The organism is Fusobacterium ulcerans ATCC 49185 (genome assembly GCF_900683735.1).
Lineage (GTDB): Bacteria > Fusobacteriota > Fusobacteriia > Fusobacteriales > Fusobacteriaceae > Fusobacterium_A > Fusobacterium_A ulcerans_A.
This window is the reverse complement of the sequence record NZ_LR215979.1, coordinates 3,575,634-3,633,304: the sequence shown is the minus strand read 5'-3', so window position 1 is coordinate 3,633,304 and position 57,671 is coordinate 3,575,634. Positions and strand designations below refer to the sequence as shown.

The 57,671-nt window shown below is 30.6% G+C and carries 64 protein-coding genes and 3 tRNA genes (2 of these 67 cut by a window edge); 16 read left to right on the top strand and 51 right to left on the bottom strand.

Annotation, left to right across the window (positions count from 1 at the left end):
- From E0E45_RS16525 to E0E45_RS16455, 15 genes are all read right to left on the bottom strand, one after another.
- Positions 1-69: the 5' portion of a glucosaminidase domain-containing protein gene (locus E0E45_RS16525; protein ID WP_232044139.1), read on the bottom strand. 642 nt of this gene lie to the left of the window's left edge; 69 of the gene's 711 nt are visible here — the first part of the coding sequence; the start codon lies at positions 67-69; its stop codon lies beyond the left edge, outside the window.
- Positions 70-370: 301 nt separating this feature from the next.
- Positions 371-730 (bottom strand): DUF6672 family protein, encoded by a 360-nt coding sequence (locus tag E0E45_RS16520; protein ID WP_130892142.1) that lies wholly within the window; start codon positions 728-730, stop codon positions 371-373.
- Positions 730-1,836, bottom strand: coding sequence for an ABC transporter permease (locus E0E45_RS16515; RefSeq protein ID WP_130892141.1), 1,107 nt, complete (start codon positions 1,834-1,836; stop codon positions 730-732). Before E0E45_RS16515 ends, E0E45_RS16520 begins: the two co-directional genes overlap by 1 nt.
- Positions 1,826-2,848, bottom strand: coding sequence for an ABC transporter permease subunit (locus E0E45_RS16510; RefSeq protein ID WP_172604238.1), 1,023 nt, complete (start codon positions 2,846-2,848; stop codon positions 1,826-1,828). Before E0E45_RS16510 ends, E0E45_RS16515 begins: the two co-directional genes overlap by 11 nt.
- A gap of 10 nt (positions 2,849-2,858) precedes the next feature.
- Positions 2,859-4,454 carry a sugar ABC transporter ATP-binding protein gene (locus E0E45_RS16505; protein WP_130892139.1) on the bottom strand — a complete coding sequence of 532 codons (1,596 nt, stop codon included), beginning with the start codon at positions 4,452-4,454 and terminating at the stop codon, positions 2,859-2,861.
- Between the two features lie 46 nt (positions 4,455-4,500).
- Positions 4,501-5,676, bottom strand: coding sequence for a DUF3798 domain-containing protein (locus E0E45_RS16500; RefSeq protein WP_130892138.1), 1,176 nt, complete (start codon positions 5,674-5,676; stop codon positions 4,501-4,503).
- Positions 5,677-6,060: 384 nt separating this feature from the next.
- On the bottom strand, positions 6,061-6,291 hold the full coding sequence (locus E0E45_RS16495) for a hypothetical protein (protein ID WP_130892137.1): 231 nt from the start codon (positions 6,289-6,291) through the stop codon (positions 6,061-6,063).
- 259 nt (positions 6,292-6,550) lie between these two features.
- Positions 6,551-7,585, bottom strand: a complete 1,035-nt coding sequence (locus E0E45_RS16490; RefSeq protein ID WP_147391528.1) for a ribonucleotide-diphosphate reductase subunit beta — start codon at positions 7,583-7,585, stop codon at positions 6,551-6,553.
- The gene (locus tag E0E45_RS16485; protein WP_130892135.1) at positions 7,578-9,824 is read right to left on the bottom strand and encodes a ribonucleoside-diphosphate reductase subunit alpha; all 2,247 of its coding nucleotides are present in this window, start codon (positions 9,822-9,824) and stop codon (positions 7,578-7,580) included. Before E0E45_RS16485 ends, E0E45_RS16490 begins: the two co-directional genes overlap by 8 nt.
- Positions 9,824-10,027, bottom strand: coding sequence for a glutaredoxin family protein (locus E0E45_RS16480; RefSeq protein WP_130892134.1), 204 nt, complete (start codon positions 10,025-10,027; stop codon positions 9,824-9,826). The genes E0E45_RS16485 and E0E45_RS16480 overlap by 1 nt, the downstream gene beginning before the upstream one ends.
- Positions 10,028-10,537: 510 nt before the next feature.
- On the bottom strand, positions 10,538-11,680 hold the full coding sequence (locus E0E45_RS16475; RefSeq protein WP_130892133.1) for an iron-containing alcohol dehydrogenase: 1,143 nt from the start codon (positions 11,678-11,680) through the stop codon (positions 10,538-10,540).
- A gap of 191 nt (positions 11,681-11,871) precedes the next feature.
- The gene (gene rplT, locus E0E45_RS16470; protein WP_130892132.1) at positions 11,872-12,222 is read right to left on the bottom strand and encodes a 50S ribosomal protein L20; all 351 of its coding nucleotides are present in this window, start codon (positions 12,220-12,222) and stop codon (positions 11,872-11,874) included.
- Positions 12,223-12,267: 45 nt separating this feature from the next.
- Positions 12,268-12,474: a 50S ribosomal protein L35 gene (gene rpmI, locus E0E45_RS16465; protein WP_005949770.1), complete on the bottom strand. Its 207-nt coding sequence runs from the start codon at positions 12,472-12,474 to the stop codon at positions 12,268-12,270.
- 42 nt (positions 12,475-12,516) lie between these two features.
- Positions 12,517-13,026 (bottom strand): translation initiation factor IF-3, encoded by a 510-nt coding sequence (gene infC / locus E0E45_RS16460; RefSeq protein WP_227371443.1) that lies wholly within the window; start codon positions 13,024-13,026, stop codon positions 12,517-12,519.
- Positions 13,027-13,265: 239 nt separating this feature from the next.
- Positions 13,266-13,961 carry a B3/4 domain-containing protein gene (locus E0E45_RS16455; RefSeq protein WP_130892131.1) on the bottom strand — a complete coding sequence of 232 codons (696 nt, stop codon included), beginning with the start codon at positions 13,959-13,961 and terminating at the stop codon, positions 13,266-13,268.
- Between the two features lie 130 nt (positions 13,962-14,091).
- Between E0E45_RS16455 and E0E45_RS16450 the strand changes: the two genes are divergently transcribed.
- Complete coding sequence (locus E0E45_RS16450) at positions 14,092-14,553, top strand: GNAT family N-acetyltransferase (RefSeq protein ID WP_130892130.1); 462 nt, start codon at positions 14,092-14,094, stop codon at positions 14,551-14,553.
- Positions 14,554-14,604: 51 nt separating this feature from the next.
- On the opposite strand, the gene E0E45_RS16445 is transcribed toward E0E45_RS16450, so the two are convergent.
- From E0E45_RS16445 to E0E45_RS16360, 18 genes are all read right to left on the bottom strand, one after another.
- Positions 14,605-15,255: a CDGSH iron-sulfur domain-containing protein gene (locus E0E45_RS16445; RefSeq protein ID WP_130892129.1), complete on the bottom strand. Its 651-nt coding sequence runs from the start codon at positions 15,253-15,255 to the stop codon at positions 14,605-14,607.
- A gap of 94 nt (positions 15,256-15,349) precedes the next feature.
- Positions 15,350-16,354, bottom strand: a complete 1,005-nt coding sequence (locus E0E45_RS16440; protein ID WP_130892128.1) for a hypothetical protein — start codon at positions 16,352-16,354, stop codon at positions 15,350-15,352.
- Positions 16,355-16,531: 177 nt separating this feature from the next.
- The gene (gene rd / locus E0E45_RS16435; protein ID WP_130892127.1) at positions 16,532-16,690 is read right to left on the bottom strand and encodes a rubredoxin; all 159 of its coding nucleotides are present in this window, start codon (positions 16,688-16,690) and stop codon (positions 16,532-16,534) included.
- A gap of 261 nt (positions 16,691-16,951) precedes the next feature.
- Positions 16,952-17,028 (bottom strand) — tRNA-Arg (locus E0E45_RS16430).
- Positions 17,029-17,074: 46 nt separating this feature from the next.
- Positions 17,075-17,165 (bottom strand) — tRNA-Ser (locus E0E45_RS16425).
- An 8-nt stretch (positions 17,166-17,173) separates the two neighbouring features.
- A tRNA-Ser gene (locus tag E0E45_RS16420) sits at positions 17,174-17,257 on the bottom strand.
- Positions 17,258-17,379: 122 nt separating this feature from the next.
- Positions 17,380-17,580 (bottom strand): DUF1858 domain-containing protein, encoded by a 201-nt coding sequence (locus E0E45_RS16415; RefSeq protein WP_096404252.1) that lies wholly within the window; start codon positions 17,578-17,580, stop codon positions 17,380-17,382.
- Positions 17,581-17,662: 82 nt separating this feature from the next.
- Complete coding sequence (locus tag E0E45_RS16410) at positions 17,663-18,625, bottom strand: KpsF/GutQ family sugar-phosphate isomerase (protein WP_130892126.1); 963 nt, start codon at positions 18,623-18,625, stop codon at positions 17,663-17,665.
- A 17-nt stretch (positions 18,626-18,642) separates the two neighbouring features.
- A complete protein-coding gene (kdsA, locus tag E0E45_RS16405; RefSeq protein WP_130892125.1) occupies positions 18,643-19,482 on the bottom strand; it encodes a 3-deoxy-8-phosphooctulonate synthase in 840 nt (279 codons plus the stop codon).
- 9 nt (positions 19,483-19,491) lie between these two features.
- Positions 19,492-20,943 carry a UDP-N-acetylmuramoyl-L-alanyl-D-glutamate--2,6-diaminopimelate ligase gene (locus E0E45_RS16400; RefSeq protein WP_130892124.1) on the bottom strand — a complete coding sequence of 484 codons (1,452 nt, stop codon included), beginning with the start codon at positions 20,941-20,943 and terminating at the stop codon, positions 19,492-19,494.
- Positions 20,944-21,019: 76 nt separating this feature from the next.
- The gene (locus E0E45_RS16395; RefSeq protein ID WP_130892123.1) at positions 21,020-21,397 is read right to left on the bottom strand and encodes a hypothetical protein; all 378 of its coding nucleotides are present in this window, start codon (positions 21,395-21,397) and stop codon (positions 21,020-21,022) included.
- A gap of 120 nt (positions 21,398-21,517) precedes the next feature.
- Positions 21,518-22,192: a uracil-DNA glycosylase gene (locus tag E0E45_RS16390; protein ID WP_130892122.1), complete on the bottom strand. Its 675-nt coding sequence runs from the start codon at positions 22,190-22,192 to the stop codon at positions 21,518-21,520.
- 28 nt (positions 22,193-22,220) lie between these two features.
- Positions 22,221-23,981, bottom strand: a complete 1,761-nt coding sequence (locus E0E45_RS16385) for a TIGR03960 family B12-binding radical SAM protein (protein WP_130892121.1) — start codon at positions 23,979-23,981, stop codon at positions 22,221-22,223.
- A gap of 65 nt (positions 23,982-24,046) precedes the next feature.
- The gene (locus E0E45_RS16380) at positions 24,047-24,466 is read right to left on the bottom strand and encodes an HD domain-containing protein (protein ID WP_130892120.1); all 420 of its coding nucleotides are present in this window, start codon (positions 24,464-24,466) and stop codon (positions 24,047-24,049) included.
- Positions 24,467-25,318 (bottom strand): pseudouridylate synthase, encoded by an 852-nt coding sequence (locus E0E45_RS16375; RefSeq protein ID WP_130892119.1) that lies wholly within the window; start codon positions 25,316-25,318, stop codon positions 24,467-24,469. It lies immediately after the preceding gene.
- 101 nt (positions 25,319-25,419) lie between these two features.
- The gene (locus E0E45_RS16370) at positions 25,420-26,229 is read right to left on the bottom strand and encodes a toxin-antitoxin system YwqK family antitoxin (protein ID WP_130892118.1); all 810 of its coding nucleotides are present in this window, start codon (positions 26,227-26,229) and stop codon (positions 25,420-25,422) included.
- Positions 26,230-26,284: 55 nt separating this feature from the next.
- Positions 26,285-27,739, bottom strand: coding sequence for an IMP dehydrogenase (gene guaB / locus E0E45_RS16365; RefSeq protein WP_096404260.1), 1,455 nt, complete (start codon positions 27,737-27,739; stop codon positions 26,285-26,287).
- A 145-nt stretch (positions 27,740-27,884) separates the two neighbouring features.
- Positions 27,885-28,709 carry a mechanosensitive ion channel family protein gene (locus tag E0E45_RS16360; protein ID WP_096404261.1) on the bottom strand — a complete coding sequence of 275 codons (825 nt, stop codon included), beginning with the start codon at positions 28,707-28,709 and terminating at the stop codon, positions 27,885-27,887.
- 215 nt (positions 28,710-28,924) lie between these two features.
- Between E0E45_RS16360 and E0E45_RS16355 the strand changes: the two genes are divergently transcribed.
- The 3 genes from E0E45_RS16355 to E0E45_RS16345 are packed head-to-tail and all read left to right on the top strand — an operon-like array spanning position 28,925 to position 30,634.
- Positions 28,925-29,779: an alpha/beta fold hydrolase gene (locus E0E45_RS16355; protein ID WP_130892117.1), complete on the top strand. Its 855-nt coding sequence runs from the start codon at positions 28,925-28,927 to the stop codon at positions 29,777-29,779.
- A 24-nt stretch (positions 29,780-29,803) separates the two neighbouring features.
- Complete coding sequence (locus tag E0E45_RS16350; RefSeq protein WP_130892116.1) at positions 29,804-30,427, top strand: DUF1847 domain-containing protein; 624 nt, start codon at positions 29,804-29,806, stop codon at positions 30,425-30,427.
- Between the two features lie 12 nt (positions 30,428-30,439).
- Positions 30,440-30,634: a hypothetical protein gene (locus tag E0E45_RS16345; RefSeq protein ID WP_130892115.1), complete on the top strand. Its 195-nt coding sequence runs from the start codon at positions 30,440-30,442 to the stop codon at positions 30,632-30,634.
- 41 nt (positions 30,635-30,675) lie between these two features.
- Here E0E45_RS16345 and E0E45_RS16340 read toward each other — a convergent pair whose 3' ends face one another.
- The 3 genes from E0E45_RS16340 to E0E45_RS16330 form a co-directional block, all read right to left on the bottom strand.
- Positions 30,676-31,383, bottom strand: a complete 708-nt coding sequence (locus tag E0E45_RS16340; protein ID WP_130892114.1) for an aspartate/glutamate racemase family protein — start codon at positions 31,381-31,383, stop codon at positions 30,676-30,678.
- A 2-nt stretch (positions 31,384-31,385) separates the two neighbouring features.
- A complete protein-coding gene (locus E0E45_RS16335) occupies positions 31,386-32,609 on the bottom strand; it encodes a dicarboxylate/amino acid:cation symporter (protein WP_130892113.1) in 1,224 nt (407 codons plus the stop codon).
- An 83-nt stretch (positions 32,610-32,692) separates the two neighbouring features.
- Positions 32,693-33,487 (bottom strand): GntR family transcriptional regulator, encoded by a 795-nt coding sequence (locus E0E45_RS16330; RefSeq protein ID WP_005978707.1) that lies wholly within the window; start codon positions 33,485-33,487, stop codon positions 32,693-32,695.
- A gap of 407 nt (positions 33,488-33,894) precedes the next feature.
- Here E0E45_RS16330 and E0E45_RS16325 point away from each other — a divergent pair, with 407 nt between their 5' ends.
- Positions 33,895-34,488 (top strand): dienelactone hydrolase family protein, encoded by a 594-nt coding sequence (locus E0E45_RS16325; RefSeq protein ID WP_130892112.1) that lies wholly within the window; start codon positions 33,895-33,897, stop codon positions 34,486-34,488.
- A 148-nt stretch (positions 34,489-34,636) separates the two neighbouring features.
- On the opposite strand, the gene E0E45_RS16320 is transcribed toward E0E45_RS16325, so the two are convergent.
- The 3 genes from E0E45_RS16320 to E0E45_RS16310 all read right to left on the bottom strand — a co-directional run bounded on the left by E0E45_RS16320 (position 34,637) and on the right by E0E45_RS16310 (position 36,231).
- Positions 34,637-35,005, bottom strand: coding sequence for a VOC family protein (locus E0E45_RS16320; protein ID WP_130892111.1), 369 nt, complete (start codon positions 35,003-35,005; stop codon positions 34,637-34,639).
- A gap of 39 nt (positions 35,006-35,044) precedes the next feature.
- The gene (locus E0E45_RS16315; RefSeq protein ID WP_118005117.1) at positions 35,045-35,383 is read right to left on the bottom strand and encodes a hypothetical protein; all 339 of its coding nucleotides are present in this window, start codon (positions 35,381-35,383) and stop codon (positions 35,045-35,047) included.
- 62 nt (positions 35,384-35,445) lie between these two features.
- The gene (locus E0E45_RS16310; protein WP_130892110.1) at positions 35,446-36,231 is read right to left on the bottom strand and encodes a sulfite exporter TauE/SafE family protein; all 786 of its coding nucleotides are present in this window, start codon (positions 36,229-36,231) and stop codon (positions 35,446-35,448) included.
- A gap of 199 nt (positions 36,232-36,430) precedes the next feature.
- Here E0E45_RS16310 and thyA point away from each other — a divergent pair, with 199 nt between their 5' ends.
- The 5 genes from thyA to hutG all read left to right on the top strand — a co-directional run bounded on the left by thyA (position 36,431) and on the right by hutG (position 40,556).
- Entirely contained in the window at positions 36,431-37,255 is an 825-nt protein-coding gene (gene thyA / locus E0E45_RS16305) for a thymidylate synthase (RefSeq protein WP_130892109.1), read from the top strand.
- Complete coding sequence (locus tag E0E45_RS16300) at positions 37,255-37,734, top strand: dihydrofolate reductase (RefSeq protein WP_130892108.1); 480 nt, start codon at positions 37,255-37,257, stop codon at positions 37,732-37,734. The genes thyA and E0E45_RS16300 overlap by 1 nt, the downstream gene beginning before the upstream one ends.
- Before the next feature lie 208 nt (positions 37,735-37,942).
- On the top strand, positions 37,943-38,929 hold the full coding sequence (locus E0E45_RS16295; RefSeq protein WP_130892107.1) for a YhdH/YhfP family quinone oxidoreductase: 987 nt from the start codon (positions 37,943-37,945) through the stop codon (positions 38,927-38,929).
- Positions 38,930-39,087: 158 nt separating this feature from the next.
- On the top strand, positions 39,088-39,633 hold the full coding sequence (locus E0E45_RS16290; RefSeq protein ID WP_130892106.1) for a HutD family protein: 546 nt from the start codon (positions 39,088-39,090) through the stop codon (positions 39,631-39,633).
- A 26-nt stretch (positions 39,634-39,659) separates the two neighbouring features.
- Positions 39,660-40,556, top strand: coding sequence for a formimidoylglutamase (gene hutG / locus E0E45_RS16285; protein WP_130892105.1), 897 nt, complete (start codon positions 39,660-39,662; stop codon positions 40,554-40,556).
- Between the two features lie 43 nt (positions 40,557-40,599).
- Here the strand turns inward: hutG and E0E45_RS16280 are convergent, their stop codons facing one another.
- Both E0E45_RS16280 and E0E45_RS16275 read right to left on the bottom strand, forming a co-directional pair.
- Entirely contained in the window at positions 40,600-40,983 is a 384-nt protein-coding gene (locus E0E45_RS16280; RefSeq protein ID WP_130892104.1) for a hypothetical protein, read from the bottom strand.
- Between the two features lie 174 nt (positions 40,984-41,157).
- Positions 41,158-41,589, bottom strand: a complete 432-nt coding sequence (locus tag E0E45_RS16275) for a MarR family winged helix-turn-helix transcriptional regulator (RefSeq protein WP_130892103.1) — start codon at positions 41,587-41,589, stop codon at positions 41,158-41,160.
- A gap of 335 nt (positions 41,590-41,924) precedes the next feature.
- Here E0E45_RS16275 and E0E45_RS16270 point away from each other — a divergent pair, with 335 nt between their 5' ends.
- Together E0E45_RS16270 and E0E45_RS16265 are read left to right on the top strand one after the other, a co-directional pair.
- Positions 41,925-42,578 (top strand): putative ABC transporter permease, encoded by a 654-nt coding sequence (locus E0E45_RS16270; protein WP_232044138.1) that lies wholly within the window; start codon positions 41,925-41,927, stop codon positions 42,576-42,578.
- Positions 42,579-42,645: 67 nt separating this feature from the next.
- Positions 42,646-45,438, top strand: coding sequence for an autotransporter domain-containing protein (locus tag E0E45_RS16265; protein WP_130892102.1), 2,793 nt, complete (start codon positions 42,646-42,648; stop codon positions 45,436-45,438).
- A gap of 177 nt (positions 45,439-45,615) precedes the next feature.
- On the opposite strand, the gene deoC is transcribed toward E0E45_RS16265, so the two are convergent.
- The 5 genes from deoC to udp are packed head-to-tail and all read right to left on the bottom strand — an operon-like array spanning position 45,616 to position 49,403.
- Positions 45,616-46,272: a deoxyribose-phosphate aldolase gene (deoC, locus tag E0E45_RS16260; protein ID WP_130892101.1), complete on the bottom strand. Its 657-nt coding sequence runs from the start codon at positions 46,270-46,272 to the stop codon at positions 45,616-45,618.
- A gap of 14 nt (positions 46,273-46,286) precedes the next feature.
- A complete protein-coding gene (locus tag E0E45_RS16255) occupies positions 46,287-47,477 on the bottom strand; it encodes a phosphopentomutase (RefSeq protein ID WP_130892100.1) in 1,191 nt (396 codons plus the stop codon).
- 19 nt (positions 47,478-47,496) lie between these two features.
- Complete coding sequence (deoD, locus tag E0E45_RS16250) at positions 47,497-48,207, bottom strand: purine-nucleoside phosphorylase (RefSeq protein WP_130892099.1); 711 nt, start codon at positions 48,205-48,207, stop codon at positions 47,497-47,499.
- An 11-nt stretch (positions 48,208-48,218) separates the two neighbouring features.
- Positions 48,219-48,617: a cytidine deaminase gene (gene cdd / locus E0E45_RS16245; RefSeq protein ID WP_130892098.1), complete on the bottom strand. Its 399-nt coding sequence runs from the start codon at positions 48,615-48,617 to the stop codon at positions 48,219-48,221.
- Positions 48,618-48,629: 12 nt separating this feature from the next.
- Positions 48,630-49,403, bottom strand: coding sequence for a uridine phosphorylase (gene udp / locus E0E45_RS16240; RefSeq protein WP_130892097.1), 774 nt, complete (start codon positions 49,401-49,403; stop codon positions 48,630-48,632).
- Positions 49,404-49,959: 556 nt separating this feature from the next.
- On the opposite strand from udp, the gene E0E45_RS16235 reads away from it, so the two are divergent.
- From E0E45_RS16235 to E0E45_RS16220, 4 genes are read left to right on the top strand one after another with little or no spacing between them, the layout of a single operon-like run.
- Entirely contained in the window at positions 49,960-50,847 is an 888-nt protein-coding gene (locus E0E45_RS16235; protein WP_130892096.1) for a hypothetical protein, read from the top strand.
- Positions 50,810-51,949, top strand: coding sequence for a phosphoadenosine phosphosulfate reductase family protein (locus E0E45_RS16230; protein ID WP_232044137.1), 1,140 nt, complete (start codon positions 50,810-50,812; stop codon positions 51,947-51,949). The genes E0E45_RS16235 and E0E45_RS16230 overlap by 38 nt, the downstream gene beginning before the upstream one ends.
- Positions 51,946-52,482, top strand: a complete 537-nt coding sequence (locus E0E45_RS16225; protein WP_130892095.1) for an IbrB-like domain-containing protein — start codon at positions 51,946-51,948, stop codon at positions 52,480-52,482. The genes E0E45_RS16230 and E0E45_RS16225 overlap by 4 nt, the downstream gene beginning before the upstream one ends.
- The gene (locus E0E45_RS16220; RefSeq protein WP_130892094.1) at positions 52,475-53,110 is read left to right on the top strand and encodes a hypothetical protein; all 636 of its coding nucleotides are present in this window, start codon (positions 52,475-52,477) and stop codon (positions 53,108-53,110) included. The genes E0E45_RS16225 and E0E45_RS16220 overlap by 8 nt, the downstream gene beginning before the upstream one ends.
- Positions 53,111-53,169: 59 nt before the next feature.
- Here E0E45_RS16220 and E0E45_RS16215 read toward each other — a convergent pair whose 3' ends face one another.
- The 5 genes from E0E45_RS16215 to E0E45_RS16195 all read right to left on the bottom strand — a co-directional run.
- The gene (locus E0E45_RS16215; RefSeq protein WP_130892093.1) at positions 53,170-53,352 is read right to left on the bottom strand and encodes a hypothetical protein; all 183 of its coding nucleotides are present in this window, start codon (positions 53,350-53,352) and stop codon (positions 53,170-53,172) included.
- Positions 53,353-53,364: 12 nt separating this feature from the next.
- The gene (locus tag E0E45_RS16210) at positions 53,365-53,727 is read right to left on the bottom strand and encodes an adhesion protein FadA (protein WP_130892092.1); all 363 of its coding nucleotides are present in this window, start codon (positions 53,725-53,727) and stop codon (positions 53,365-53,367) included.
- A complete protein-coding gene (locus E0E45_RS16205) occupies positions 53,724-54,149 on the bottom strand; it encodes a hypothetical protein (protein WP_172604209.1) in 426 nt (141 codons plus the stop codon). Before E0E45_RS16205 ends, E0E45_RS16210 begins: the two co-directional genes overlap by 4 nt.
- Positions 54,150-54,173: 24 nt before the next feature.
- Positions 54,174-54,386: a hypothetical protein gene (locus E0E45_RS16200; protein WP_130892090.1), complete on the bottom strand. Its 213-nt coding sequence runs from the start codon at positions 54,384-54,386 to the stop codon at positions 54,174-54,176.
- Between the two features lie 69 nt (positions 54,387-54,455).
- Positions 54,456-57,671 carry the 3' end of an autotransporter-associated N-terminal domain-containing protein gene (locus E0E45_RS16195; RefSeq protein WP_130892089.1) on the bottom strand. Its footprint extends 6,924 nt past the window's final position, so the window shows 3,216 of its 10,140 coding nt (coding positions 6,925-10,140); the start codon falls outside the window, past its right edge; the stop codon is at positions 54,456-54,458.

Sequence of the window (57,671 nt, the reverse complement as noted above, 5' to 3'; positions counted from 1 at the left end):
TATTGTAGTTCCTGAAAAAGCAGTAAAAGAAAAAAGAAAAATTAATAATACAAATATTTTTTTTCTCATTTTTTCCTCCGAGTTAATAAAGTCAGCAGAAAATCCCATTGATTTTCCTAATACATCTCTGTTATATTGACCCCTATTTCTGGCGATCAATTTTTCTGCCTATCCCCATATCAGCGTCAGAATACGTCTTTCAGAACATTATTATAAATATATAAAAAAGACATATTTTTTTTCAATTAAATAACAATATATTATACCATACTAATTGAAAAAAAGATAACTTTTTTTTGGCACTTTTTAGTCAAAAGAAACAAAAAGCTCTCCAAAAAAGAGAGCCTTTAATATTATATTTATACTTGAATTAATTGTCGCTTTTTATCCAGTCTGCTTCTCCATTTATTAACAGAGGAAGGTAGATAGTTGCATCTTCAGTTGGTGTAAGTTTAAATTCATTTTCCAATGTAACATTTTTACCAGTATTATCTTTGAATTCAATAATTAATTTATGCTTAGGTCCTTTTACATATACCATAGCCTTTTTATTTACTCTGATTTTTTTTGCCTTTTCTCCATTTATAGAATATGAAACTTCCACAGCTGCATATTCTCCAGCTTTTTTATTGTCTATAAATACTTTATGCTGTTTCCCACTGACAAAAAGAGCAGCAGCAATTCCTATAAGGACAATTATTAAAATTATCCAGTTTCTCACTATTTTCATTAATTACCACCTGCCTGACTAGAGTTCATCTCAAGCACTCTTTTCCTTTCTGCTTCTTTTTCTTTCTCTCTCCTCCATTGGTGAAGAATAAGAACCAATGCAATTATTCCATAAGATACAAATACTCTAAAATATTCTCCTATCTGTGCTGAACCTATGAGTTCTTTTCCTGCTCTTGGAGCAAGGACAAACATAGTATGAAAAAGGATAACTCCACTAAGAGCATTTGGAATACTAGCCTTAGATACAGTTGCTCCCCCTATTAAAAGAGCAGCAATAGCAAACATTCCTATCTGCTCATGACTGTTATATGTATTCATAGTTCCAATATTTTGGAGGAATATCAACTGCCCTATCCCTGCAAGAATAGTAGAAATAACAATAGCCAGTATTCTTGTTCTGTCAGCTGCTATACCAGAAGATTTCGATACTTCTATATCCTGTCCTATTGCTCTCATATCCTGACCAAGCTTAGTTTTTCTGAACCATACTATGAAGATACATAAAAGTACTATGGCAAGAATAGTTAATACAGGAATTGAGTACTGCCCTATATTAAATACGATTCCATCATCTAAAGCTCTTCTTATATTTTTCAAATCTATTGCATTCCTTATTCCATGTCCTCTTGAAAGAAGTATGGCTTCATTTTTTATAGGTATAACTTTTCCCATTCCATATAGAACTAAAAGTTGATATACACCATTTATAAAAAAACCAAGTATCATAGATGTAATCATTTCTCTTCCCTTTGCTCTGTTTAAAACAACTCCACCTATATATCCCATAAAAGCTGCTATTGGAAGAGTTATTATCACTGCAAGAAAAAAGCCCTGAAGTCCAACTACATTCCAGTCAGTTATGAATATAAGGGCTATCTGTCCAGCCATCGCTCCCAATACTATACCAAAGTTAAGTCCCATTCCTGCTATTATAGGTATCAAAAGAGATAGTACAAGGAAAAGATTACGAGATAATCTTAGAATTATTTCCTGAATAAGATACTCTATACTCAATCCAGATATTGGTATAGACAAAAGTATTATTATTACCATAAATATAGGAACTACATTATTTACTAAGAATTTTTTAATTTTATTTTCCACTTCCAGCACCTTCCTTTCTTGTCAAAGCATATAATATCATTCCATTAGATACTATAATTCTTATTGTTTCTGACATATCTGTCTGGATTATATTATTAACAACTGTAGGTGTCATTGTCAGTATCCCTTGAAATAGAAATGTTCCAACTATAACATTGACAATAGTAACTTTATTTACAGAGGCTCCCCCTATAAGAATTGCTGCTATAGCAGGGAATGCCATATAAAATGGTGCAAGATATAACTGTACAAATCCAAAACTTTGCTGATATACTACTATTCCAACTGCTGCTAGTACTGTAGACATAACAACAGATTTTATTCTTATCTTATCTATATTGATTCCAGTTGCCTTTGCAAATTTATCATTAGTTCCAACAGCCTTCATTGCATAACCTGTTCTTGATCTGAAAAATACCCACATTCCAAAAGCCAAAATAGCAAAAAATACTATTTCTCCCACTGGAAGCATATCACTAGGCATATGGAGCACCTTGTCAAGAATTCTATGCCAGTGGCTCTCAACGCTGATAGTTGTACGAAGTCCTTCCCCTCCATAAGCCCAGATCATATCCTGACTTTTAAATGGAAGAACAAGCCACATTATACACATGACAGCAACAGATGAGAATCCAATATATGTAGCAATCATCATCTCTCCACCTTTTACTTTATTAAGGATATGTCCATATAACCATCCAAATAAAACAGCAAAGGGTATTGATATTATTATTGCTCCTATAAAACCTGCAAATCCACTAAGTCCAATCTCTATACTTATTACAGCTCCCAAAAGTCCCGCTTCTACTCCTAGAGGCATTCCAAAATTTAGTCCTGTTCCAGACTGTATCATTGGTACAAGAGATAAAACTAATATTGCATTCATTCCAAATCTTACTAATGTATCTCCTAAAGCTGATTTTAAATTTATTCCTATAAAGGGAGAAACTACATACATAGATAAAAGAAACAGAGCTATTATTATTCTAGGCCACCCTGCATTCTTCAACATAGTTTTTATATTATTCATTGTTTCCCTCCTCTGATACTCCTACCATCATTTTTCCAAATTCTAATATATCTGCTGTAGGTGGTAGTATTCCAGCAACTCTTCCTTCATTTATTATTGCGATTCTGTCACATACACTTCTTAGCTCTTCTATTTCAGAAGATGTTATTATTATAGTTGTTCCCTTAGTTGAGTTATACTCTTTCAAAGTATCCAAAACTAATTTTTTAGCTCCTACATCTATTCCTCTTGTAGGTTCTGATACGAATAAAACTTCAGGGTCCATAGTGAAAGCTTTTGCCAGACATACTTTCTGTTGATTTCCTCCACTTAACTCCTGAACTTTCTGTTTTTCACTCATACATCTTATTTCCAGTTTCTTTATATAGTCCTGAGCATTTTCCTTCATTGCTTCTTCATCTGCAAGATTGAACAAGCCTCCAAATCTCTTCTTGAAGAATTTTTTTTGTATCTGCATAGCTGGATAGGCTATATTTTCTTCAATAGAACTTTCAAGAAGCAGCCCTACTCCTTTTCTGTCCTCTGAAACAAAAAATATTCCTTTTTCTAATGGATTATTAGGATTGTTTAATTTAATACCCTGTCCTTTAAACTCTACTTTTCCACTTGCATCATACAGTCCCATTATTCCATTAGCTATTCCTATTTTACCCTGACCAGCCATACCTCCCAGTCCTAATATCTCCCCTTTTTTAATATTAAGGTTCAGACCTTTGACCATTTCTCCTGGCATATCCACCCAGAAATTTTTTACAGAAAGAATAGTTTCTTTGTTTTCATCTAAAGTTTCAACTTTCTCTTCAGACTCTCCCATTTTTCTTCCTATCATCCATTCTGTTATCTGATTTACATTTGTTTCTTTTGTATTTACAGCATTGATTAAAAGCCCATCTCTCAAAACTACAACTGTATCACATACATCCATTATTTCATTCAGCCTATGTGTAATAAATATTATAGCAATTCCTTTTTCAGATAATCTTCTCATAGTTTCAAGCAATACTTTTGCCTCTTCCTCTGTTAAAACAGCAGTAGGCTCATCTAATACCAGAAGTTTTGTTTTCTCTCTTTCTATTTCACGAGCTATCTCTGTAAATTGTTTGTGTGCCACTGGCATTTCACTGATAACAGTATTAGGATCTATTTCTATACCCAGTTGAGAAATTGCATTATCTGCTCTTTCCTCTATATTCTTTGAATCTATACTTCTTATTCTTTCCCCAAAAAAACCTTCCAGAAAGCTGTTGGCAGTAGACTCTCTATTTAAAACTATATTTTCATTTGCTTTAAACCCAGGTATTAAAGAAAATTCCTGATGAACCATTCCTATTCCTACAGCAAGAGCATCAAATGGAGATTTAAAATGAGTTTCTTCTCCATTGAAGATTATTTTTCCTCCATACCCTCCTGTTTCTGAAATAACTGGCATACCAAAAATAGCCTTCATCAAAGTAGATTTTCCAGCTCCATTTTCTCCTACCAGTCCTACTATTTCACCAGGTTTAACCTCCAAATTTATATCTTTTAATACTACATTTTCTCCAAAAGACTTTGAAAGCCCCTCTATTTTCAATAATACTTTATCCACATTTTCACCCCTTGAAAATTAAAGGAGGGGGATTACCCCTCCCTTATTATTTTATTTTGAAATATTTTTCAGGAACAGTTTCATTAGTCATATTCATGTAACCTTTTCCTAAAACATAAGTGTCTTGATATAATAAGTAGAAGTTATCTTTCTCTACTCCATTAACATCTGTATAGTTGCTTCCGTTCCATCCAGCACCTGGAGTAAATTTTTTCAATGAATCCATGATAGAGTCGAAATCAGTAGCATCTACACCTTTTTCTACAACTGCTCTTGCATGTTCTCCTAAAGCAATTACAGAAATAAAGTTATATGAATAAGCCCATGTTCCCATTCTTCCAGCTCCACCTTTTGCTACTACTGTATCTTCAACTTTCTTTAATATTTTTGGCCAATTCCCTTTTTCATCTTCAGAGAATTTTATTCCTAAAGCTCCAGGGTACCCCATTGTAGGAGATGGTAAGTCAGCTTCTACAAAGTATCCTCCAACCTCAGCTACTCTTTTTAATAATGGCTCAGTATGAGCATCATTTGTTGCAAAGAATGCTGTATCTTTACCATATTTTTCTAACCAGTTAGGTACTTGCTCTAATATATATTGTTGAGCTCCTGCTACTCCAACATCACTTACTGGGTCTGGAGCTGACATATCTATAAACTCCATTCCAAGATCCTTAGCAGTTTCTGCCATTATATTTCTTCTTCTTGATAATAATTCATAGCTTAAATGTCTTGGGAAAGATATATGCATAAATTTAGTAGCTCCCATCTCTTTAGCAGCTTTTACAATTAAATATCCTCTTGCTACGTTATCTGGGTTAGTTACTAAATCAGCTGCGTCACTTATAATTTCAGGATCTTCATGAGGTGCATTGGCTATTAATAGTATATCAGGTCTTTTTTCTCTTATTCTTCTGAAAGCTTCAACAGTTCCAGGAATAGCTTCTGCTACCAGTATAACTTTCATTTGAGGATCATCTGCCAATCCTACCATTTGAGAAATAGTAGTTTCCATTTCCTGCATAAAGTTATCTGGATAAGTAACATGAGTTACCATTCCACCTTTATCGCTTGAACCATACATTTTTATTAGTTCTTCAGCTCCACGAAGGCTGTCTTCTGATTGAGATACAGTTCCGCTTACCACTCCAATGTGGTAATCAGCTGCAAAGCTTAATACTGAAAATAAAAACACAAAAAATACAACAAAATATTTTTTCATAAGTTCCCCCTTAAATTTAATTATCTTCTTAGTAATCTCTATTCTTATTGATACACGCAATAAAAAAGTACCATTATTTAAGTACATGAGTTACAAAACTTTTTGATATTGTTAGGATTATACTCCTTTACACAACGTATGTCAACCATTATTTTAGTTGAATAGAATTTAAATTTCATTTATTTATTTTTTGAAAAAATATACATCAAGAATTTAAGATATTTATTTATAAAAAATCTAACTAATTTGGTTTTTATCATTTTCTATTTATATAATTTATGCAATTTTATTTTTATATTTTTTTTGTTAATTTTATATCTAATTCGTTTTACAAAAAATAAAAAAGACCTGATATTTTGTAAATATCAGATCTGATTTATAAAATTATCTACTTGTTCCCAATCTTCCATTGAAAAAAGAACCTTTCATTTCATCAGATTTATTCTTTTCTATTTTCTTTCTCATTTCAGTTCTTTCTTCAATTTTTTTAGATGCATAAAGTATGATATCAAAATTGGTTATTTCATAATAACTGCTTTTTTTCTCTTCCTCTTTTTTTATATATGGTTTTTCATACATTTCAAATATAATATCTAAATTAGTCATTTCTTTCATTTTCATCCCTCCAAGTCCAACCCCAAATTAAAAATACCCTTAGAACCATACCACTAATTAAAACTATAGTTTCAAATCTCAATCTATCTTCCTTATAGCTATATAGTATTAAAAATTCATAAAAATGTAAAATCGCATTTTATACACCTTTCAACAAGTATAAACTTGTATCTTTCTCAATTCTCTATAATTTTCTACAAAATAAAAAAGGCTTCAATTTTATCTTGAAACCTTTTCCATAAAAAAATTTTTTACTCTATTATATTTCATCCCACCCATCTATAGATGAGCTCATATTGTAGCTTGTCACTGTACCTTCAAAGAAGTTTGCTTTAACATTTCCTTCTCCTTCTGTATCTGCAAACTTTGTCAAATGTTTATATGGATTTTTATTGAATTCTTCATATATTGGCTTCAGCCCAATGCTTCTCAATCTTTCATTAGCCAGCCATTTCGTGTATTGCTCTGTTGTTTCCTCTGTTATTCCCAAAATCTGATTTCCTATTATGTGATTAGTCCAGTTTATTTCCTGTTCCACTGCTTTTCTAAACATATCATAGATTTCTTCATCATTAAAAAAATCTGGATTTTCATTTCTTATTTCTTTTAATAAATGCTGAAAAATAACTACATGAGATAATTCATCTCTATTTATAAGCCTTATTATATCTGATGTTCCCATCATTCTGTTTCTGCTTGCCAAAAGATAAAAGAAATTAAATCCATTATAGAAGTATATTGCTTCTAAAAGATAATCTGCTATTATAACCTTTGAGAAATTTTCATCATTAGAATTTTCCAAAAACTTCTGATACATTTCAGCAATATATTTATTTCTTTCAAATAAAATTTTATCTTCTCTCCATTTATCATATATGGAATTTCTTACTTCTTTGGGAAGAATAGATTCTATTATATATTGATAAGATTGAGAATGTATCGCTTCCTGAAATGTCTGTATAGAAAGTATTAGATTTATTTCGGGAGCTGTTATATAGTCACATACATTTGGAATATTATTAGTCTGAATACTGTCAAGAAATATTAAAAATGATAAAATCCCATCATAAGCTTCCTTTTCCTGATCTGTCAGATTTTTATAGTCATTTTTATCTTGTGTTAAGTCTATTTTTTCTGGTATCCAGAAATTTCCCATCATTGTTCTATAAAGCTGGTTTGCCCATTGATATTTAACATTGTTAAGATTAAATATATTTGTACTGTCACCTTTTATTACTCTTCTTTTAGACAGAGAATCATCTCCTAGAGGATTAAAAAGTTTTTTTCTATCCACTGCAGCTTTCACACTCCTCTTTTTCATTCATTATATTAGTATTTTTCTGAATTGTTCTTATATAGTAAACTGATTTGCAGCCATTTTTCCATGCTGTCATAAGAGTATCATAGATATCCTTTGCTCTTATATCCTTATTCAAATCAAAAATCAATTCCATTGAAACTCCCTGAGTAGTCCACTTTCCTATTCTGCTCATTATCTTTACATATGTCTGAGGATTTACATTTTTAAATTCTGGATAGAACCATGCTCTGTCCTTCAAATATTTTACTACTCTTGGCACAGCTCCCTTTTGATTTTTTTCTATATAGAATCTTGAGAATGTAGGATTAACTGAAGCTGTTGCCCCCATAAGAAGTGATGTTGATGTATTAGGTGCAATTGCAGTAAGTTCCCCATTACGCATTCCATATTTTTTCACCAGTTCAAATACTTCACTCCATTTATCTGCATATTTTGAATTTTTTATATACCATTCTTTATCTTGCTGGAAAAATAATCCTCTATCCCACATTGACCCTTTAAACATTGGATATTCTCCTCTGTCTTTAGCCAGCAGTGCTGATGATTTTATACTGTATAGAGCAATTTCTTCAAAAAGCTCATCTATATCATTCATTGACTCATCATAAATCATAAATTCTCTTGCTAAATAATCTGCCAATCCCATAGTTCCTACACCAATAGTTCTATATTTCATATTATGTTTATCTGATTCCTTTATAGGTGTTTTTGTTAAATCTATAGTATTATCAAGCATTCTCACAGCAGTATCAACTATACTTTCAAGTTCCTCTCTCATTATTTCTGCCATATTCAGAGATACCAGATTACATGTATGAACTTCTCCCAGCTTTACAGTTCTTATTCCATTTCCTTCTGCAGTTTCTTCTGCAAAGTTTTTGCTTGGAGAAAAATTAGAAAAACTCTCCATACACAGATTTCCATTTCCTATCATTCCTTTATGACTGTTATGATTCATCAGGTTTGCTCTATCTTTAAAAAAGATATAAGGCATTCCTGTTTCTATCTGCACTTTCATTATTTCTTTAAATAATTCTCTGGCTTTTATTACTTTTTTAAGCTTCAGAGAATCATCTTTTTCTAATTTATCATAAATTTCTTCAAATTTTTCTCCATAAAGTTCACATAATTCTACTCCATATTTTTTACGTACTTCATATGGATCTACCAATGTCCACTCTAAATTATCTTCCACTCTTTTCATAAACAAATCAGATAATACAACCTGAGGATATATATCATAAGCTTTTCCTCTTTGATCTCCATTTTCTGTCTGAAGCTCTAAGAACAGCTCAATATCCAGATGCCAAGAATCAAGGGCTGCTGTTACAGCTCCTGCTCTTCTTCCCTGCTGATTTACAGCTACAGCAGTGTCATTTACTATTTTTACCCATGGAACAACTCCGCCACTTGCATTATAATATCCATTTACCATGGAATCCTTAGCTCTGATTCTTGAAATATTAAGTCCCACTCCACCACCACTTTTACTTATTTTAGCAATAGTGTCTATATTATAGAAAATAGATTCTATATTATCATCCATTGCAGTGATAAAGCATGATGATAGATTTCCTTTTGGTATTCTTAAATTTGCCAGAATAGGTGTAGCTAATGATATTTTTTTTAATGATAAAGCATTATAGAATTTTTTGGCTACTGCAACTCTGTCCTCTTCATTTATTGCTAACAGCATAGCTATACACATGAATACTTCCTGTGGAAGCTCATAGATATTCCCCTTAAATTTTAAGAGATATCTATTTGTAAACATATTAGCTCCTGCATAGTCATACAACATATCCCTTGATATATCAATAGCTTTTTCCAGTTCATTGATTTCTTCCTCTGTATATTCCTGAAGTCTGCTGTCATATATTCCGTTTTCTGTAAGAGTTTTTATTGTTTTATAGAACTCTCCATATGAAAAACCTCTCTTATGAAAAACTTCTCTTTCAGTTTCCATCATAAGAAGCCTTCCAGCTGCATATGTCCAATCGCTTTCTTCAAAGCTTGTCATTGTAACAGCTTGATTTATAAGGGATTCTTGTATTTTTTTTGTTGTTATATTTTCCTGGTATATTGACTCTATATAACTTTCCAATTCAACCATACTGACTTCAAGTCCTTTACAGGCTCTTACAAGTTTTTCTCTTATTTTTGTTATATCTAAATTTTCTCTTATTCCAGCTCTATTTATTACTTCTCTCATTATATAACCTCTAAAAATTTTTCCATTGGATAGTATTCCCCATCTCTTTCAATAACTGGTGCACTCATAATTCTGTTCTTACTGGCTACAGTCATTAAAGTTTTCAAATCCTGAATATATTCATACTCAATCCCTTTATTATCTAAAGTCTTTTTTAAAGACTCACATTTACTACATCCTTCTTTACCAAATACTTTTATCATTTTTCCTCCTAAGTACAATATCTTGTGAATTCATCAACACGTATTACAACATATAGCGATATTATTACACATATTTTAACTTTTTTCAACTATTTTATATAAAAGAATTTATTCTCTATGATAAATTATTCAATGACAATGATAAAATTCCTGTTAAAGTTATTGAGCTTTTCTAATTTTTAATTATAAAAAGACAGCTTTAAAATCAAAGCTGTCTTTATTTTCTATAAAAAATTATTCAGTAATTTCAGTTTTTTCATTTATTCTTTTTCTTAGACCTTTTCCTTCTCTAAATTTTATTACTATTTTTGGCTCAGTATAAAAATAACCTTCTTTAGTTAGAATTGATCCCTTTCTTGGAGCTCCTTCTTTTTAGCAAATACTCCTCAATCTTTTAATGTTACGTTTCCATAAGCATCTAATGTTTCAAAAAGAGCATTCCAAAAAAGTTCTATTTTCTCTTCTGCTTGTTTTTTATTTTATTTATTCATTTGAGTGGAAAGAGTTTTATTAAGATATTTTTTTGAATAATTCTATAAGTTTTTCTTTATCAAAGTATACTGGATTCGCTCCAGCACAGGCATCTTTCATAGCATTTTCTGCTAATAATTCAAAATCTGGATTATCTACTCCTACATCTTTTAATGATTTTGGTATTCCTACTTCCTCAGAAAGTGCTTTTATTCTTCTAATTACATAATCCACACATTCTTTATCAGTTTTTCCATTTACATCATAACCTATAGTTTGAGCTATTACTCTGAATTTTTCAGGAGCATTCTTTGCATTTTCTTCTTCTACTATTGGTAGAAGCATAGCATTACATACACCATGAGGAAGATCATATAATCCTCCAAGCTGATGTGCCATTGCATGTACATTTCCAAGTCCAGCATTACTAAATGCTATTCCATTTAAAAAACAAGAGTAGCACATTTGTTCTCTGGCTTCTATATCACTTCCATCTTTTACTGCTCTTGGAAGATAATCAAAAATTTCTTTTATAGCATATAGAGCTGTACAATCAGTAACATCCATAGCTCCTTTAGCTACAACTGCTTCTATAGCATGAGTTAAAGCATCCATTCCTGTTGCTGCTGTAAGAGGAGCAGGTTTGCTCATCATAAGCTCAGGATCATTTACTGTTATTGCTGCCAAAGAGTTTGTATCTACCATAATCATTTTTACATGTCTTTCTTCATCAGTTATTACATAGTTGATAGTTACTTCAGCAGATGTTCCAGCTGTAGTAGTTATAGCTATTATAGGAAGTGATTTATTTTTAGTTTTGTTCACTCCCTCATAGTCTTTTATATTTCCACCATTAGTTGCAAGTACAGCAATAGCTTTTCCACAGTCTTGAGGTGATCCTCCTCCAATACTTACAACAAGGTCACATTTTTCATCAGTTAATATCTTATATCCATCTTCTACATTTTTTACTGTAGGATTTGGTTTGGGTTCATCATAAACAACAAAATCTACACCTGCTTCCTTTAATATATCAGTTACTTTTTTTACTGTTCCATTTCCTGTAAGAAATTTATCACTTACAACTAAAGCTTTTTTACATCCTGTTGTTAATAGTGGTTGCTTAAGTTCAGCAAGACACCCTCTTCCTAATAGATTAATTGGTGGTATGTAGTAAATCATTTTATCCCCCTTTTTATATTTTTGTTCGTATATTCGCACATAATTCTTATATACGTATTTATACTTTAATATTATCATAAAAAAATACAACTTGTCAAATATTTTCTAAATATATCTTCAAAATAATTTTTTCAAAAAATAAAAAAAGAGAGTATCAAAAATACTCCCTTATATTCTCATAATTTTATTAATTATAGAGCAGCTTTTGCAGTTTCAGCTAATTTAGTGAATTCAGCTGCATTGTTTAAAGCAATATCTGCTAAAACTTTTCTGTCTAATACAATTCCAGCTTTTTTTAATCCATTGATTAAAGTTGAATAAGTTAATCCATTGATTCTAGCTGCTGAGTTTATTCTGATGATCCAAAGTGATCTCATTCTTCTTTTGTTAACTTTTCTATCTCTTGTTGAGTAAGCTGCTGCTTTCATTGTAGCTTGCTTAGCTTGTTTTATAACGTCACCAGATGCTCCTCTAAATCCTTTTGCTGCTTGTAATATTTTTTTATGTTTTCTTCTTCTAACTATACCAGTCTTAACTCTCATTGTTTTTTCCTCCTAAATATAAATCTCAATAATTTGAATTATTTATTATCTTCCTACTCCGTATGGTAGTAACCCTTGCATATGTTTCTTTAAAGTGTCAGTAACTACTAAATCTTTCTTTAGGCTATTTTTTCTTTTTCTATCTTTTTTAGTTAAGATATGGCTTTTTCCAGAATGTTTAACTATAAATTTCCCAGTCCCTGTTACTTTAATTCTTTTTTTTGCTCCTCTGTGAGTCTTCATTTTTGGCATAATAATACCCTCCTCTCGAATATATAAATATTAATATAATTATTAACTCTTTTTAGGTGTTAATATAATGTGTTTCTGTTTTTCATTATATTTTTTATCTGCATCTGCAACTTCAGCAAATTTTTCTGCTATCTCATTTAGAGTATCTATTCCAAGTGTTGCATGCATTCTTTCTCTTCCAAATAGAACTAAAGTAACTTTTACCTTATTTTCTTTAGATAAGAATTTTTCAATTTGACCCATTTTTGTTTCTAAATCATGAGTATCTATTCTAGCAGTAACTTTTACTTCTTTTATTACTACCTGCTTTTGATTTTTCTTAGCTTCTTTAGCTTTTCTTGTTTGTTCATATCTGTATTTTCCGAAGTCCATTATTTTACATACTGGGGGCTTCGCAGTAGGTGAAATCTCAACTAGATCTAAATCTTCCTGTCTTGCTAACTCTAAAGCTTCATTAGCTGACATAACTCCTAATTGTTCACCAGTTGAAGAGATAATTCTAAATTCTCTTCCTTTAATTTTTTCGTTGATTCTAATTTTTTCAGAAATAATTCAACACCTCCATTTAGTTACACAATAAAAAAAACAGGACAATACTACGCCCTGTTATTACTCCTAAAATTGAAATATAGAGGATTAAAATCTCGTACTCTATTAAATCTTTTTTTATACCTAATGTAAGCCCTAAGACCCAAAAGGTGAGAAACAGGCGTTTCTTCTTTATCCAACTTTTATTTAGTTCCTTTATTATTATATCAGAAACATAAATAAAGTCAAGCTTTTTTTATATACTATCCTATTTCACATATAGGATTATTTTTATTTATTATAGTGGATTTACATTGTCCTCCTAATTCTTTAAGTACAAGTTCTTCCAATTCTTTTACTATTTTTTTAAATTCTTCTTTTCTATTTCCATCTATTAATTCCATATAAAGAAGAGCATTTTTAGTATTCTCTGTTATTTTAGTTCTGTCAGCCTCTCTCCAGAGCCATCCTCTTACTACTGCTCCTTTATCATCTCTATATATAAGCTCCTCTTCTTTAGGAGGCTTATTTTCCTCTTCTCCTAAAGGAATAAACTCTTCATCTCCATTTGCAAAACACAATACCATATCCCCTTCTATCCTGTCCATGTCTTCTCCTCCACATGTAACAAGATTTTTCAGACATATTACATTATATATATCTACAAGAGGATTTATAGAGCCTAATATGTGTCCCTTTGCAATTCTTAAGGCCATTGCCTCTATTGAAGCTTTAGCACCTTTTTTAGTTTTAAATTTTTTCATAGCAAGACTGTATTCTTTTATGTATCCCTCTGCCTCACCCTCAGAATTTAATCTTTCATAAAGAGATTTGCATACATTTTCCAGCATGTCTGCTTTTCCAATTCCACTATTATCAACATCTTTAAAAGATAAAACTCCTATTTCCAAATGAGGAAACATCTCAAATACTTTCTCTTCAATAACAAATCTCTTCATTTCTTCCTCCCATTTTCAGTTATATTTAAACTATACCATAAAAAAATTGAAAAAACTATTTTTTCATTAAACTTATAGACTTTGTAACTATTATGCGTTAAAATATCATAAAAACATTCAGGAGGGAAAAATGGAAATTGATATTAAATCCGCTTATGATGATTTAGCAAATGTAAAACTGCTTTTTAATGAATATACTACTATGCTAGGTGTAAATCTTAATTTTCAAGGATATGATGATGAAATAAAAAATCTTCCTGGAAAGTATGCTATGCCCTATGGAAGATTATATATTGCATATTATAACAACAACGCTGCTGGTTGTATTGCCCTAAGAAAATTTGAAGAAAATGGCTGTGAAATGAAAAGACTTTTTGTCAGACCTGAATATAGACATTTGAAAATAGGAAAAAAATTAGTAGATAAAATAATAGAAGATGCTCATGAACTGAAATACAAATATATGGTATTAGATACTCTTTCAAACTTACATGGAGCTGTTGCTCTTTATAAAAAGTCTGGTTTTCATGAAGTTAATGCATATTATGAAAACCCTTTAGACAATGTATTATATTTTAAATTAGAGCTTTAATTAAGAAAGAGAGGTTTAATTCTAAAATTTAGAATCATCCCTCTCATATTTTTATTCTTCATCATTAAAGTTTATATGTTTATGAGTCCCATCACAGAAAGGTTTATGTTTTGATTGTCCACATCTGCATAGTGAGTAGTGTTCTTTGCTATCTAATATTTCCTCAGAATTATTATCATCTATCACCTTTACTCCACCAGTGATATTTATAGAACCATTTTTTTCAATAGTTATTTTTTCTACATCATGATAAATTGTTTCTCTTTCTCCACCTTCTAATTGATATGAAAGAGCTCCTGATGGACAGCTTTTTATTACTTTTATTAATTTTTCTATATCTGTTGCATTTTTCATTTCTATCCAAGGAATTTTATCTGGGTTGAATACTTCTGGATAGCCCTTTACACATTTAGCAGCATGTTTGCATATATATTTGTCAAAATATACTACTATTTTTTCTCCATTATACCCTTTTATTCCTCTAGTTTTTTCTTCTTCTCTCTCATTATTAAACTCTACTCCTCTTGCATGAGTACCATCACAGAAAGGTTTATTTTTAGAATGTCCACATCTGCACAATGAAACTGTTCTTGGTGTTTCGTATTCTTCCCCTTTGTAATTTTCTATTTTAGTATCCACAACTGTATAAGGACTGAATTTTGTAAAAACTATCATTCCCTTTTTATCTTTATCCTCTGCCATAAATACTCCTCCTAAAAAACATTTTATAAAAAATTTTACTTTATAGAATTATTCTGTTGTCCAGAAACATATCCTTTTTCTATATAAATATTTTTTAGAGATCGTATATAAAATCTACATCATTCATTGCAGCTGATTTTTCTATAATATTACATAATTCATTATATTCTTCATAAACTATTTTATTTATTCCAACAACTGCCCTTGCACCTAAATGCAGTATTTTTTTATTTCTGCCTGTATGAATGATTATTTTCCTGAAATTTTTTCCAATCAGCCCCTCTTCATATGAGGCTGGAGTAGCAACTATCTTTTTTATCTCTCTCATATTATAAACTTTTCCATCAATATTAATACTGTCTATATCTACATGTATCCTTTCAGGAGTTTCATTTCCCTTCCTTATATATTCACAAAATATAGCTATCCCAGGTATTCCAAACATTAAAATATTGAATAAAACCATCATTCCAAAAAACGAAGTTAATTCTTTTCCACCAGAATTTTTTTTAATTAAGAAATAAAGTCCACTGCTTAAAACTATAGCTGCTCCTGTTGCTATTATTATATATTTTTTCAGTAATCTCATATGCTCTTCTAAAATATCTTCCTTTGGAATAGTGAATATCTCTTTTTTCAGTGTTTCTTTTATCTCTTCTTTATCCAATGTCCTTTTATTTAAAACAGACAATACCTTATCAAATGATTTTTTAGAAAAGTTTGAAAGCTTTATCTCTCTTTCAACATTTCCATCAAATATAATTAAAAATCTCTCTTTCTGTGTTGGTATAAAATTCACAGAATGAGTACATACTCTTGATGAAAAAAGGTATCTGTCAAATTCTAGTTTTTCTTTTTTAGATATCAGACTTTTTATGCTGACTTCCTTTTCTCCTATGTCTACAGTAATATATCCTACTGTTATAGAATAAATGGCACAAACTATAAAAATTATTATTCCTATTGGGTATAAATAAGAAAATCTTATATATACAAATATTGATAGTACATATGTTAGAAAAAATATTATTCCTGCACATCCCAATATGCTCCAGATAAAATTATATATCATTATAAAAAAACTGCTTTTGTACTTCATTCTTCCCCCTTATGCTGTTTTTTATTATTCTAACATAAAATTTTACTCTCTTCTACATATCAGCAGTTGCTTTTATTTTAAAATTTGTTTAGTTAAAGTTGCTATATATTCTCTTTTATTCCTTAAAAACAAAAAGGCAGAATGTAATCATCCTGCCTTATATCTTTTAATTTTTTATTAGATTGCTTCAAAATCGTCTTTTCCTACTCCGCATAAAGGGCATACCCAATCATCAGGAATATCTTCAAATGCTGTTCCTGGAGCTATTCCTCCATCAGGATCTCCCTCAACTGGATCATAAATATATCCACATACTTTACATTCATATTTTTTCATGCCATTTCCTCCTAGTTATTATTTTAGTTTAAATAAATAGATTACCCATATTTTCATAATTTATTTTTTTGTATCTATTATATTTATACTGCTAAAACTATATACTTTCCTTTTTTATTTTTTGAAAATTTATAATTTTTTGCAAATAAATTTTTCTATCTTAAATTCAGGATTTATATTTCCTTTTCTTAATCCAGTTTTATTTCAAATAAAAAAGGCCATAATCCTAATTAGATCACAGTCTTATTATCTTAATAAAAATGGCGCACCCAAGAGGAGTCGAACCCCTAACCTTCTGATCCGTAGTCAGACGCTCTATCCAATTGAGCTATGGATGCACAGGGTTATATAAAAAAAAGGTAGTCACCTACCTGAATTTACAAATGGCGGTGAAGGAGAGATTTGAACTCTCGGTACCGTTTATAGGTACTCTCCCTTAGCAGGGGAGTGCATTAGGCCACTCTGCCACTTCACCATCATATCTGGCGGAAGATCAGAGATTCGAACTCTGAAGTCTTGCGACGCCGGTTTTCAAGACCGGTTCCTTACCAGTTAGGATAACCTTCCACGCATTAATTATGATATCATATGATTTCTTATTTGTCAATAATATATTTTATAAAAATGGCTTATAGATACTAAAAAAGGCAGATTTTTATAAAATCTGCCTTTTATTTTTAATAATTTGATTATTTTTGTGCTGCTACTAATTCATTAGCTTCAGCTATTATAGCATCTGCATCTAATCCATGAGCAGAAATTCCTTCTCCTAAAGTTTCTCCAGCAGCTATCATACATCCTACACATCCCAATCCATGTTTTCTAAATACATCTGCTAATATAGGGTATTGTTGAACTGCTTCTAGAATATTCATATCTTTAGTTATCATTATTATCACTCCTTAAAAATTTAATTTTTGTATATATCTAAGATTATATAAAAATTTACTTCCCATGTCAACTATTTTCCAATTATCTTCCTACAACATTTAAAAGGTCATGTACTCTTACCATTCCTACTAATTTATCCTTGTCAAATACGGGAAGAACTGATATTTGGCTTTCTCTATTTTCCATAAGTTCCAGTGCATCTATTGCCATACTTTCACTGTCTACCTTAGTAAAGTTTCTAGTCATAATATCTTTTGCTTTAAATCCAAAGAATTCCTCTCTTCTTTTCAAAGCTCTTCTTATATCTCCCTCTGTGATTATTCCAACCATCAGATCACCATTCATTACACAGACAGCTCCAAGTCTTTTATCTGTCATTGTTAATATTACATCGTCTATTATACTTTCCTTATCACACAGAGGAAGCATATCCTCTTTATGCATCACATCTCTTACTTTCATTAAAAGTCTTTTTCCCAGACTTCCTCCTGGATGATATAATGCAAAGTTTTCTGGTTTGAAATCTCTTTTTTTAATAAGGATTGCTGCAAGAGCATCTCCCATTACCAATGTACTTGTAGTAGATGACATTGGTGCAAGATTAAGAGGACATCCCTCTCTCTTTACTCCTATATTTAATATATAGTCTGCTTCTCTTCCAAGTTTTGAATTTCTGTTCCCTGTCATAGCAACTATCTTGGCACCTATCTTCTTGATAGATGGAATTATGGCAACTATTTCATCACTATTTCCACTATTTGATATAGCTATAACTATATCCTCCTTAGATATCATTCCAAGATCTCCATGAAGTCCTTCTGCTGAATTCATAAATACTGAATGCGTTCCTGTTGAAGCGAGCGTAGCAGCTATTTTCTTCCCAATCAATCCTGATTTTCCTATACCTGTTACTACTACTTTTCCTTCTGATTTCAGTATTTCTTCCACCACATCTATTATCTCTCTATTAATTTTATCTCTTACTATTTTTAACTCTTCTATTTCTGAATCAAAAACTTCCTTGGCATAATTAATTATATCCATTCCTTTGTCATCTCCTATTATCTTCCTTTTACAAGATCATCTATCTTTACTGCCATTTTCAGTATCTCTTCAAGCTCAGATAAATAAAGCATATTAGGTCCATCTGACAAAGCTTTCTCAGGATTTGGATGTACCTCTGCAAATATTGCATCTACTCCTATTGCAAGTCCTGCTCTCATTAATGGATAAACATATTCTCTGTCCCCAGAAGTAGCTGTTCCCAACCCTCCTGGCTTTTGTACTGCATGAGTTACATCAAATACCACTGGGTATCCAAATTTTCTCATTTCCATGAAAGATCTCATATCTACTACCATATTATTATATCCAAAAGTGCTTCCTCTTTCACAAAGCATAATATTAGGATTTCCACTTTCTTCCATTTTAGTTACTACATTTTTCATATCCCATGGAGCAAGAAACTGCCCTTTTTTTACATTTACAGGAAGTCCTGTTTCAGCTGCTGCTATGAGTAAATCTGTCTGTCTGCATAAAAATGCTGGTATCTGTATAAGGTCTACTACTTCTGCTACTTTTTTACACTGCCATACTTCATGTACATCTGTTACAACTGGAAGATCATATATATCTTTTACTTTTTGCAATATTCTAAGTCCTTCTTCTATTCCAGGTCCTCTATATGAATGGATAGATGATCTGTTAGCTTTATCAAAAGAAGCTTTAAATATATAGTTTATTCCTAATTTGTTACATATTTCTTTTACTTTTCCTGCTACTTCCATTACTAATTCTTCAGATTCTATTACACATGGACCTGCTATCAAAGTGAATCTATTATTGCCACCAATCTCTATATTTTTTCCTATTTTAACTTTCTTTACTTCACTTACCAGCATGATTCCCCCTTATTTCATCTTTTTCTTTTTCACTATCTCTCTTCTGGCTATTTCTCTATCATCAAAATGTATTTTTTTTCTGCCCAATATTTGATAAGTTTCATGTCCTTTTCCAGCTATAAGAATGATATCTTTTGCTTCTGCTAATTTTATAGCTTTAGATATAGCATGATCTCTATCCTCCACCACAATATGATTTTTTCCTTTCATTCCTTCCAGTACTTGTTCCACTATTTTGTGAGGATCCTCTGTTCTTGGATTATCTGATGTCACTATTGCAATATCACTCAATCTTTCAGCTATTTCTCCCATAACAGGTCTTTTGCTTGGATCTCTGTCTCCACCACATCCAAAAACTGTTATTACTTTTCCTTTTTTCAATTCATTTATACTTTTCAATATATTTTCAAGAGCATCTCCTGTATGTGAGTAGTCTACAATTACTGTAAAATCCTGTCCACAGTTTACTAATTCATATCTTCCTGGTGCTCCTTTTAATTTTTTTATTTTATCAAGAACAATTTCCCTTTTTATTCCTAAAAGCAATGCTATAGAAATTGCTCCAAGTACATTGTACACATTATATCTTCCAAGTATAGCGAGTTTTATTCTTGTTGAAAAATCATCTATATGAAATTCTACTTCCTGTCCATCTCCATGAAACTCTACGATTTTTCCTCTTACTCTTCCTTCATTGTGCATACCATAAGAAATTCCTCCAAACTCTGAAGAAAGTCTTTTTCCATATAAATCATCTATATTGATAACACAATTCTTTTCACAACCTTTTTTCATCATTGTAAAAAGTTTTCTTTTTGCCTGAAAATAATCTTCCATTGTTTTATGAAAATCAAGGTGATCTAAAGTCAAGTTAGTAAACATACTTACATCAAATTCAAGCATATCCACTCTACCAAGATCAAGAGCATGAGAACTCACTTCCATTACAAGATATTCCATTCCTTTTTCTACAGATCTCTTGCACATCTTCACAATATCCAAAGATTCTGGAGTAGTATTAGGAGCCTCTATTACTTCATCTCCTATTTTATATTCTACAGTTCCTATCCTTGCAGTTTTATCACTTCCCAGTATAGACTCTATCAGATAAGTTGTTGTAGTTTTTCCATTAGTTCCAGTTATTCCTATTATTTTCAATTTTTTTTGAGGCCAATTATAAAAATTAGAAGCTAACACTCCTAATTTTCTTCTTAGATCTTTAATCCAAATATATTTAACTGGAAAAGCTGTTTCTATTTTTTTAGACACTAATATGCATTTTGCTCCATTTTTTACTGCTTGTTCTATATAATTATGTCCATCAGATATTGCACCTTCTAAAGCAACAAATATATCCCCAGTTTTTATTTTTCTAGAATCATACTCTATCCCAGTATATTCTTCTTCTTTAACTACATCTTTTAAAATTTCATATTCCAGTCCATTAAGAAATTTTTCCATCTTATATTCTCCTTAAAAAGAAATTTTGATACTGTAATAATTCTAACATAAATTTTATCATTTTCATAGAAAAAGACTAATCTATAGTAGTTAAAGAATTTGGTTTTGAATTATTTTGGTATGTGATTTCTTCTAATTTATTTTTATACTTTAAAAGTTCATTTGTGAGTTGCCCTTGCAAAGCAAAAAATCTCTTATTAAGATCATCCATATATCCCCAATCTGGAGTTTCTTTTCTCATTTCCTGTTGTATCTTGTATCTAATACTTTTCAGTTGATCTTTTATTTCATTTGATTTAACCAAAAGATCCTCTCTAAGCTCTATAACTTCCTCTTTCTGCTCGCTGCTTAATTCATTGAAGTAAACAGTACATCCATCAATTATGATTTCATCAGCATATATACATAGAGTAGAAATAGAAAATATTAAAATCAACATACTAATATACTTCATAATTAGCCTCCAGTTTATAACCTCTTTTACACAATTATATTAAACATCTGTGTCATATTTGTGACAACAACATTTATTTAATACAACTTAAATAAAAGACAAACTGATATTTCATTCTATTTATATATTTTCTATCTGCCAATTGATTTCTTTCTTACCTAAACTACTCAATATTTCGTTTATTTTTTTGAAATGACCACAACCAAAAAATCCATTATGAGCTGACAGAGGACTTGGATGTGCTGCTTCAAGTATATAATGTCTATCAGTATTAATAAAAGATTTTTTCTTTCTTGCATTTCCTCCCCATAAAACGAATATAACTGGATCCTCCCTATCATTTAAATATTTAATTATATTATCTGTAAATATTTCCCATCCTATTTTTGAATGAGAGTTTGCTGCTCCTGCTCTTACAGTAAGAGCAGTATTTAAAAGAAGTATCCCCTGTTCTGCCCAAGGAACTAAATACCCATTATTTGGTACATATAATCCTAATTCATCTCTTAATTCTTTATACATATTTTGCAGTGATGGAGGAGTTTTTATTCCTATATTCACTGAAAATGCCAATCCATGTGCTTGATTAGGACCATGATAAGGGTCTTGTCCTAAAATCAATACTTTACAATCTTTATAACTAGTAAGTTTTAATGCTGAAAATATATTTTCCATTTTTGGATAAATAGTTTCAGTTTTATATTCTGCTATTAGAAATTTTCTCAACTTTTGATAATATTCCTTCTCAAACTCATTTTTTAGTACTTCATCCCAATCGTTTCCTAGATTTACCATTTTCTCTCCTCCAATTTTAAATTTTTTATTATTCTGCTGCTATTTTTAAACAGTTAGGAAATCTCTTTTTCATTCCACATCCAGAACACATTTCTCTGCAATCTGGTGTTAGTGCTCCCTCTTCTGCTTTTTTATATTCTCTTAAAAGAAAACTCTTTTCTACTCCTATATCTACCACATCCCATGGAAGATCATTTTCCAAATCCCTTACTCCAAGATAATCTTTTTCATTTATTCCAAGTTCATCAGCTGAGGATTTCCAGATATCATAGTTATCTTTATAGTCATCAAGTTTTGCTCCTTTTTTCCAAGCAAGCTCTATAAGATCTCCTGTTCTTTCATCTCCTCTTGAAAGAAATCCTTCAAGATAGGATTTTCTCATATCATGTATTCTTAAAGTACAATGCTTTGATGTCTTAAACAAGTCCTTTAATATTCTATGCTTTCTTTTCATCTCTTCTATATCCATCTGTTCAGACCATTGGAATGGGGTATGAGGCTTTGGAACAAAGTTTGAAACACTTACTGTTACATTTATTCTTTTGCTTATAGGTCTGCATCTTTTTATAACCTTAGAAGCAAGTTCAAATATTTCTGCTACATCTTCATCTGTTTCAAAAGGAAGTCCTATCATAAAATAAAATTTAAGATTTTCCCATCCTCCTCTTATAGCAGCTTCTGCAGTAGCCAGTACATCTTCTTCTTCTACACCTTTATTTATTATATCTCTTAGTCTTTGTGAACCAGCTTCTGGAGCAAATGTAAATCCAGTTCTTTTTCCTCCACTGATGTCATCTGCTACCTGTACAGAATATGGATTCATTCTCAAAGATGGAAGTGAAATTCCTAGATTTCTATTTTCATATCTATTTTTCAATCCTTTAATAAGTTCGTCTATTTTACTGTAATCACTGCTACTCAAAGATGAAAGAGATATTTCTGAATATCCAGTATTTTTTATCATTCTCTCTATCAGTTCGCAGTTATTTTTAAAGCTTCTCTCTCTTACAGGTCTGTATACAATTCCAGCCTGACAGAATCTACACCCTCTTGTACAACCTCTTTGTATTTCTACAGAAGCCCTGTCATGCACTATATTTATATATGGTACAAGCTGATCATCATAAAATTCTGTTCTGTCTAAATCCTCAACAATAGCTCTTCTTACTCTTTTCCTTCCTTTATGAAGGACAGGAACATATACTCCATCAAAACCTTCTATCAGTTTTAACTTTTCCATCTTGCTTTTATCATGGTTAGCTGTAAGTATTTCAGCTATTTTCATCATAACTTCTTCTCCATCTCCTATTACTACGAAGTCAAGAAATTTCTCCATAGGAACAGGATTCATCATACAAGTTCCCCCTGCCATTATCAATGGATATTCTTCTCCTCTGTCTTTACTTTCAACTGGTATTCCTGCTAAATCTAAAGCATTCAATACATTTGGATAACACATTTCATATGATAATGAGAATCCTACTACATCAAACTCTTTTAATGGAGTTTTACTTTCCAAAGAAAACATAGGTATTTTGTTTGCTCTCATCAAATTTTCCATATCTTCCATAGGAGAAAATCCTCTTTCTAAAGAAAATCCCTCTACTCTGTTCATAAGGCTATACAATATTCTAATTCCCAGATTAGACATTCCTACTTCATATATATCAGGAAAAAACAGACACATTCTTGCTTTAAATTCATCTTTATGTATACTGTTTATTTCATTTCCCAGGTATTGAGCTGGTTTTTCAACTTTCAATAAATATTTATCTAAATTTACTCTCATTTTTTCCTCGCTTTTTTATTATTACATTTATTTTATCATTTTCTTATTAAAATTACCTGTTTTTTTTACTTATCATCTAATTTTTGAAACTCTTTCATTTTAGAATCATCACTTTTATCATGGTGTATTCTGCATAATTGAGCTAACTCTTTATTTATATTTTTTAATTTTTCATAGGCATTCTCAGTATGTCCTTCAAGTTTTCTATCTCCTACTACTACTTTTTTCATTCTCTTCAAAAATGTAGTTTTTCCTTTTCCACTGTCATGCAGAAGAGCAAGTTTCCAATATAAAATATCATCTTTTAATACTTCATTTTCTTTAACAAAATTTAATAATCTAAAAGAATGGACCTTGTCATACTCCATCATAGTATCAAAAATCTTAAATTCATCTTCTGAAAGAATTTTTTTCACAGTCTCATCTTTTTCCACATCATATTTTCCAAACACATAGATGATCCCTTGTCTGAGCCTATTTAACATTTATTTCTCCCTTACTACTATATCTCCATATTTTCTCTTCATCTCTTTAATATTCTTACCATTTTTTCCTATAAATTCTCCTCTTTTTCCTTGAGAAACATAGAAAACATATAAACTTTCATCTGTTGTTTTTTCAACCTTTATTACATTTTCTTCTGATATATCTGGCACTTCTTGAAGAATCATATTTTTCATTTCATCTTTTAAATAAATTTTTTCAAGAGTTAAGTATTTTCCCATAAGAGGTTCTTTTTTCCCAGTAAGTATATACCCAGACATTATTCTTACCTGTTTAGGCATAAAAGAATTCCCTAAAAATCTTAATTTCCCATTTTCATATATAATTCTTACCTCTCTTATATGCTTCTTAAGTTCAAGTCCTTTTTTATCAGTAAATTCACTTACATCATATATTCCACTAAGTTTTTCACAAAGTTTTTCTATTTCTTCCTTTGTATTTTTTATAAGTTTTTCAGGATATGAATATATATACTCTCTTTTTTCTATCATATCTGGAAAAACAAGATTAGGGAAAGTTTTTTTTATCATGGTAACCCTTAAGTCAGCATCAGAATTTTTATTAAACTCCTCTTGTACTTTATTTATATCTCCATTAAAATTACTACTGACATAGAGAATATTCTCATTTGCACTTACTTTAGCATCAGTTCTTCCTGCCTGCTGTACTCCCTTTGCCCAAGTAAATCCTATTTTTTCCATTATTTCTCTGAATTTTCCTTTTATGCTTTTCTTTCCGTCCATTTCATCAAAAGATTGAAATTTTTGTCCATTATATGAGATATAGAACATATATCCCCATTTCTTACTTTTTTCTATTGTTCTTATATCCATACTTTTTCTCCTTGCCTTCCAATTCTTTTAATTATATCATATCAGCAAAGAAAAAAAAAGCTGTAAGCAGTTTTAACTGCTTGCAGCTTTAAATATTTTTATTAATTCCAAGTCTGGCTTTTCAATCTTCCATTCTCATAAACAGCTATACTATCAACAGTTCCATCTTCTTGATATCTTTTCCATGTACCATCTTTAACCCAGTTCTTGTACTTTCCTTCTTCCAATATTTTTCCATTGTCCCAGAAAAATTTCCATTCGCCAGTTCCAGCACTCATATCACTTTTATGAAGAAGTTTACCGTTTTGAGCAAAAAATTCAACACCTGTAACTCTATTATTTTTATATCTTGTTATTGCTTTTATACTTCCATCTGAATAATATGATCTCTGTTCACCATTTAGTTTTTCATCTATATAGCTTTCAGTCAAAACGATATTTCCTTCATCAGAATACCATATTTTCTGTCCATTCAGTTTTCCATTTACATAAGCTTCACTATATTCAATAATATCCCCAAGGAATAATGCAAACTCTCCAGTGAAGGGTTTATCCTCTCCCTGAGCATATACAAGTTTATCTGCTCCATAAATCTTTTTACTGATGTCAATTATTTTCACACCACTTCTCATTAATGCCTTTTGTGCATCAGTTAATTTATCTCCACTTTCAATTGACTTATCTGTTACAGTTGTTTCAGATTTCACTTCTTCTTTTTTTTCAGATGTGTTTAACTTTTCCAAAGGTTTCAACTCATTATTTATATTTGATACAGGTTTTGTTACAGTTGATGTTATTCCTTTGTTGATTTCATCTAGAGTTTTTATTTCTCTAAGTCCCTCCGCAAAAATCTGTGAACTATATATAAATACAGCTGATAAGAAAATAATTATTCTTGTTCCTTTTTTCACTTTCCTCTCCTTAAACTTAAAAATAATATAAATTAGTCCAAAGAGAAAACACATCCTATTTAGAATAGTTTGGAGCCTCTTTAGTTATAGTAATATCATGTGGATGGCTTTCTTTTAAACCTGCTCCTGTTATTTTTATAAATCTTCCATTTATTTTAAGATCTTCTATAGTTGGTGTTCCACAGTATCCCATACCTGCTCTAATTCCACCACAAAGTTGGAATATCACATCTTTAAGATTTCCTTTATATGCAATACGTCCTTCTATTCCTTCTGGAACTAGTTTCTGAGCATCATTTTGGAAATATCTATCTTTTGATCCTCTCTTCATTGCTGCAATAGAACCCATTCCTACATATATTTTATATCTTCTTCCTTCAAGGATAATTTCTTCACCTGGTGCCTCTTTAGTTCCAGCTAAAAGTCCTCCAAGCATTACACAATCTGCTCCAGCAGCTAATGCTTTTACAATATCTCCAGAAAGTTTTATTCCTCCATCAGCTATTACTCCTATACCTCTGTCTTTGCATACTTGGTATACATCATTTACAGCTGTAAGTTGAGGAACTCCTACTCCTGCTACAACTCTTGTTGTACAGATTGACCCTGGTCCAATTCCTACCTTCACTGCATTTACTCCTGCAGCTATAAGATCCAATGCAGCTTCTGCAGTTACTATATTTCCTCCAATTAAGTTTAAATCAGGAAAGGCTTCTCTTATTTCTCTTATTTTCTTTATAACTCCTGCTGAATGACCATGTGCTGAATCAACAGTTATAATATCTACTCCTGCTCTTACTAAAGCTTCTACTCTTTCTAATGTATCTGCTCCAATTCCTACTGCTGCTCCTACTCTAAGAGTTCCATGAGTATCTTTACAAGCATTTGGATATTCTACCAGATTATCTATATCTTTTATTGTAATAAGACCTTTTAAATATCCTGCTTCATCAGTTATAGGAAGCTTTTCTATTCTATTAGAAAGAAGAACTTCTTTTGCCTGTTCTAAAGTAGTTCCCACTGGAGCCGTGATAAGGTTTTCTTTAGTCATTATTTCACCAACAAGCTGTTCCATATCTTTGTGGTATTTTATATCTCTATTTGTAACTATACCTATAAGTCTTCCATCATCTTCAATAACTGGAAGTCCAGATATTTTATATCTTCTCATCAAATCTTCAGCAAATCCTACTGTACAATCTTCTTTTAAAGTAACAGGATTTCTTATCATTCCGCTTTCAATTCTTTTTACTCTGTCTACTTCAGCAGCCTGATCAGCTATACTCATATTTTTATGAATAAATCCAATCCCTCCTTGTCTTGCTAAAGCAATAGCTAAATCTGATTCAGTTACAGTATCCATTGCAGCACTAAGAATTGGTACATTAAGTACTATATCCTTTGTAAGATTAGTTTTTAGACTTACCTCATGTGGTAAAACGTCTGATTTTGCTGGCACCAATAGCACATCATCAAATGTAATAGCTTCTTTTACTATTTTTCCGTTCATATCCCTCTCCTTTTTCATAAAAACTTAATATTTATACTTCATAAAATCAAAATTTAATAACCAAAAAACTTCATATATATATTTTGATTATTATAGCACAAATTTAAGAATTTTGTCACATAAAAAAAGATATTTTTTATAAATATTACTTTTCAGTTCTATTGTATATATCAATTTTCTGATATGGAATTTCTATGCCATTTTCGTCAAAGACTTTTTTTACCTCTTCATTGAAGTCATATAATGTATCCCAGTAATCTGAACTTTTCACCCAAACTCTGAAATTGAAATCAAGAGAGCTTGCATTTTGTTTAGCCATTCTTATTGTTATTGCTTTATCCTTTAATACTGCTGGATGGTTTTCTGCTATTTGTCTCAATAATTCTTTAGCTTTATCTGTTGAAGTATCATATGACACAGAAAATACCATGTCCAATCTTCTCTCTGGTTTTCTAGAATAGTTTATTATCGCATTATTTGCAAGCTGTCCATTAGGAACTACTATCACTTTATTATCTGTTGTGATAAGAGTAGTATAAAGAATATGTATCTGGTCTACTGTTCCTTCTATTCCCCCATTATTAGAGATATAATCTCCTTTTGAAAACTGTTTGAAGAAAAGGATAAGAACTCCTCCAGCCAAATTAGATAAACTTCCCTGTAATGCCAAACCAACTGCGATACCTGCTGTACCTAAAACTGTAACAAGAGATGTTGCTTTTATTCCTATTACACTGACTACCACAAAGAATAAAGCTATATAGGCAATTGTTTTAAGTAATGAAACTGTAAAACTTTCAAGTAATGGATCAACATTTTTCTTCTCAAGTGTCTTTTTATAAGTTGTTAAAATCATTCCTAAAAGTTTAGGCCAAATTATAAATAAAACTATCAGAATTAAACCTCTGATTACCAACCCTGGAAGAGCAGTAAAAATATCTGTAAGAAAACTTTCTAATAATGCATGCATAATGTATATCACTCCTTTAAAATTATTTTAAATTTATATAATTATACTAAAATACCATACTTATTCTTTTATTTTTTAACAAATTTTCTGTTCATTCACACTAATTATAATATTTTTTCTGATTTTTAACAAGTGTTTACTATAAAATTATATATGTAATTTTATTTTATTTTTACTGTTTATGAGATATAATAATATTACAGAGGTGAAATTTTATGACAGAAAATATAAAAGGAATTATACAAGTTATACATGGAATGAGTGAACATAAAGGAAGATATATTCACTTCTTTAAATATTTTACAGAACAAGGTTATCTTGTCTTTTTACATGAACATTTACATCATGGAAATAATGTTGCTGCAAAAGAAGAACTGGGTATATTTCAAAGTGATTTTCCTATCTTAATAAGAGAGCAAATATTGTATACTGAAAAATTAAAAAGAGAGTATCCTAATATTCCTTTTTTTGTATTTGGGCACAGTATGGGATCTTTCATTGCACAAGAACATATGAAAACCTGTTGGAATAAAATAGATGGGTATATATTTTGCGGTTCATGTTATAAACAGCCTTTTCTATGGAAAACAGGAGAAATAGCAAGTTATTTTTTAGATAAAATATATAAAAATAGGAGAGCCTCTATAATTAAAAAACTTGTTTTTCTAAATTCCAACAGCAAAACAAAATCTGAATATTATTATAATGAAAATTCATGGCTTTCCAGAGATATTGAAGAAGTTAAAAAATATTGTAATGATAAATTATGTGATTTTACCTACAGTAGTACTTTTTATACTACTTTCTTTGAGTTTTTAAATTCTCTCTATTCAGAAGAATCTTTTAAAAACATATCCAGAGAACTTCCTATAATGATAGTATCAGGAGATATGGATCCTGTGGGAAAATTTGGAAAGGGAGTTGCAGAGCTTGAGAAATTCTACAACAAAATTGGATTTAAAGATGTTACCTGTCATTTGTATAAAAATGCAAGACATGAGCTTCACAATGAAATAAACAGAGATGAAGTATTTAATGATATTGAAAAATGGTTAGAAATTAGAATTTAAATATATATTTAAGGAGATGATTTTATGTACACTTGTGATGTTTGTACTAAATACGTTTGCAGAACTGGGAATCTTGCTGAAGCTCCTCTTAATTGCCCATGCAGAGAACTTGACAACATAGAGGAAATCAAAAAATTCTATCTTGAAAAAGAAAATATGAAGCTTGCTCATAATTCAGCCCTTGTCGAAAGTGAAGGGTATTGTAAACAGACAAGAGTAGAAGAAATAATAAATTTTGCTAATAAATGCGGGTATAAAAAACTTGGTCTTGCATTTTGTGTAGGTCTTTCAAAAGAGGCTAAACTTTTTGCTTCTATCCTTAGAAATCAGGGCTTTACAGTGGAATCTTTATCATGCAAAAATGGGTCTGTCCTCAAAGAATTTATCAATATCTCTAATGAAGAGCAGGTAAGACCTTGTACTTATGAACCTATGTGTAATCCTATTGGTCAGGCAAAACTTTTAAATCAGTCTGGAACTGAATTAAATATACTTTTAGGACTTTGTGTAGGACATGACTCTTTATTCCTGAAACATTCTGAAGCTCCTGTTACAGTGTTTGCAGTAAAAGACAGAGTTCTAGGTCACAATCCTCTTGCTGCTATATATATGGCTGAAGGATATTATAAGAAAAAACTTTTTAAATAAAAGCGAGGAAAAATGATAATAGAAAAAAATTCCCTTTGGATAAATAATAAAAATGGAAGAGAATACCAAACTGTAAGTGAAGCTATTGATTGTACTAATGAAAGAGATGGATTGATAGTGATAGTTTATATCTGTAAAGAAGCTGAAGGAAAACTTTTTGTAAGAGAAAAAAGTGAGTTTTTAAAAAAATTCTCACCTAAGAAATAGAAAACAAGGTGGCTCAAAATTACTTTGAACCACCTTGTTTTTTATAATTCGTATTTATTTTTTGCGTAAGCTACTGCCACTTTTCCTATAATATCATTAGGATCTATAAGAGGCACTGTAAAACTTTTTCCTTTTAATATAATTGGAATTTCTGTACATCCCATTATTAATGCCTCTGCTCCATTTTCTATGAAATATTTAGCACAATCTGTAGCATCTTTTACATTCTTTTCTGTAACCCCATTGTATTTAAAGTCAAATATAGTATCATGTACTTTATTCTGTACTTCCTCTTTTGCAGCTATTACTTTTATTCCAAACTTTGCACAGCATTTATCATATAATTTAATCTTCACAGCTGCATTAGTTGCCATTACCCCCACTTTTTTTATTCCTGGCACCTGACGCATCATCTCTTTAACTGCTTCCTCTATTATATGTAGAAATGGTATGTCTACCTGACTGGCAACTTCGTCATAAAAATAATGTGCTGTATTTGCCCCGATTATTATAAAGTCAGCCCCCGCTTTTTTTAAATTTTCTGCTGTAGCAACCATAGCTGCAACTGGGCTTTCTGTCCCTTTCATGATTGCATCCTGTCTGCTTGGCATTTTTGGATTATTGTCCACTATTATTCTCAAGTGATCTTCATCACATTTTGCATGTGTTTCTTCTACTATTTTGGCAAAAAGATCTATAGTAGCTTCTGGTCCCATTCCACCTAATATTCCCACAACTTTTTCTTTCATTATTATCCCTCCTCAACTGCTTCTCTCTGCTCATTCTTTCTTTCACCAGCATCTAATACAGCAGCTACGACTACAGATCCCACTACATTTACAGTAGTGATTCCCATATCCATTATACGGAAGATTCCACCTAAAAGACCTACAAATTCTATTGGTAGCCCTAAAGTTGTAAGGAAAATAGTTGTTGCAACAAATATTCCACCAGGGATACCAGGACTTCCTAAAGTCATCAATACTCCTGTAAATACAGCTATAAACATTTGATATAAAGACATTTCTATTCCCAGTACCTGTGATACAAACACTGCTACGACTCCATACCAAAGCCCATTTCCATCCATATTCATTGTTGCCCCTACTGGAATAGTAAATCCAGCTATATCTTTTTTCAATTTCAATTCATCTTCACAAACTTTTATAGATACTGGTATAGTTGCAGCAGTACTACATGTAGCAAAACTTGTAGTCCATACTGGAGCTATTTTCTTATAGAACGCAATCGGGCTCTTTCCAGAAGCTGCCAGATACATTCCACCATAAACTACAAAAGCATGTATGATTAATCCAATGTAAATAGTAATTATAAACTTTCCTAAAGGTCCTAATATGTCTGTTCCATATTTTCCTGTTGTTGTTGCCATAAGAGCAAAAACACCATATGGAGTGAATCCCATAACAAATTTCAATATCATCATTATGAAACGAGAAAGAGTTCCAAACATATCCAACACACGTTTTTTGTCCTCTTCTTTTAATAGAAGGATAGCTATACCAGAAAATATAGCAAAAGTAATTATCTGAAGCATATTTCCTTCTGAGAATGACTGCATTATATTAACAGGGAAAAATCCTAAAATAACACTGCTTACAGTAGGAGCCCCTTTTTCAACTATTCCACTGACATCTGTCATTACAAATCCTACCCCTGGTTTTATCACAAGAGCAGAAAATAATCCAATACCTGCTGCAACAAATGTTGTAGCTAAAAAGATAACAACAAGTTTAACTCCAATCTTCCCAAGACGTCTCAAATCTCCCATACCTGCTACTGCCAAAACAACATTGGCAAAAATAAGAGGTACAACTGACATTCTAAGAAGTCTTAAAAATACATCCCCAACGACAGCTATTGCCGTTATTTTTGGTCCTATAACAAGTCCAGCTATTGCCCCCAGAATCATACCAATCAATATCTTATTGGCCAATCCTATCTTCTTCTTTAACATAATAATCCCCCCACTTAAAATTAAGTAGTATATGAAAGATCGCTATTCTTGACTATTTTGCAGCTCAATACTTGATGAAGGTTTTAATGACGTTTTCCATTTCTCTCTTCAATAGAAATCTCTGAATTGACAACTTCCATTTTTTGATTAACAGCTATGAATTCTAAACAAAGATCACATCTATCTCCTCTATAAGTTCTCCTGTTGAATACTACAGGCTCTTTCCCTATAAATGACAGACATTCTACTACCATCCCTGTAGGAATTTCTGGAAAATCAAGCTGCTCTTTTTCATATTGATCAAGCATTATTGCCTGTACCCCTATTTTATAATTAGTAAAACTTTTTTCATAGGTATTTTCAATATATTTATATACAGCTATTTCTCTAATATCTTCCTTTGAAATATTTCCTGCCCATTTAGGATTGATATAGTGTGTATCTAAAAGAACTGGTTTTCCGTCTATATAATGAAGCCTCTCTATTTGATACACCTCTCCATTCTCTTCTAGCTCCAATACTTTTTGCATTCTTCTGTCTGTTTCTGTAAAATCTGAAAAAATCACTGTTGAGTAATCATTCAGTCCTGCTTCTCCACTTTTTTTGCTGAAAGCTGGTTCTAGCAGAAAATTTTCTGTAATCTTTTGATAGACTACAAAAGATCCCTTTCCTTTTTTCCTTACAATAAGTCCCTCATTTACAAGACCATCCATTGCCTGTTTTACTGTGGCTCTGCATAAATTAAACTCATCACAAAGCTTCAATTCTGAAGGTATCTCTGTTCCATATCCCCAATCTTCATTCATTATTTTATCTCTTATGATTTCTCTGAGCTGATAATAAAGAGGGATTGGACTATCACTTTTTAATTTTTTCATACAAACCACACCCTATCCAAATTTTAAAACTCTTCTACATTGTATAAAGTGTAGCAATACTTGTCAAGAATATTAAAACCATATACAGATATTCAATTGTTCAAATGTCTAGACATTTGAATTATACCAATAATTTATTTAAATGTCAATATTTTTACAAATTAAATGTTTTATTTATTTTTGTTTTGTCTTTATTTCTTACAAAAATATTGGTATCCACCTTATAAAAAACTATTCAAATATATTATTAAATCATTCTTATTCTTAATTTTTTTCCTTTATTAAGAACTATTTTAATAAAAATAGAGCTGAGGGAAAATAGACAAATAAAAATTAATATAGTATAATTTTAGGAAGAAATGTGAAAGAACATCATAATAAAAATTCATATTTTATGAGGTGGCTACTTGAAAAGAAATAAAAAAATAAAGAAACAGGCAATCATATTGCTTCATGAAATATATGGAGTTAATGATTTTATAAAAAAACAATGCCAAAAATATCAAAAAATGGGATTTGATATTTTTTGCCCAAATCTTCTTGAGCATACTCCATTTTCATATGAAGAAGCTGATGAAGCATATAATTATTTTATTCAAAATATTGGTTTTGATAAATATACAGAAATAAATAGTCTAGCCAATAATTTAAAGAAACAGTACAATAAAATATTTCTTTTAGGTTTTAGTGCAGGTGCTACTATTGCATGGAGATGTTGTGAAAAATCTTTATACAGTGGAATCATTGCATGTTATGGTTCTCGTATAAGAGATTACACTGATTTAAATCCTGTCTGCCCTACTCTTTTGTTGTTTGCAAAGGAAGATTCTTTTGATGTGTCAGCAACAGTTAATGAATTACAATATAAAAAAAATTTATCTATTACTGTATTTGAGGCTTCTCATGGATTTATTGACCCTTATTCCAAATATTATAATGACTATCAGAGAAAAAAAGTTGAATCAGTTATTACTCAGTTTATAAATCAGTGTATAAAATAAATCAGAGGTATGGATTTTTTCCATACCTCTTTTTACATTTTTATATAATTCTATCTTTTAAGTCATTATTTAAATTCATCTAAATATATCCTAATAATTCTTTGAATTTTCTTTTTCATATTTTAAAATTAAATTTGTACTTATCAATCTACTGCTTTATTGTACTTAAACAAAATGGATGTCCCTCTGGGTCAAATAAAACTGTTGATGTTTCAAAATATTGTATTTCTGATATTTTTGCACCACACTTTACAGCATGAGAAACTCCCTCTTCTAAATTTTCAACAAGAAAATCTATATGTGCCATTTGCTGCTGCTTTCCTTTTTCCCATGGCCATACTGGTGGAATATATTCTTCAACTTCCTGAAAAGCAAAAATCCATCCTTGAGGTGAACGTAACCCAGCCCAGCCATTTCCTGAAAGAATTTTCTCCCAACCAAGCAAATTTACATAAAAATCTGCTAATGCATCAGCATTTTTACAATCATAGGCAAATCCTGCTATTTCTTTAATCATATCTTTTTCCTCCTAGCATATGAAATAGATTTCTTTTTATTAAAATTTTATTCCCATTTCTTTAAATATTAAAATACAGACAATCAATGAGAGTAAATTAATAATTAATCCAATAAAAGCCAATCTTTTTTTCTTAAAGGAACCAAATATTCCAATTCCACTAAAAATCAATCCCATTACTGAAACTGCTGGTCCAATTAATGCTATGGCAATCATAACAAGCACCATGATATGACCCAATATGACAAACCATCCATTTCTAGAATTTATCAAACATATTTTTAAGAGTCCAACTGACAATCCACTAGCAATAAGCAGAAGTATTCCTATTACTAAAGATATTGTTCCCATTATATTTTTTTCATAATCTATTTTCATTCTCTTCTCCTCATGTTTTCAAGTAATTTTTTAATGTAATATCATTTAGAGAATATTAATTTCTATTTCATAAAAACATATGCATTGTAAATATTTATGAATACTATAACCAGCATAAGTCCCATAAAAAGTTTATCCACTTTTTCTTCAGATATCTTTTTATTAACCATGCTTCCTGCCATTCCTCCACATACTCCTCCCAACACCATAAGTCCAAGATAAAGAACACTTACATCTGGAGTTTTTCTTGCAAATATAGTATGTGCCAGACTTGCTATTTGTGAAAATAGTATTATGTATATAGAATTAATAGCTGCTTCCTTAGTAGTCATTGAAAAGAAGAAAATCAATATTACAAGATTGATAGGTCCTCCTCCAATTCCTAGAAATGATGAAAATATCCCTAGAATAACTCCTATAATAAAGCATAGAATCTTATTTTCAAAATTATGTGTTTTTATATCATTTTTCTTAGCTGTATATATTAAAGTTCCCAATGTTATAAATATCATAACAATTGATTGAACTGCTCCTGTCCTGTTCTCATTTTGAAGAACCTCTTTTACAGCTTGAAACATAACTTTTCCTGTCATTCCTCCCAATACACTTCCTAATGCAAGCCAAGTAGTAATCTTTGTATTTATCTTTACAGTACTATTTTTCATTGCTTTAGCTACAGAAATAACAGACATAGAAAGAACTGTACATCCTGATAAAAAACTTATAGCTGTTACACTCATAGTCCCTGTTGCATCAAGAACAGGTTTAATTATTACTCCCCCACCTATACCACATATTGACCCTACAAGAGAAGAAAAAAAACTGACTAACAAAAAAATAACTGGCATATCTTACCCCCAAAATACTTTTATGTTTCCTATATTCAATAATTATATTTGTTTTTTCATAAAAAATCAACCTTCATTCTTTAGATGTTCTGCTATTTTTCTTTTTTTTAATAAACTACACCAAATTTCTCTCTTTGTAATAATCATAAATTTATGATAAAATATAACGATAAAATTTGATTGTCTAAAGGAGTTGAGTATGGCTAAATTTGATAAAATATACAAAGAAATTGTTGAAACTATAGATAAAAAAGGAATATGGAGTGAAGGAAATGTCAGAACAAAATATGCTGATGGAACTCCTGCTCATTACAAAAGCTATATAGGATATCAATTCAGGCTTGATAATTCTACTGATGAAGCACATCTTATCACTACCAGGTTTGCTCCAAACAAAGCTCCTATCAGAGAACTTTACTGGATATGGGTAATGCAGTCTAATGATGTAGATGAATTAAATAAATTAAAATGTAAATTCTGGGATGAATGGAAAATGAAAGATGGCACTATAGGAAAAGCCTATGGATACCAAATAGCAAAACAAACATTTGGATATAAAAGTCAGCTTGATTATGTTATAGGAGAATTGAAAAAAAATCCTAACAGCCGTAGAATAATGACAGAGATATGGGTGCCAGAAGATCTCGACAAAATGGCTCTTACTCCTTGTGTACATCTTACTCAATGGAGTGTTATTGGAAATAAACTTTACTTAGAGGTAAGACAAAGAAGCTGTGATGTAGCACTTGGACTTGTAGCTAATGTGTTTCAATATTCTATACTCCACAAGTTAGTGGCTATGGAATGCAATCTGGAACCTGCTGAAATTATATGGAATATTCATAACGTACATATTTATGACAGACACATGCCTGAACTTTTAGAGCAGATAAAAAGACCTTCAATTGATGGAGCAACTGTAAGAATTGAAAACTTTAAATCTATCTATGATTTTAAACCTGATGATGTAGTTGTTGAAAACTATCAATATGGAGATAAAATTTCTTATGAGGTGGCAATATAATGAATAAACCAAAATTAAACATGATAGTATGTGTGGCAGAAAATAATTTAATAGGTGATAGAGTTCCAGAAGGAAATGGGCTTTTATGGCATTCTATAGAAGAATTAAATTATTATAAATCTAAAACTATTGGAAATGTAGTTTTATTTGGAGAAAATACAGCTAAATATGTTCCAATTAATTTAATGAAAAAAAATAGGGAGGTAATAGTCCTTACTCTTGATTCCAAACTTGAAGATATTATGGAACATTACAAAGATAGTGGAAAAGATATTTTTATATGTGGGGGATATACTATTTATAAGTATTATCTTGATAATTATGGATTGGATGAAATTTATATTTCTAAATTAAAACCTCATGTAAAGGTAGCTCATGCTGCTAATCCTCTTTATTTTCCTGATGTAGAAAAATATGGATATAAGATTGTATCTGAAACTGACTACAATGATTTTACTGCAGCAATATATAAAAAATAAAATAATAATTTATAATAAAGAACCTGAAGTGTTAGATATTTCTAATAGAAAAGGTTCTTTTTTACATTCTGTGTATTCTTTATAATTAATTCTTCACCTAAATTTTTCTAATAAAATATTTATAAAAAAAGAAAAGTTTGACTTTATTAGAAAATAATATTACAATCAATATACAAAAGTACGATACCGTACTATATGGAGGTGGAAAATGAATTTTAAAGCTTTAAGAATTTATGAAGAAAATGGTACTTTTATAAGAAAAATCGTTGAAAGAGATATTAATGAACTTCCTGAAGGAGAAGTTTTAATTAAGGTTAAATATTCATCACTTAACTATAAAGATGCACTATCTTGTATAGGAAACAGAGGAGTAACCAGAGAATATCCTCATACTCCTGGAATAGATGCTGCTGGTATTGTAGAAGATTCTAAAGTTTCTGAATTTATCAAAGGAGAAGAAGTTTTCATCACAGGATATGATTTAGGTATGAATACTGATGGTGGATTTGGAGAATATGTCAGAGTTCCAGCAAACTGGGTGGTAAAAAAACCTGCTAATCTTTCTTTAAAAGAAGCGATGATATATGGGACAGCTGGATTCACTTCTGCTCTATCTGTTTTTGAATTAATAAAAGAAGTATCTCCTGAAGATGGAGATGTTCTTGTAATTGGTGCTGGTGGCGGTGTAGGAAGCCACTCTGTAAAATTTCTTACTAAACTTGGTTATAATGTAACTGCTGTAGTAAATGATGAAAAAGGTATTAAATATGCAAAAGAACTTGGTGCTTCTGCTTGTATATTAAGAGATGAAATAGATGATAAATCTGGCAAACCTATGCTGAAACAAAAATGGGCTGGAGTAATTGATACAGTAGGAGGAAATCCTCTTTCTACTGCTCTAAGATCATTAAAATATGCTGGAGTAGTTACTACATGCGGAAATATAGCTGGTGGAGATATCCCTGCTGCTAATGTTTATCCTTTTATTTTAAGAGGTGTAAAGCTTATAGGAATAGATTCTGTTCAATGTCCTATGAAAAAAAGAAAAGAAGTATGGGATACTCTTGCAGAAAAATGGAAGGGTGAAAATCTGGAAAAAGGTATTAAAGAAGTAAGTCTTGAGGAAATATCTGATTCGGTAGATAAAATGCTAGCTCAACAACTTATAGGAAGAATTATTCTTAAGCATAAATAGTCTAAAAGTTTAAAAAACAGTTGTTAAATTTATCTTTTTTAATAGCTGTTTTTTTATTTAAATTCTGTATGATAAAATAAAACTTTTATTTTGACGTTGACTATTTACTAATTATGTGGTAAATCTCTATCAAGGAAATTTATAAAGGGAGAGTATAAATGGTCGAAATCATAAAAAGTTCTAATTTCAAAGAAAGCAGGTGGAGTGGAGGAATAACTACACAACTGTATATCTATCCCAAAGATGGAGATTATCAAAAAAGAAATTTTAAATTCAGAATAAGTATAGCAACCACAGAACTTATGGAATCTACATTTACAAAACTGGAAGGAGTAAAAAGAATTATCTCTATACTTGAAGGAAAAATGGAACTGTCTCATAAAAACAGATATGACATTACATTGATGCCCTATGAAATAGATAGATTTATTGGAGATTGGGATACTACTTCTAAAGGTAAAGTAAAAGATTTCAATCTTATGCTTAAAGATTGTGATGGCGATTTTCTACACAAAGAAATAAATGGCAGTGAAAAAATTAATCTTGGAGAAGAGGAAGTAATATTTTTTGTTTACTGTATTTATGGAAAAGTTAAAATATCTGAAAAAACTCTATTGGAAAATGAATTAGCTGTTGGAACTGGAAAAAATATAACTATCTCTGGGAATAACAGCAAAATATTCTATGGTTATGTAACTAAGTAATAATTGCAGTTAATAGGAGGATTAAAATGAAAGACTTATGGAATGGGAGATTAGATAGTTATGAGGAAATAGATCTCAGACTCTGGCAGGTAATACAAGAGATAACTGAAGCTCAGGAAGCTGGCGGGGTATGTTTTATAGGATATGATACAGATGATGGAGTAGTGAGAAACCTAGGAAGAAAAGGTGCAGAAGGTGGTTCAAATGCTATCAGAAAAGCTATTCAATCTTTTCCACAACTAAAGGGACTAAAAGTATATGACTATAGAAATCTGGAAAAGAAAAATGTAGAAGAAGCTCAGAAAGAATATTCTGAAAAAATAGCAGATGTCCTCAAATCAGGAATTTTCCCTATTGGATTAGGAGGAGGACATGATATAGCTTATGGATCGTATTTGGGAGTAAGAAAAGCTAATCCTGACAAAAAAATAGGAATAATAAATTTTGATGCTCACTTAGATATGAGACCATATGATAAAGGAAGAACTTCTGGCACTTCATTCAAAGAAATAATGGACAATGATAAAGACGCACAATATGCAATAGTAGGATTTCAAAAAATGGGGAATACAGAGAGACTTATAAAAACTGCTGAATCCTTTAATGTATTGATTTTAGAAGAGGAATGTTCTGAAGAATCAACTATTGAAGCATTAAAAGATTTTATAAAAAAAGTAGATATTGTCTATGTAACTTTCTGTATGGATGTATTTGATGCAAGTTCAGCTCCTGGAGTATCTGCTCCTGTTGTAATGGGATTGGAGCCTAAAAAAGGAAAAAGATTGTTGAGGTTCATTATGGAAACTGGAAAAGTAGTGTGTGTAGATTTTGCAGAGGTAAATCCTGTGTATGATATAGATAATATGACTGCAAAACTTGCTGGATGCCTAATCTATGAAGTAATGGAGCATATAAAAAAATAATTGCTGGAATTAAAAAAGGTCTTAGTAGAGACTAAGACCTTTTTTAATTCTTATTAACAGCATATGAGTTTACTTTGTATATTTGGTAAAACAACGAATTTATAACTGCAAGAAATAATCCTACAACAAATACTATCAAAGGAACAAATTTAAAGTTAACATAAATTATATTTGGGCTGATTAAAAAATTTGTAAGGCTCATAGCTAATAAATTAGAAAGAAAATATCCTAAATAATATTTTACTCCATAATAATCATCTAATACCCAATAAGCAAAAATAATTATACTTTTACTCATTGATAGGTATTCCACTATTCTCATAAGGTTTTTATTATTATCAAAAATACTTTTACTAATAAGAGCCACAGCCAGAAAATTTAAAACTAATCCTAAATCTAGAACAAATCGATCAAAATAATCTTTCATACAATTTCTCCTTTTTTTTATTTTTATATACTATAATAATCTTAATTTATTTTTAAAATGTCTAATATTATTATACACATGTTTATAAAATAAAATCAAGAGAAATGCATGCACAAAAAAAGCTACAAACTAATAATAGTCTATAGCTTGAGATTCTTTCATTTAATAATTTTTTTAATTTTGGTAGTTTTTTCTTATTTTATCCAACAAAAATATAAGAATTTCTTTTTCTTCCTCAGTAAAATCTTTGTATGTCTTTTTTAAAAGATTGTTACTTATCTCTTCAAACAAAGATTTAAATTCCCAACCTTTTTCTGTAAGAGTTATTTCAACAACCCTCGAATCTTTTTCACTTTTCCCTCTTGTAATATACCCAAGTTCCACAAGTTTTCTTATTAAATCTGTAAGTGTAGATTTTTTCTTTCCAACTATTTTGCCTATTTCATTCATGGTTATTTTTCCATTATTATCATACAATATAGAAAGAATAGTTCCATGACTATTTATAAGTCCTTCCACTCCTTTTTCTCTCAATTGACTATTAATGAACTGCGCACTTTTTTCCCTTATATTAGATATCATTCCTACTACCTTGACAGTTTTCACTTTAATCCTCCTTAAAGCAGTGAAAGCTTTTGTCTTCTTTTGCAAACTTTCTATTAAAGTATAGATTATCTCTACTGCAAAGTCAAATAAATTTTCTTTTTCCTTCCATTAAATCATTATATTTAAACCTTTGATTCCTTTGATAATTAAATTTTAAATTTTTATTTTTATATACAAAAATTATTTAGGAATAAAGAAAAAAATCTCTTTTTTTAGCAAAACAAATGTTTTTTCTCTATAAAAATATGAAGAATTTTTCATTTCTTAATGGTATACTTTTAATAAAGCAGTGTTTAGCAAATTTTGATTTTATTAAGCAAAAGGGGGGAAGTATTTTGAGGTTAATCCATAAACAAAACTATTCTGGATTTTTCTCATTATACAATCAAATGGCAAGTCGAGAAAAAATTAAATATGAACTGAGAATGTATTTTTTTCTATTTATGCTTTATTCATTTATTGGATGGATATATGAAACTATATTATTTACAGTTGAAGAGGGCCATTTTATCAACAGAGGTTTTAACTTTGGTCCTTATATTCCAATATATGGTTTTGGAGCTGTCATTATTATGATAGTCATTTCACAATTTATAGATGAACCTGATGAAAATAATAAATTCAGCTTAAGACCTTTAAAAATATTTATGCTCATTCTAGTTCTTTCCACTATTGCTGAACTCATAGGAAGCTATATTATGGAATATACTTTGGGTTTAGTATTATGGGATTACACTAATGAATGGATGAATTTCCAAGGAAGAATATCTCCAAAAACAAGCTTTATTTTTGCTGCTGGAGGAACTGCAGCATATTATACTATTCAGCCTCTTGGAAAAAAAATAATTGATAAAGTATCTGTAAAGGGACAGAAAATATTTGCTTCTATTCTTTTAGCTTTTTTCTTAATAGATTTTTCTGCTTCTCTTATTACTACAATCTGGTTTCCTGATTCTATTAAAAAAGATGGAATAATGGAAAGAAAATAAGAATAAGAACAGCAACATCTTTATCCACCTAAATACAAATAATTCTTACATAATAAAGGAGGAAATAATGAATATACATAATAAATACTGGAAAATAATGACTCTTCTTTCTCTATGCATATTTTTAAGCAGCTGTGGAGGAGGAAGCGGTGGTGGTGGAAGTTCATCTGGCAATAATAACACAAATAACATCACTCCTCCATCTCAAAATGTAACTATGGATTTTAAAAAGTCTGATACTATTATAGGGGTTATTGATTCTTCTTTTTCATATCTTGATGAATTCAAAGATCCTTCTGGAAAGTACAGAATATTTATAGATGACAGTTTCCCAACTGATCCAGAAGAAAGAAAAGCTAAATCCTACACACATGGCGAATTAGTCTCTCTTCTCATTGGTGGCAATAAAACTGGTGTTACTGATGATGTAAAAATTTATGCTATTCCATCTTTTCTAGCATACAGTGATCAAATAAAAGTACAAGGAAGTATGTATCAAAAAATGTATCAGGCAGGAGTAAGAATATTCAGCCAGTCCTTTGGAAGTCCAACTAATGATTTAACTTCTGAAAAATTTCCTGCTTCTAGCTCTCTAGTCAATTTTTATGTAAGCAGGTCATCTACTGATAGTTTATTTATTTTTGCTGCAGGAAACAATGGAAAAAGTAATCCTGCTGCTGAAGCTCTTTTTCCTAAACTTTATCCAAGAGCTGAAAAAGGTTGGATATCTGTTGTAGGAATAAATCCTAAAACAGGATTGATAGACTCTGAATCTAATAGAGCAGGAGATGCTAAAAACTGGACTATTGCTGCTAATTATGAAGTTACAGTTGAAAAAATTTCCGGAGTTAATGTTTATTCTACCACTGCATACGGAACTTCTTTTGCTGCTCCAGTAGTAGCTGGTGCTGCTGGTGCCATTCAATTAAAATATCCATGGATGTCCAGAGATCTTATCAAACAATCTTTGCTAACTACAGCAACAGATTTAGGAGATGCTGGGGTGGATGATATTTATGGTTGGGGACTTCTAAATCTGGAAAAAGCAATGAAAGGTCCTGCTGCCTTCGATAAAAGGCTAACTTTTGATGAACATGGATATCGTTCAAATGATGTAATTATAGATATGGAAGGGCATCCTACTTCTTCCAATGATATTGATAGTTATACTTTTTCAAATAACATATCTGGAAATGCTGGTGTTATAAAAAAAGGGTCTGGAACATTATGGTTTACAGGTTACAATACTTATTCTGGTCAAACTGCCATACAGGAGGGAGTACTTACTGTTACAAATCATTTAAATTCAGATGTAGTAATAGAAAAAAATGGTACTATGAGGGCTGTTGGACTTATTTCTCCTTTGGGTACTTCTGAAAGAACTGTTACTGTAAATGGAAATATAAAAAATACATCTTCTTCTTTGGAGGGATTGAGTATATCCAGAGGTGGACTAAAAATAAATGGAAATTATACAGGAAACACTTTGAGTTCTATCAGTATTGACATAACATCTGCTTTAAAAGTAACTGGAACATTTGACAATGGAAATGGTAAAATAAATATTACCTATGGCAGTAAAAATATTCCATCAGCTTCAGTATATACTACTAAAGATATAATCATAGCTGGAGCTGTTCAAAATACAACAGTTGGTGATATTGATACCAGCACTCTAAATAATTATTTTGATCTTAAGAATATAACTGTTACAGGACAGAAAATACATTTAGATTATAAAAGAAATTCTACTGAATATGTAGTAAGCAGTCTTGGTATAAAATCTGCTTCTGCCATGAATACAGCTTTGAATTTAGAAAATTCTTTTAGTTCTATTGGAAATGATGATGCTCTTTTAAGAGCAGCTTCAGGAATATTAGCTACTCCTAATGCTCTGCTTCCAAGAACTATTGATTCTCTGTCTGCTGAAATATATGCTTCATCTCAGAATCTTATATTTAAACAACTAAAAGAAATGAATAGAGATCTCTCTAATAGAATGATACTGATTTCAAATGACAAGAATAAAAATATGGCTGGATTCTGGTTTAATGGAATAGGAGCAAAGGGAGAACTTTATCAAAGCGGTTATGCTAAAGCAGATACTAAACTATATGGTGGACAACTTGGGATAGATAGTTATTTTACAGATAAACTTCTATTAGGAGCCGCTATTTCTGCATCAAAAGCTGAAGCTGATTTCAATAAATATGCTGGTAAAGCTGAAAATACAAATATTATGTTATCTGGATATGGTTTATATGAATTTAATAAAAATTTCTATACTTTAGGAAGAATAGGAATAGGCTATACAGAGAGTGATGTTGAAAGAGATATCTGGATAAATAATGATAATATCCATCTAAAGACAGATTATGATAGTATTACTTACTCTTTATATGGAGAATTAGGATATAAATTTTCTATTACTGAAAAGATAAAAATAAATCCTTTTGCTGGACTTATGTATGATCATGTAAGAAGAGGAAGTTTCAATGAAGATTCTAACAGTATCTATGGAATAGAAGCTGACAGAAAAAATTATGAACAATTCTCTGGAACAGCTGGAATAAGGGGAGAGCTTGAACTTGATAAAATCAAACTATATAGCGGTATAACTCAGGTGGTTTCTCTTTCTGAAGATAAACTTGATTTTAAAGCAAGATATGTAGGTGATACAAGTGGCAATAAATATAATATAACAGGTATAAAACTAAATAAAAATACTACTTGGATTAATCTAGGAATAGAAGCAAAAATAAGTGAACAGACATCAATAAATGCTTCTTATGATATCTCTGTAGAAAGATCAAAAATTTCTGATAATATGATATCAATAGGATATAAATTTAGATTCTAATAAGCAGAAATAAATTTTAGAACTTTTTCAGTAGAAAGGTTTGTTATTAATTTCGTTCCTAAAACTAAAAATAGTAAACTCATTTCATTCAAACATACTATTTTTTACGTTTTACTTACTTCATTAATTATACAAACCTTTCTAATTTCCAAATTTCTAAAACTTATTCAAAACTTTTTAGATATCCTCTATTTTTATTATTTTTACCAGTCTGCTTGTTCCTAATCTATCTGCTCCTGCCTCTATAAATTTTTCTGCATCTTCAAAAGAACTTATCCCACCAGCTGCCTTTATTTTTACATTCTTTCCTACATATTTTTTCATAAGAAAAACATCTTCCAATGTGGCCCCAGAGGTAGAAAATCCTGTAGAAGTCTTGATATATTCAGCTCCTGATTCAGTAACTATTTCACACATTTTTATTTTTTCCTTCTCAGTAAGAAGGCATGTTTCAATAATTACTTTTAATATTTTCCCTTTACAAGCCTTGTGGATATCTTTTATCTCATTTAAAATAATATCATATTTTTTATCTTTCAAATCTCCCATATTGATTACCATATCTATTTCATCAGCACCATTTTTCACTGCTTCCTCTGTTTCAAATACTTTTACAGCTGTTGTGCTGTATCCATTTGGAAATCCTATCACAGTACATATAGGAAGAGAATTTTTTACATATTCTTTGGCTCTTTTTACAAATGATGAAGGTATACATGCAGAAGCTATTTCATATTTTATTCCATCATCAAGTATTTCTTTTATCTGCTCCCATGTAGATGTTTGAGCTAAAAGAGTATGATCCACTATTTTCAATATATCTTTTCTATTCATTTTTTCTCCTATGATTATTTTAATTCCTCAAGCACAGATCTTCCTATTGTATTTTCAGGCATCACTATATCAAAATTATCAGCAATAGTAGCTCCTATTACAGCAAAAGTGTCTGCTATGGGCAAAGCCCCTGCCTCTTTCATAGATGGTGAGTATACTATAAAGGGAACTTTTTCTCTAGTATGGTCAGTTCCTTTGAATGTAGGATCATTTCCATGGTCGGCAGTTATTATTAAAAGATCATCTTCTTGAAGTTTTTCCAAAACTTTTCCTAAATTTACATCAAATTTTTCTAATTCATCTGCATATCCTTTTGGATTTCTTCTGTGTCCCCACAGAGCATCAAAATCAACTAGATTTACAAAACATAATCCAGTAAAATCTGTATCTAAAAGTTCCAGAGTCTGCTCCATTCCATGGACTGAACTCTTTGATTTATATGCTTCTGTTATTCCTTCTCCATCAAAAATATCTCTGATTTTTCCAACAGATATAACATCAAATCCTCCTGCCTTCAATACATCTAAAACAGTTTTTCCATATGGTTTTAAAGCATAGTCATGACGGTTACTTGTACGTTTAAATTCACCTTTTTTCATTCCTATATATGGTCTGGCTATTACTCTTCCCACTTTCCATTCATCCCTCATAGTAAGTTCTCTTGCTATTTCACAAAATCTATATAGAGTTTCAAGTCCCATAGTTTCTTCATTACCACATATTTGAAGGACAGAATCAGCACTTGTATATACAATAACATCTCCTGTAGCTATCTCATGTTCTCCATATTCTTCCAATATTTCTGTTCCACTTGCTGATTTGTTTCCTACTATCTTCCGTTCAAACCTCTTCTCCATCTCATCTATTAATTCTTTTGGAAATCCTGTTTCTGTAAATGTTTTAAATGGAGTTTTTATCTCCAATCCCATCATTTCCCAATGTCCAGTCATAGTGTCCTTTCCTACACTTCTCTCTTTAAGTTCTCCATAATAGGCAAGAGGTTTTTCTGCTACTTTTACATTTTTCATTGGATGAAGATTAGCAAGTCCTAATTTTTGAAGATTTGGTATATTAAATTTTTCTACTGAAGCAGCTATATGTCCTAATGTATCTGCTCCTGTATCTCCATATTTTTCAGCATCTTCCATAGCTCCTATTCCCAAAGAATCTATAACTATGGTAAATATCCTCTTATATTTTCTCATAAGTATTACCTCCGTTGAATCAACAGAAAGTTTCAAGAGCCACTTTCATCATATTTATAAAAGATGATTGTCTCTCTTCTGGTGTAGTTTCCTGTTTAGTTACAAAAGAATCTGATATAGTCAAAAGACATGCAGCATTTTTCCCTAAAACTGCTGCATTATGAAAAAGTGCAAAACTCTCCATCTCTACACAAGTGCATCCATATTTAGCTTGAAGCTCCTTATATCCATCTACATTACTTTCTCTGTAGAAAACATCACTTGAATGTATTTTGTCCAGGTGTACTTTTACCCCTAATTTTTCTGCTGTTTCTAATATTTTTTTATTTAATTGAACACTTGGAAGAATTGTATCTCCCTCAAATCCATTCTGTGTATGAGCAAAAGTTGATTCACTCCATGCACTCTCTGCAAGTACTACATCATATATATTCAATTTTTCTACATAAGATCCTGCTGATCCAACACGAATTATATTCTCTACTCCATAAACTGTATATAGCTCATATGAATATATTCCAATAGATGGCATTCCCATTCCAGAAGCCATAACTGTTATTTCTTTTCCTTTATACTCTCCAGTGAAAGCAAGCATATTTCTTACAGAGTTTACCTGTCTTACATTTGTTAAAAATGTTTCTGCTATAAATTTAGCTCTCAATGGATCTCCTGGCATCAATACATTTTTTGCTATATCTCCAGGTTTTGCCTGATTGTGTGGTGTAGACATAATTTCCCTCCTTATAGGTCATCACTTGTAAATGACATTGGTAAAAGTTCCTCTATATTTGTTACCATTTCTTTTTCTCTATTAGATAATACAATAGGAGTATCTCTATTTAAAAGTTCTATCAGTACCTGTCTGCAAGCTCCACATGGTGTTGCAAGAGTCTTTCCACTGCTCACAATGGCAATAGCTTCCACATCCTCTTTTCTATATCCCTGTGAGTATACTTGAAAGATAGCATTTCTCTCTGCGCAGTTAGTCAGTCCATAAGAAGCATTCTCCACATTGGCACCTATAAAATATTTTCCATCTTTTGTTTTTACACAGGCCCCTACATGATAATTAGAATATGGTGCATAGGCATTGTCCATAGCTGAAAAAGCTCTTTCCAGTATATCTCTGTATTTTTCCATATCCTGCCTCCTTTATTCTGGCATATCTGTTTTTATAAGGTTACGTATAGCTTCAATGGCTACTCTTATGGCTGCATCTGTATCATGGACAACTGGATTTTCAAGTCCTGCTTTTTCTCTTTCTTGATTAGCTACTACTAAGAATGCTGATCCTACACGAACTCTTAAATAATCTCCCACTACAAAAAGTGCTGCTGATTCCATTTCTGAAGCTTTACATCCTAGACGTATCCATGCTTCCCATTTATCCATCAATTCATAACTTACTGGCTTTGTTTCAGGTTCGTGCTGTCCATAAAATGAATCTTTGCATTGAACTATTCCAGTATGATATTTTTCTCCTAAATCCTTTGCTCCCTGTATAAGAGCATTTACTATATCTATATCTGCCACTGCTGGAAATTCAATTGGAGCATATTCTCTGCTAGTTCCTTCCATTCTGATAGCTCCAGTAGCAATCACTATATCTCCTCCCATAATTTCAGTCTGCATCCCTCCACATGTTCCCACACGTAAAAATGTATCTGCTCCTGATTTTACAAGCTCCTCCAAGGCTATAGCTGCTGATGGTCCTCCTATTCCTGTAGAAGTGACACTGACTTTCACACCATCAAGATATCCAGTGTATGTAATATATTCCCTATTATCTGCCACAAGTTTTGCATCTTCAAAATATTTTGCTATTTTTTCACAACGTTTTGGATCTCCAGGAAGTATTACATATCTTCCTACATCACCTTTTCTTATTCCTATATGATATTGAACTCCCTCTTCTGCATACTTCATGATTATACCTCCAATATCTGATATATTTTTAAAATTATATTCTCTATATGTTTAATATACCACAGATCCAACTACATTGTCGAATAAATTACTCTAAAATGAAAAAAACGGCAAATGACTTGATTGTCATGCCGTTTTTTCATATCTATATATAAAACATCTTGGGGAAAGATTTATATGCTTTAATAATACTAGATATCTGTGACAGTTCTGTTACAGATATTAAAATTATTTTTTCACATTGAACTTTTTTTAATTTTATTCAAAATTTTTTCACACAATAATTAATGAATTACATATATTTTAATAATTAAATTGTTTTAAAAAATATATTTAATCTAAATTAAACGTGTTGAAGATAGTTAATGATTCATTGCAATGTATAATATAATTTTTTAGGTATATAAAATCCTTAAAAAATGTTAAAATTCTAATTGTACAATTCAATAAGCTTCTAAAGAAACATAAAACATAAATAAACAATTTGGTTTTATTAATAAAAATCAAATTAAAATACAGTTAGGGATACAGCTGATGTTTAGGAGGTACAAAACATATGATTAGGATTGGATTAACCAAGGAACAAAAAGAACAGGAAATTATAAAATACTTAAATAATAAAAATATTAATAAAATTTATTGTTTCTTTTTTAAAAAATTTTATACTAAATATAATATTGGGAACAAAAATATTGAATATATTGAATATTCTGATATTGAAAAATATAAGTATTTCTATAGGTTATTAGAAGAAATAACTGAAGATTCTTTAATCATAATAGATGAATGTATGAGAGCAAGTAATAGAAATAAATTAACATATAATTGTGCACATCATTATTTAAATCAAAGTCCTCATAGAATAATCTTTGAATATTTTCCTATAATAGAAAACTATGAAGATTTTATGATACTTTTAAATTTTGAAAATAAGGGAAAATATAAAGGAAAACCATTTGAATTCAGTCATTTGAAGGCAGAAGATATCAAAATGATAAAGAGAACTATTCCCATGAAAATAAAAAATGTAAGAACAACAAGATTTATGAGAGAAAGATATGAAAGAGAAAAAAATCTTTTATTTAAACTTCTTGGAAATCAAGACCCAGATACAATTCCCAGAAATCTTCATCTATTAACTGGAGATTTTAAAAAAGAACATATAAAAGAAAAAACTGCTGTTGCAAGAAACAACAGATTTCGATTTAAAAATGTTGTTTCATATACTAATATCAATAAAATATCTGAAGAATCAGAAATACTTGTAGTTGACTTTCATTATAGAAGATTAAATTTCAATGACTTTCTAAAAACTATGAAAAATATTAAAGAATTTGAATTTCTATCAACAAGTTTACCTGTTGATAAATTTTATGCAAAGAGTTATATAGAATGGAAGGAAAGATGTGAAGAAATCTATGATAAAGCAGATGTATACCAATAAAAATGTTCTTGAAGCTTCAAAAGAGAGAATAAGTTTTCTTTTTGATAATTTCAAAAATATCTGTGTTTCTATTTCAGGAGGAAAGGATAGTACTGTCCTTGCTCATCTTGTATTGAAAGAAGCAGTTAAAAGAAATAGAAAAGTAGGATTATTTTTTCTGGATGAAGAGGTAGTATATAGCAGTACAATAAAACAGATAAAGTATTTGATGAATCTCTTTCCTCAAAATACTATAAATTATTGGCTTCAAATAGAATTTAATCTTACCAATGCAACAAGCATCACAGAAGGACAGCTGAAATGCTGGGAAAAAAACAAATCTCATCTCTGGATGAGAACAAAAGAAAAATATTCTATACAAAATAAACCATGGGATATAAAAACTGAAACTATAAGAGATAAAAACAAAGGATTTGGATTCTATGATGTAATAGAAAACTTTCAAAAGCTGAAAAATGATACTGTTTTCCTAGTTGGTCTGAGAGCTACAGAAAGCCCAAATCGTTGGGGTGCAGTAGTAAAAAATCCAGTAAATATAAATGGAACTCTTGTTTATTGGGGAACAAAATTAAAGTATGAAAATTTTTCTTTTTATCCTATTTATGATTGGAATTTTCATGATGTATGGAAGTATATTTACAATGAAAAATTAAAATACTCTAAAATCTATGATTATCAATATAAAAAAGGAACTGGACTAAGAGAAATAAGAGTTTCATCTCTAATACATGAAAAAAGTTTTAAAGCTCTAGTGGACCTTCCTGAATTTGAACCTAAAACATATGATAAACTTCTTAAAAGAATAGCTGGAATAAGTATTGGAAATCTTTATGGGAAAGACAGCAAAATGCTGAGATGTACCAAACTTCCTAAAAATTATAATTCATGGAAGGAGTATAGAGATTTTTTATTAAAAACATATCCCAATGAAAATAAAAAATGGATATTTGAAAAACGATTTCAAAAACATCTTGAAAATGAATACGTAGCAAGACAACAATGTAAGCAGCTCATACTAAATGATTATGAAAATAATCTGCCAGTTGACAATAAAAAAGATCCAAGATTGGAAAAGTTGAAAAAATGGAGAACAATACTATGAAATATATAAAAACAAAAAAAGGAAATGTAGCACTTCCTGTTATGAATCCTATTATAGTTCCTATACACAAATTAGAACCAAATAAATACAATCCCAACAAGGTGGCTATAAATAATATGGAATTACTTGAAAGATCTATATTAGATAATGGCTTCTGTTTTGCTGTGGTTACTATCTATGACAAAGCTAGAGATAAATATATAATAATTGATGGTTTCCATAGATATGAAATTTTTAAAAAATATTTTAAGGCTAAAGAAATTCCAATAATTGTATTAGAACATAATATAGAGAAAAGAATGGCAGCAACTGTTCAGTTTAATAGAGCTAGAGGTGTTCATCAGGTTGAGCTTATGGGAGAATTAGTAAGAGAACTATATGAAAAAGGCCTTGAAGATGAAAAAATAGCCAATACTCTAGGAATGGAAGAGGAAGAAGTCTTCAGATTAAAACAAATAACAGGTATAGCAGAAATTTTTAAAAATAAAGCTTATTCAAAAAGCTGGGAAATGCAGGAGGTTGATGATGATTGAAAAATGGGAATATGGTGGTTCTTATATAAGTTACCCAATAAAATCTGCTGTTCCATACAATATAGATGAAAATATCATTATGGTCCATGATCTTACTGATGAACTTCCTGATTTTATGAAAAAAGCAGATATACTATTTATTGATCCCCCTTGGAATTTAAGAAATCTTAATACCTTTTATATGAAAGCTAGATTAATACCAAGATTAGAAACATATGAAGAATTCTATAAAATTCTTTTTAAAAGAATAAGTGAAATAAAACCAAAACTTTGTTTTGTTGAGATAGGGAAGGAATACCTTGCAGATTTTATAATGGAAATGAAAAAACTATTTAAATATGTAACCTTTTATAATAGTACATATTATAATAACAATAAAAATATCTGTTATATAGTTCAAGGAAGTGAAAAAAGGCTTAATCTAAAATTAGATGGTATGGATGAAGAAAAAATAATAGAATTTATATGTAAAAATATTGAATATAACTGTATTGGAGATATTTGCATGGGAAGAGGACTTGTAGGTTTAAATTCCTATCTTAACAATAAAAATTTTGTAGGTATAGAATTAAATCACAAAAGATTATCAGTTCTTCTGGAAAATATATCTAAAATAAAATATTCTTGATTTAAAATATTGAGAGTTATAAAAAGCTGTGAATTTTCCTGTTCACAGCTTTAAATTTTTTATTTTCTTTTATTTTCTTCACTATATATTTTAAAAAGTTCTAAAAGTATTACACTATTTGACATTTCCTGCCTTTTTTTTATTTTTTTCAATTTTTTATTTATATACTTAAAATCTTCTTCAATAAAACGACATCCAAACAGTCTATAAATTTTTTCTATTCTTTTATCTTCCTTTTTCATAGCATCACTCTTTTATCTAATAGCTTCAAATATGCTTATTATCTCTTCCTGTCTTTTCATGTCCTTTTCCAATTCTTTTTTAGCTTCTGAATATTTTTTTGCTAATTCCTGATATTGAGTTTTATAGAATTTATTATCTTTTACACTTAAAATTCTCTTCTCTTTTTCTGAAATCTCTGCATACATTTTTCTTTGAGCTGCCAGAGTTTTTTCAGCTTCTTCAGCCTCTGCTTTTCTTTGATTATACATAGCTCTTTCTTCAGCTTCTAACTGCTGAAGATTAAGTTCAAGCTGCTCAAATGTTGACATTACATCTGTTGCTGAATATGATATTGCTGATACTGCTAAGAAGCATCCCACTAATATTTTTTTCATCTTTCCCCCCTATTTTTTTCATCTTCTGGTTTTATATATTCTTTTAACACATCATTTATTTTATATTTTTCAACTAGTGCATTTATGACTTTTACTTTTTCTTCTCCTAATTTCTGATTGAATAATGCCTGTTGAAGTTGTGGATATACTTCTACAGTATTTTTATCCTTCAATACCTCAGTATTGTTTTTATATACCTCTAAAAGTTCGTAATCATATATTTGAACTGTTTTTTGAGCTACTGAATTTAAATAGAATTCAATCTCCATATTAAGTTTCATTTCCTCAAGATATTTTTTTTCCTCTTCTGTGTATTCTTTCTTTTCCATTTCTGCAAGAATAGCTTTTCTTACTAAAAGCTGAGCCACCGCATCCTTATTTTCCCCTAAAGCTTCCAGTTCTTTTTTTGTTAATTTTATCATCATCTTCCTCCAAAACAGTATTTTTTAAGTAGTGTTCTTTTTCCTTTTTTCTAGATTATCTCCATATTTTTTAAAAAGATTTAAGATTATTTTATTATTTGATCCATATTCTTCTTTTAGATTTTTTAAGCTTTTTTGAATCAATAAATATTCTTTTTCAGTGAAGCGACACCCAAGAGTACAGTAATTTTTTACTCCACTTCCTAAAGGGCGGCCTCTCTTTTTTCTTTCACCCATAAATATTGCCTCCTTTAGTATTATTAGACTGTTCTTAAAATTAAGAACAGTCTAATATTTTTTAATTAATTAGAATTTGTAATTGAATCTTACTCCATACTTGATTGATGAATCATTTTTATGATTTTCATCTGCTGCTTCCACTTCAAATGTTACTCCCATGTGGTTAGCTTTTTCTATTGTAAGTCCAACTTTTCCTGTTAATTTTCCTTCTCTCTCTTCTGGTGTGATTAGGCTGTAATACCCTTCCCCTCCATTTTTAATTCTTGCTTTGTTTCCATCATAGTTATCTCCAAATTCATATGCATATTTTACATCTGCTGTTACTTTTACAGATATATCATTTCCTGCATAGATTCTTTGTGATGCTTTAACTCCTGCTCCTGCTTGTGCACTGAAGTAGTCATTATCTTTGATTTGTACTTCCAGTCCACCTTTGCTTCCAGCACTTTCTTTGAAGTCATCTATTTTTCCATATTCTAAATCTAAATCAGCATATACATCTAATTGTCTAGAAAGGTCTGTATACATAACTTTAGTAAGTCTGTTATCAAATGCTACAGAGTAAGTATTGTACTCTCCCTTATTTTCATAAGTTTTATCCAACTCAAGCTTTCTCTTAGCAATATGTCTGTTGTATCCAAGTTCTATTCTTGATAACCATGATACTTTATGTTCTTCACTTAGATTTTTAACTCTATGCGCTCCTACTCTTAATGAGTATACATCCTCTTTTGATCCGCCATCATCAAAATCAAACTTTGATCCTGCAAATCCTAATGTATATCCATATTTACTTCCATATTCTGTTCCCTCTTTCTCTTTCATATAAAGAAGTCCCATTACCTTGTAATCATAGTCATCTATTCCTAATGTTCCATCTTTATAGTTTCCATCAGTATAGATAACACTGTATTTACTGCTGTCTTTAGTCAGATTATATGAAGATTCAAGTTCGTAGAAAGAGTTATCAAAAGCTCTGTTGATATCCTGCATTCTTCCTTGAATAGTTGCATAAATATCTCCTCTTGTTTCAGCTAATTTCTTTGAAGCTTCTCTTTCAAATTCATCTCCATGGAAATGACCTAGATATTCATTTAGTTCTTTTAGAATCTGAGCATCTTTTCCTTTTCCATTAGTATAATCAATTAAGTTATCCAACCCTTTATACAGTTCATTAAATTGTTCACCTAAAGTCAATCCTGTATAATCTCTTACTACTAACACTAGTTTTCCATCATCTGTTATTTTCCCTACAAACATAGGTGATGTTATAGGAGTAAGTTTTGTTCCTGTTATTGTTCCCATAGCTGTATTTACAAAACCTTCTATTTCATATGTACGACCATTTCCTGTTGAAGCAAAGTTTGGAAGTATATTTACTTCTCCACTTACACTGTGTGCATTAAATAGTGGTGTTCCAGTTGTTACATCTACATAAGCTCCATCTACTATGATAGATCCCGCTGTAGAAAGAGTTCCTCCAATAGAAGTATAGTTTCCATTGATTTTAATAGTTCCATCTGGTTTTATCTCAATAGCTCCTACACTAGCAGTAGATAAACCGCCTGATCCAACAGCTGACCCACCATTTACTATTATGTGTCCAGCATTTACTGTACTTCCAATTCCTTCTATTCCTATTCCATTGTTTACTATAATAGTTCCATTATTTTTAAATGTTGCTCCAGTTACTACGAGCATTCCTACTCCCTGATTTACTGTAATAGTTCCATTATTAATAATAGTAGATCCCATTCCTGCTGACATTCCTACTGTTGTTGCTCCACATGCTGCCAGTGTTCCTCCTAGATTAATGTTAGCTCCTACAGCATTTACAGCTACTGCTCCATCTCTTACAATAATACCAACACCACCATTATCTATATTCATAGTTCCAGTATTTGTGAAATTTGTCCCTGTTCCACTTGCATAAACTCCTACTGAATGATCATAGTTTACTGTGATAGTTCCAGAACTTGTTGCTGTTGTTCCACCAGTAACATATATACCTACTGAGTTAAGATGTTTTTGAACATTCTCATGAGTTTCTCCATTTAAATCTGTCATTCCTACTATTATATTTCCAGTATTATTTACTTCATTTTTTCCATTAGAGAATATTCCTACTGATGCTGTTCCTAAACTCATATCAGCATTATTATTGATTGTAACTTTTTGTTCTGCTGATTGTTTAAGAAATATTCCATATCCATTATTTCCTATATTCCAATTACCTGCTGATGTAGTTATAGTTCCTGTTCCATCAAATTTATAGATACCCACTGACTTGTTGCCAATAGCCATATCACCTGTATATGTTATATTTCCATTACCTTCGCTTACAATCCCTATACTTGTATCTGTTCCAGTAGATATATCTCCTGTAACATTTGAATTTATATTTTTTGCATACACTCCTATAGAATTATTATTTCCAAGTGTTATTCCTGCAGTCATTGTCAAATTGATATTTTCTGTTCCAGTACCTGTACCAGTTCCATATACACCAACTCCATTATCTCCTGCAGTCATTGTAGTTCCAGTTTGAGTAATTGAGCCTCCATTTAAATCTTTTCCATAGATTCCAATACTATTATTTCCAACTGTTACATTTCCTGTTCCTGCATATAACCCTTTATCCATAAATACTCCCACTGAAGAGTATTTCATTGGATCACCACTTGGTGCTGCTGTTCCTGGTGTTGCTACTGCTATATTACTATTAACTGTAATTGCACTGCTTTCACCATATACACCAATATTATTATCTCCTCCACTTACTGTCACAGGTCCTGCCACTGTAAGATTAGAGTTTCCTTTTGCCATTACTCCTACCTGATTTGTTGTTCCTGTTCCTCCAATAGAAATTCCTCCAGCAGTTGTTCCTGTTGAATTATTCAACACCATTCCAATAGTATAGCTTCCTGTTTGAGTAATTATTGGAGCTGCTCCAAGTGCTGCCACTCCATCATAATAAACTCCCATAGAATATTCAGAACTATTTCCTGCCTGTACTGCTATTGTTGTTGTTCCAAATGCTGGAGCTGCATTTTTTACATATGCTCCTATTCCTCCATTTTGAACAGTTATAGTTGATGCTCCCATTGCATTGATAGTTCCACCATCTGCTACTATTCCTATTTGATTATTAGCCGTGATATTTCCTGTGAAATTCAGAGTAGCATCTTTAGAATACATATATATTCCATCTGTTCCTACTGAAATATTTCCTGTATTTGCAACTGTAACTGTTGTTCCAGCTCCTTCAGCGTATACTCCTAT

Bases quoted from the DNA above. Each gene is read 5' to 3' on its own strand.
- deoD (WP_130892099.1), bottom strand. From the start codon at position 48,207: ATGTCTACACCACACAATCAGGCAAAACCTGGAGATATAGCAAAAAAT.
- E0E45_RS16395 (WP_130892123.1), bottom strand. From the start codon at position 21,397: ATGAAGTATATTAGTATGTTGATTTTAATATTTTCTATTTCTACTCTA.
- E0E45_RS16520 (WP_130892142.1), bottom strand. From the start codon at position 730: ATGAAAATAGTGAGAAACTGGATAATTTTAATAATTGTCCTTATAGGA.
- E0E45_RS16295 (WP_130892107.1), top strand. From the start codon at position 37,943: ATGAATTTTAAAGCTTTAAGAATTTATGAAGAAAATGGTACTTTTATA.
- E0E45_RS16500 (WP_130892138.1), bottom strand. From the start codon at position 5,676: ATGAAAAAATATTTTGTTGTATTTTTTGTGTTTTTATTTTCAGTATTA.
- rd (WP_130892127.1), bottom strand. From the start codon at position 16,690: ATGAAAAAATATGAATGTAAAGTATGTGGATATATTTATGATCCAGTT.
- E0E45_RS16320 (WP_130892111.1), bottom strand. From the start codon at position 35,005: ATGATTAAAGAAATAGCAGGATTTGCCTATGATTGTAAAAATGCTGAT.
- E0E45_RS16235 (WP_130892096.1), top strand. From the start codon at position 49,960: ATGATTAGGATTGGATTAACCAAGGAACAAAAAGAACAGGAAATTATA.
- E0E45_RS16350 (WP_130892116.1), top strand. From the start codon at position 29,804: ATGTACACTTGTGATGTTTGTACTAAATACGTTTGCAGAACTGGGAAT.
- rplT (WP_130892132.1), bottom strand. From the start codon at position 12,222: ATGAGAGTTAAGACTGGTATAGTTAGAAGAAGAAAACATAAAAAAATA.
- E0E45_RS16215 (WP_130892093.1), bottom strand. From the start codon at position 53,352: ATGAAAAAGGAAGATAAAAGAATAGAAAAAATTTATAGACTGTTTGGA.
- E0E45_RS16475 (WP_130892133.1), bottom strand. From the start codon at position 11,680: ATGATTTACTACATACCACCAATTAATCTATTAGGAAGAGGGTGTCTT.
- E0E45_RS16315 (WP_118005117.1), bottom strand. From the start codon at position 35,383: ATGAAAATAGATTATGAAAAAAATATAATGGGAACAATATCTTTAGTA.
- cdd (WP_130892098.1), bottom strand. From the start codon at position 48,617: ATGGAAAAATACAGAGATATACTGGAAAGAGCTTTTTCAGCTATGGAC.
- kdsA (WP_130892125.1), bottom strand. From the start codon at position 19,482: ATGCTGGTAAGTGAAGTAAAGAAAGTTAAAATAGGAAAAAATATAGAG.
- E0E45_RS16380 (WP_130892120.1), bottom strand. From the start codon at position 24,466: ATGTTAAATAGGCTCAGACAAGGGATCATCTATGTGTTTGGAAAATAT.
- E0E45_RS16205 (WP_172604209.1), bottom strand. From the start codon at position 54,149: ATGATAAAATTAACAAAAAAAGAACTGGAAGCTTTAGGGGAAAATAAG.
- E0E45_RS16455 (WP_130892131.1), bottom strand. From the start codon at position 13,961: ATGAAGAGATTTGTTATTGAAGAGAAAGTATTTGAGATGTTTCCTCAT.
- E0E45_RS16440 (WP_130892128.1), bottom strand. From the start codon at position 16,354: ATGAAGTACAAAAGCAGTTTTTTTATAATGATATATAATTTTATCTGG.
- E0E45_RS16200 (WP_130892090.1), bottom strand. From the start codon at position 54,386: ATGGGTGAAAGAAAAAAGAGAGGCCGCCCTTTAGGAAGTGGAGTAAAA.
- E0E45_RS16375 (WP_130892119.1), bottom strand. From the start codon at position 25,318: ATGGATATAAGAACAATAGAAAAAAGTAAGAAATGGGGATATATGTTC.
- E0E45_RS16495 (WP_130892137.1), bottom strand. From the start codon at position 6,291: ATGAAAGAAATGACTAATTTAGATATTATATTTGAAATGTATGAAAAA.
- guaB (WP_096404260.1), bottom strand. From the start codon at position 27,739: ATGAACGGAAAAATAGTAAAAGAAGCTATTACATTTGATGATGTGCTA.
- E0E45_RS16355 (WP_130892117.1), top strand. From the start codon at position 28,925: ATGACAGAAAATATAAAAGGAATTATACAAGTTATACATGGAATGAGT.
- rpmI (WP_005949770.1), bottom strand. From the start codon at position 12,474: ATGCCAAAAATGAAGACTCACAGAGGAGCAAAAAAAAGAATTAAAGTA.
- E0E45_RS16485 (WP_130892135.1), bottom strand. From the start codon at position 9,824: ATGAGAGAAGTAATAAATAGAGCTGGAATAAGAGAAAATTTAGATATA.
- E0E45_RS16255 (WP_130892100.1), bottom strand. From the start codon at position 47,477: ATGAGAAAATATAAGAGGATATTTACCATAGTTATAGATTCTTTGGGA.
- E0E45_RS16480 (WP_130892134.1), bottom strand. From the start codon at position 10,027: ATGATAAAAGTATTTGGTAAAGAAGGATGTAGTAAATGTGAGTCTTTA.
- E0E45_RS16280 (WP_130892104.1), bottom strand. From the start codon at position 40,983: ATGAAAGATTATTTTGATCGATTTGTTCTAGATTTAGGATTAGTTTTA.
- E0E45_RS16340 (WP_130892114.1), bottom strand. From the start codon at position 31,383: ATGAAAGAAAAAGTTGTGGGAATATTAGGTGGAATGGGACCAGAAGCT.
- E0E45_RS16385 (WP_130892121.1), bottom strand. From the start codon at position 23,981: ATGAGAGTAAATTTAGATAAATATTTATTGAAAGTTGAAAAACCAGCT.
- E0E45_RS16445 (WP_130892129.1), bottom strand. From the start codon at position 15,255: ATGGCAGAGGATAAAGATAAAAAGGGAATGATAGTTTTTACAAAATTC.
- E0E45_RS16210 (WP_130892092.1), bottom strand. From the start codon at position 53,727: ATGAAAAAAATATTAGTGGGATGCTTCTTAGCAGTATCAGCAATATCA.
- thyA (WP_130892109.1), top strand. From the start codon at position 36,431: ATGGCTAAATTTGATAAAATATACAAAGAAATTGTTGAAACTATAGAT.
- E0E45_RS16390 (WP_130892122.1), bottom strand. From the start codon at position 22,192: ATGGTAAATCTAGGAAACGATTGGGATGAAGTACTAAAAAATGAGTTT.
- E0E45_RS16450 (WP_130892130.1), top strand. From the start codon at position 14,092: ATGGAAATTGATATTAAATCCGCTTATGATGATTTAGCAAATGTAAAA.
- E0E45_RS16415 (WP_096404252.1), bottom strand. From the start codon at position 17,580: ATGATAACTAAAGATATGAATATTCTAGAAGCAGTTCAACAATACCCT.
- E0E45_RS16225 (WP_130892095.1), top strand. From the start codon at position 51,946: ATGAAATATATAAAAACAAAAAAAGGAAATGTAGCACTTCCTGTTATG.
- E0E45_RS16510 (WP_172604238.1), bottom strand. From the start codon at position 2,848: ATGTTGAAGAATGCAGGGTGGCCTAGAATAATAATAGCTCTGTTTCTT.
- E0E45_RS16345 (WP_130892115.1), top strand. From the start codon at position 30,440: ATGATAATAGAAAAAAATTCCCTTTGGATAAATAATAAAAATGGAAGA.
- E0E45_RS16335 (WP_130892113.1), bottom strand. From the start codon at position 32,609: ATGTTAAAGAAGAAGATAGGATTGGCCAATAAGATATTGATTGGTATG.
- E0E45_RS16265 (WP_130892102.1), top strand. From the start codon at position 42,646: ATGAATATACATAATAAATACTGGAAAATAATGACTCTTCTTTCTCTA.
- E0E45_RS16300 (WP_130892108.1), top strand. From the start codon at position 37,255: ATGAATAAACCAAAATTAAACATGATAGTATGTGTGGCAGAAAATAAT.
- udp (WP_130892097.1), bottom strand. From the start codon at position 49,403: ATGAAGTATGCAGAAGAGGGAGTTCAATATCATATAGGAATAAGAAAA.
- hutG (WP_130892105.1), top strand. From the start codon at position 39,660: ATGAAAGACTTATGGAATGGGAGATTAGATAGTTATGAGGAAATAGAT.
- E0E45_RS16360 (WP_096404261.1), bottom strand. From the start codon at position 28,709: ATGCATGCATTATTAGAAAGTTTTCTTACAGATATTTTTACTGCTCTT.
- E0E45_RS16400 (WP_130892124.1), bottom strand. From the start codon at position 20,943: ATGGAAAAATTTCTTAATGGACTGGAATATGAAATTTTAAAAGATGTA.
- E0E45_RS16220 (WP_130892094.1), top strand. From the start codon at position 52,475: ATGATTGAAAAATGGGAATATGGTGGTTCTTATATAAGTTACCCAATA.
- E0E45_RS16290 (WP_130892106.1), top strand. From the start codon at position 39,088: ATGGTCGAAATCATAAAAAGTTCTAATTTCAAAGAAAGCAGGTGGAGT.
- E0E45_RS16310 (WP_130892110.1), bottom strand. From the start codon at position 36,231: ATGCCAGTTATTTTTTTGTTAGTCAGTTTTTTTTCTTCTCTTGTAGGG.
- E0E45_RS16330 (WP_005978707.1), bottom strand. From the start codon at position 33,487: ATGAAAAAATTAAAAAGTGATAGTCCAATCCCTCTTTATTATCAGCTC.
- deoC (WP_130892101.1), bottom strand. From the start codon at position 46,272: ATGAATAGAAAAGATATATTGAAAATAGTGGATCATACTCTTTTAGCT.
- E0E45_RS16410 (WP_130892126.1), bottom strand. From the start codon at position 18,625: ATGGATATAATTAATTATGCCAAGGAAGTTTTTGATTCAGAAATAGAA.